Consider the following 55676-nt stretch of genomic DNA (forward strand, 5'->3'; position numbering starts at 1 on the left):
CCAACGAGCCCAGGGTGTTGCTGGCCGACGAGCCGACCGGAGAGCTGGACAGCGCCACGTCGGCCGCGGTGTTCGGGCTGTTGCGGGAGGTCAACCGGCGGCTGGGCGTCACCGTCGTCATCGTGACCCACGATCCCGCGGTCAGCGGGCAGGTGGAGCGGACGGTGGCGATTCGCGACGGGCGTACGAGCAGCGAGGTGTTGCGGCGTACCGCCACCGGAGACGACGGCGACCCGCGGGTGATCGCCGAGGAATACGCGGTGATGGACCGGGCGGGGCGGATTCAGGTTCCGCGCGACTACCGGGAGGCGCTGGCGTTGACGCGACGGGTCCGGCTGGTGCTGGAGGCCGATCACGTGGCGATCCGTCCCGACGGCGGCGAGGCCGGATGAACGGCGGACCGCTGGTCAGCGTACGTGGCGTTCATCGTCGCTACGGCAGCGGGGCGACCGCCGTGCACGCGTTGCGTGACGTGACGTTCGAGCTCGCGGCCGGCACCATGACCGCTCTCGTCGGGCGGTCCGGCTCCGGCAAGACCACGCTGCTCAACATCATCGGCGGCCTGGACCGCCCGGACTCCGGTACGGTCCTCGTCGACGGAACGGATGTCACCGCCCTCGACGAGGACGGCCTGTCCCTGCTGAGGCGGGCGAAGGTCTCCTACGTCTTCCAGACCTTCGGCCTGATCCCGGTGCTGTCGGCCGCGGAGAACGTGGGTGCCCCGCTGCGGCTGGCCCGCATGCCGCCGGTGGAGCGTGAGCGGCGGGTCGCACTGCTGCTGGAGCTGGTCGGACTGGCCGCCCATGCCGAACAGCTTCCCGGTGAGCTGTCCGGCGGGCAGCAGCAGCGGGTGGCGATCGCCCGGGCGCTGGCCGCCTCGCCCCGGCTGCTGATCGCGGACGAGCCGACCGGGCAGTTGGACGCCGAGACCGGTCTGTCGGTGATGGCGCTGCTGCGCGGGGTGGTGGAGTCCGAGGGGGTGACGGCGCTGGTCTCCACGCATGATCCGACGATGCTCGCGCTGGCGGATCGAGTGATCCGCATCAACGACGGGCAGCTCGGCGGGCGCTCGGACGGCCGGGGCGATTCGTGATCAGTAAGAGCTGTCCGTGCTGAGGCTGGTCGCCCGGCGAGCTCGCGCGCAATGGCCATTGCTGGCAGCCCTCCTGGCCGTCGCCGTGGTCGGCCCCACGTTGCTGGGCGCCTGCGCTCTCCTGCTCACCCGTACCGCCGAGCAGGCGCTGGAGACCGCCGCCTCCCGCGCCACCTCCGACCAGATCGACGTCACCGCCTACACCGTCACCGTGCGCGGCGAGTACGCGAAGTCCGTCGCCGACGACACCCGCGGCGTGCTGACTTCGGCCCTCGCCCCGTTCGCGACAACGACGGCCGCGCGCGCGTCGTCCGTGATGCGGTCGCTCCCCAGCGCCGGCGTTCCGGCTGTGGCGTACCTGTCGGGGGTGGAGGATCTGCCGGCCCGCACCCAACTGGCCGCCGGCCGCCTGCCGCGGGCGGGTGCCGTGCCGAGGCAGGCCGTCGTCCTGGAAAGCACCGCGCGGCAGCTCGGCCTGTCCGTCGGCAGCCGGGTCCGCCTCGGCATGGAGTTGACCGACGATCCCGACCACGGGATCGAGGTGAGCGTGGTCGGCGTCGTACGGCCGCTGCCGGGCACGGGCTGGGACCGGGACCCCCTCGCCGCCGCCGGATACGACCCGGCCTACCGCGACGGCCGCTCCGCACAGCCGGTTCACGCGTACGGGCCGTTCATCGTCGACCTCGCCGACCTGCTCGGCGGCGGTTCCGCCCTCGACCGGCTGGAGATCACCGCCCGCCCCGACCTGTCCGCCCCCGCCGGTCGTGACCTCGACACCGTCACTCAGGCCGTGCTCGGCGCCGACCACCGGCTGGGGCAGACGCTCGGCGACCGGGTACGGATCCAGCGCGTCGCCTCCCGATTGCCCTCGACCCTGCTGTCCGCCCACGATCAGCAGCGGGTCACCACGGCCGGCGTGCTCGCCGTCGCCGCCATCGGACTCGTCCTGACCGCGACCGCCCTCGCCCTCGCCGGCCGGCTCAGCGCCGGTGTGCGCGGCGACGAGACCGCCCTGCTGTCCGCGCTGGGCGTCGGCCGCGGTCAGCTCGCCGCTGCCGCGCTCGTCGAGGCCGGTACGCTCGCCGTGCTCGCCACCGCGGTCGCGATCCCGGCCTCGTCCGCCCTGCACGCCGGGCTGACCCGGTTGCCGCCCCTGGCCGGGGCCGGGCTCGCGGTGTCTTCCGGCGTGAACGCCGTGCAGGTGCTGTCCGTCGCCGGTGGCGCGCTGGCGCTGGCGGTGGTGCTCGTCGTGCCCTCGCTGCGGACCTCCTCCGGAGGTGTGCGCGGGCGACGGGAACTGCTCGCCCGGTCCGGCGCCGACCTGCTGCTCGTGGCGCTCGCCGCCGCCGGTTGGTGGCAGTTGCGCGATCAGCCGGCCGGTTCGGCCTCTCCCGTCGACGCCGTACGGGTGTTCGCTCCCGCGCTGCTGCTCATCGCCGGATCCGCGGTGGCGCTGCGTCTGGTGTGGCCCGCGTTGCGCGTCGTGGAACGGCTGGCTCGCAGGGCTCGCGGGTTGATGATTCCGCTGGCCGCCTTCGAAGCCGCCCGCAGGCCGCAGGCGGTCGCGGCGGGGCTGCTGATCTCGCTGGGATGCGCGGCGGCCACGTTCGGGATCGGGTTCGACGCCACATGGCAGCGCTCCCAGCAGGACCAGGCCAGGTGGTCAGGGCGGCCACCGGGGGAGAGGTGAGCCCGGCCATCGATCGTGGCGTCGCGGTCGGGCAGTGGCTCGGCGGCGCCGGTGACCCGCCGCGGCTGATCGCCGTGGACACCACTCGTGCCGAGACGCTGCTGCGCGGGAGGCTGAACGATGGCCGCACCTGGCACGCCGTCGGCGCCGGTCTCGCGCCACCGGCGCGCGCCGCTGGTGTTCCCGTCCCGGCCGGAGCCGCGCTCTCCCTGGTCGGGAACGCGACCGGTACGACGCCGCTCACCGTGACGCCCCGGCTGCTGTTTCAGGATGCGACAGGACTGCGTACTCCTTGCACCGGTGAGCCCATCCCGCTCGACGGCAGCACGCATCGCCTGCCGGACTGCGCGCCGGCCCAAGGGCTCCGGCTGGTCGCGGTGTCCCTTCCGGTCGCGATCGCGACGGGGAACGTGGGCACCGGCTACTCCGACGCCCTGGCGCAGTCCCCGGCGGGGGACAGCCGCGTGGCCGTGACGCTCACCGTGCCGGGACCGGCCTCCGGGGCATCGCCCTGGACCGCCACCTCGGCCGGGCCGGCCCCCGGGCAGCTCGGCGCTCCGGCCGTCGCCCTGACCGGCACCTCCTCGGGCACCGAGCTGAGGATGACCACGAACGTCGCGCTGAAGGGCCCGCCGGACGCCGCCAGGAACCTGGTCGCCACCGCTTTCCCGGCCCCGGGACCGGTGCCCGTCGCCGTCTCGTCCCGCTTCGCCGACGAGGTGGGCGCCCGGCGCGGCTCCCGGCTCGACCTCCCCGTCGGCCTCACCCCCGTACAGGTCAGCGTGGCCGAGGTGCTGCCGGCCGTGCCGTCCGCTCCGGGCGCGGCGGCCGTCCTCGCCGATTTCGACGCCCTCTCCCGTGCTCTCGCCGTCAGCGGCGACTTCGACGTGCCCGTGGACGCGTGGTGGGTCGGCCATCCGGCCGAAGGCGACGCGGCCGATCTCCGCCTCGGCAGCGTCACCACGCGCGCGTCCGAGACCGTCCGGCTCACCGGCGGCCCGTTGCGGGCCGGGCTGCCGGCCGTGCTCCGGCTGCTCGTACCGGCCGCGGTGCTGTTGATGATCGCCGGGATCGTGCTGCACGTGACGTTCGATCTGCGGGCCCGCGCGGTCGAGGTGGCACGATTGCGGGGTCTGGGGATGACCCGTCGCGAGATCCGTACCGTGCTGCTCGGCCAGCACATCGGCATCCTGCTGCCGTTGCTCGCGGCGGGCGCGGTCGTCGGCGCGCTGGCCACGCGCGTCGTCGCGCCTCTGCTCGTCCGCTCCGACGCCGGCGCGGCTCCCGTTCCCGAGGTTCTGCCCGTCTGGCCGTGGGCCGCCGAGGCCGCCCTGCTCGCCGGGCTGCCGGCCGGATGCGCGCTGGCGGTGAGCGTGGTGGTCGTCATCCAGGCCCGGCGTGCCGAATCCGCGCATCTGCGGGTGACACCATGAGGATCCCGGCACCGCACTGGCCCAGCGTCGCCGGCCGCGCCCGAGCGGACGCCGGGCCGCTGCTCCTGGCCGCCGTCGTGGTGGCGGTCGTCACGTTGCTCGCCGGCGCGGTGCCGCCAATGTTGTCCGCGACCGCCGACGCCGCCGTACGGGACGCGGTACGCACGACCGGCGCAGACCTCCAGGTCCACGCCCGCATGGAGGCCGACGACGGGCCGAGCGGCACCCGCGTCCGCCATCCCCGCCTCGCCGAGGACGTCGACGACTTCCGAGCCAGGGCGACCGACGAACTCGGCCCCGGCCTGCGCGCCGCCCTGCGCCCGCCCGTCTCCACCGTTACCAGCCCCACCCTCAAGATCACCGACGGCAGCGTGCTGCGGACGTTCCAGCTCGCCTATCTGTCCCGCGACGGCGGGCCGGACGTGACCTGGATCGCGGGCGACCCGCCCGGGCCCACCGCTTCCGAGACGGCGCAGATTCCCTACGGCGCGCCGCCGTGGCCGGTCCAGGTGGGCCTGTCGGAGGCAGACGCCGCCGCTCTCCAGGTACGTCCCGGCGCCCGCATCCCACTCGCCGACGATCAGGGAAACGTCAAGAAGGTCGAGGTCAGCGGCATTTTCCGGCCTCGTGACAGCGCCGATCCCGCCTGGCGGCTCCTTCCCTCGCTGCTGCGCCCCGTCTCCGGCGCGGGCGGTGCCGGTTTCACCCGGTTCGCCGGGCTGCTGTCACGCGACTCGCTGCCCGACGCCCGGCTCGCCTTCGGCCAGGACGAGTTGCGGCGTACCGTCTGGTTCACGCCCGACCCGGCCCGGCTCACCTGGCACACGCTCCCGTCGATCGCCGGGAGCGTGGTCGCGCTCAAGGCGGCCTCCGGCTCCTCCGGCGCCCGGGACGGCCGGCTGAAGTGGGAGACTCGGCTCGACGGGGTGTTGCGGGATGTGAGCTCCCAGGTCGACGCCGCGTCCGCGCAAGCGTCCGTCCTGCTCATCGCCCTGCTTGCCGTCGCGGTCCTGGTCCTGCTGCTCGCCGCCGACCTGCTGGTACACCGCCGCGCCCCCGCCCTGACCGCCGCCCGGCAGAGAGGGATGTCGCTACCGGTGATCGGTGGCGAGTTGCTGCTCGAATCCGCCGTGATGACGCTGCTGGCCGCGGCGGCCGGGCTCGGCCTGGTGCGGGCCGTCGCGCCGGGGGTGTCCTGGGAGTGGACGGCTCCCGTGGTGGTCACCGCTCTCGCCGCCGGACCGGTGTTCGGCACGCTCGCCGCCGCCCGCGCCACCAGGGATCGCCGCGTCCCGGCCAATCGGAGTGCGCGGCGGTGGGCGCGAAACACCGTACGGCTGCGGCGGGCCGCTCTCGAGACCGGGGCGCTGGTGGCCGCCTCCGGCGCCCTCGTCGCTCTGTACCAGAGGGGAATCGGTGGCGGGCTGCTGGCCGCGAGCGCGCCGGCCCTCGGCGCGCTCGCGGGCGCGCTCGTGTCGGCGCGAGCACTACCTCTCGGGACACGCTTCGCGCTCAACCGGCTCCTGCGATCGCGCCGGCCACTGGCGGTGTTCGGGGCCGCGAGGGCGGCGGCGACCTCGGCCCGCGTGCTACCGCCGCTGGTGCTCGTGACCTCCGTGGCCATGGCCTCGTACGCGCTCACCCTTGGTGCCGCTGTCGGTCACGTGACTGTGGATGGGCCGCTGTCCTCAGGGCTGCTGCGGCTGGCGTGGGTCTCGGCCGTGACCCTGCCGATTCTGGGCCTGCTGGGCCTCGCTCTCGGCGCGGCGGCGGGCGCGCCGGAGCGGTGGCAGACTCTGACCCGGCTGCGCACCCTCGGGCTGCGGCCCCGAGAGGCTCGCTGGGTCGCCGCGGGAGAACTGCTGCCGCCGGTGGTGGTCGCCGCTGTGGCCGGTCCGCTGCTCGGGGTGCTGCTCACCCGCCTGACGTTCGGCTCGCTCGCCCTGCGCCTGCTCACCGGCGCCGACCCGGCCCCGGCATTGCCGTGGTGGGGGCTCGGGCTGGTGGCGGCCGTGTTCCTGGTGGCGGTCGCCGTCGTGGTGTCCGTCGAGCCGGCGCTCCGCCGCCGCCGGCGGCTGAGCGAGGTGATCCGCGCGGGCGACATCTGAGCCGGGAGACTTCGGGGCCGGCGGGGAAGCCGGGGGACGTGCGCCGAGCGGGTGAGACCATCTCGCCGATCCGGGCGCCCACGTCGCTTCGGCCGGCGGATACGGGCATGACGCCGGTTCATCAGGTCGCGGTGCCGGCGCAGGACCGTATCCGGCCGGACGAGGAGCCGCAGCCGGCGCAGGACCTCGCGCGGCATCGAGGCCAGGAGAGCGGCGAGAAGGGCCCGGTCTTCAAGGACGGCGACCTGGTGACGCAGGCGGAGAATCTCCACGTCCTTGTCCCGATCGCCCACGGGGAGCAAAAGCAGCGCGGCGAACGCGTTCGTGCCGGTGAGGTAGGCCAGCCGAAGGCGCCTGGTGCGCATCTGCGAGCGCAAGCCCGAACATCATGAAGCCATGATCTGGTGGGCCACCGTGCACCGGATGAACCGCCGCCTGACCCGCGAGCCGGCCGGTCGGCCGACCCATGGCCACTGGAGTGACCCGCCACCGCTGCCCGACTTGTCCAGCCTCGACCAGCGCGGCAAGGTTCTGCAGCTCCTGCCTGCCCAGCCGTGGCGGGCCTGGCGAGTCCAGTTGTCCCAACGGTCCCACCAGGGCTACATCAACAAGATCGGACCTGCCCTCTACGGGCCCATGCCCGCCAGCACTCCGCAATCTCAGGGATCGGACGGGACACGCCCGACGGGGCAGGCCGCGTCCCTCCTACGAGTGCGTATGAGCCGCTTCATGAGCCGCTTCGAGAGAAGATCCCGCCAGGAGAGCCGCGACCCCACCGGCGAACTTGGAGCACTCGAAGATGTCCTCGTGCGGGCAGACCAGGCCATGGGCGATGGCCGTACGTGCCACCTGGGCCTGCGCGATCCGTTGATCCAGCTCGGCGAGCTTGCGCTGGTACAGCTCCCGCCAGCCGTCGCCGGCCGGCGAACGAGACGCGAGCATCGCTTTGATCTCCCGCAACGTGAAACCGACATCTCGCAGCGCCACGACCACGCCGACCAGTCCGACTGCCGACGGCGGATACCGGCGTTGGCCCGAGACCCGGGCCGGGGCCGGGAGCAGGCCGAGCTCCTCCCAGTAGCGCAGAGCGGAGGTGGCGAGACCGGTACGGCTCGCCAGCTCACCGATCGTCAGCTGCTCCTCCATTTGACTTCAAGCATACTTGAAGCCGTTGACTTCGATCATGCAGTCAACGGCTACATCTCTCAAGCAACGCGCGATCAGATATCTGGTGCGCCAGGCGCACCAGCCCCAGGGCCTCGTCGGGTGGGCGGTCGGCAGGATGTTCGCCCATCGGCCCTCCAACCGGCAGCGCAACGTCTGGGCGGTGTCGTTGCTGGACGTGCAGCCCACCGACCGGGTGCTCGAGATCGGCTTCGGTCCCGGCGTCGCCATCGCCGAGTTCGCCGCCCGCGCCACCCGGGGCCACGTCTTCGGCGTCGACCACTCCCAAGCCATGGTCCGGCAGGCCGCCCGTCGCAGCGCCGCCGCCGTCCGCGCCGGCCGGGTGCACCTCACGTGCGCCTCCGTGGAGCAGTTGCCGAGCTTCGGCGACCCCCTCGATGTCATCCTCGCCGTCAACTCCGTGGGGTTCTGGCCCGACCCGGTGGAACGGCTTCGCGAGCTGCGCCGCCTGCTCCGCCCCGCAGGACGCATCGCGATCGTCAGCCAGCCGCGCTGCCCCGGCGCCACCCGGGACACCACGGCCCAAGCCGCCCGAGAACTCCAGGGCCTGCTCACCCAGGCCGGCTTCACCCGTCCCCGGGTCGAGACTCTTGAGCTCGACCCGCCCGTCGCCTGCGTGATCGCCGACAATCCGACCGGGATGCCGTCATGACCGCGGACAAAACACCAACCGGCTTGCCCGCCGACATCCGGCTCGACGGGCTCGGACTCGTACTCCGGGAGGGGACCGCTGCCGACCTACCTGTGATGGCCGAGCTGTTCGAAGGCCGCCGCCTCCAGCTCGCCATCACCGGCCAGAACTTCGGACGATCCAAGAAATTCCGTGACGTTCAGGCGACGGGCCGCGCCGCCCTTGTGATCGACGGCGTGCTTCCACTCTGGCGGCCCCGAGATCCGCGGCCGCGCCGAGACGGCGCCTGCGCAGCTTCGTTCCGCCGGGTGCGACGGGACGGACACGTACGCTCGCGGCCCCACCGTCCAGTGCCGTCACTACCGCTGATGAGCTGCGTGAACGGGCTTGGCGTACGTTTTCGTTCCGCCACACTCCGACCCCCGTGTCTGAACCGCTGACCGATGACCGTCTGAATGACGGCCCAGCTCATGAGCTGGAACCCTTTCACTTGCGCGTGTCCCAAAAGCGGCAGTGGTGTTCGGTGGAGCCGTCGCCATTGCTTCGGGCCGAAGAAAGGGAGCGGACGTGGTTCGCGCTCTTGCTGGTCAGGGGCTTCCATCGGGGCAGGCCGCGGTCGTTGGGATTGCCGGTGGCGGCGAAGCGGGTCCAGTAGGCGATCATCTGGTCGGCCAGTCGGCGTTGGCTTGCTGAGAGGGGCTGGTCGGTGGCGGCGCCGGGGCCGTCGAAGAGGTAGGGCAGTTCCCCTCCGTGGTAAGCGCCTAGAGGGAAGGCTGCGGGGATGGGAAACCCGGCCGGTCTGGGGGCGCTGTCGTCGGCGAACTCGTATTGGTAGACGGGGGTCTTGCGGGTGAGCAGGCGGTTGCCCGCCTGGGTGGGGCAGGTCCAGCCGCGGTCGGTGGCGATGGCGGCCCATGCCAGGGAGGGGGAGCCGTGTGCGCTGACGGGATACCTGGCCGCGACCCGCCGGGCGTCCTTGCCGAAGGCGGTGCGCAGGAATTGCTGATAGGTCTGCCGGCTCAGGGGCTGGCCGGGCCCGTCGAAGTACATGGCCACGAAGTATCGGGCCTCGTGCGCAGTGGTGCCGACCATGAGTGGCACCGGGTGAACGCGTCCGTCGGCCACCGCCCGGCGCGGGTCGAGTGGCAGAGTGTCGCTTCCGTACGAGGGCGCCCAGGTGGCGGGAATCTTCTGCTGCGCGGCGAGCAGGGCTGATACCGGTGCCCGGCGCAGGCAGGCCATCGTCTGGGCGGCGTCCGTGCATCCGACCTGGTCAGCGGCGGCCGCGGCGATCCGTTCGCCGGACTGCCGTGATGGCCACACGGTGTCGCCGCCAGCTGGGTCGATGCCCATCTGACTCATCGAGCAGGTGCCGCTTTGGATGATCGCCTTGTCGAACAGCCCCGCCGCTGTGGGGGACGCCAGCTGGGCGCAGGTGCTGAACGCGCCAGCGGACTCGCCGAACAGGGTGATGTTGCGCGGGTCGCCGCCGAAGGCCGCCGCGTTGTGCCGTATCCAGCGCAGCGCGGCCTGCTGGTCGAGCAGGCCGAATGCGCCCGAGCCGTTCAGGGCGGGGTGGCCGAGGAAGCCGAAGATGCCCAGCCGGTAGTTGATGGTCACGACGACCGCGCCCGCGTCGGCCAGCCGCTGGGTGTCGTAGTCGCCGCCGGCGCCCTGGGTGAAGCCGCCGCCGTGCAGCCAGACCATCACCGGCAGCCGTTGTCCGGCGGGCACGGTCCGGGGGGCGGTGACGTTCAGGTACAGGCAGTCCTCGGTGGTGCTGGCCGGGTTGGAGTCGGCGGGATTGGCGTTCTGCGGGCAGCGCGGGGCCGTCCGGGTGCCGTCCTTGACGCCTTTCCACGCGTGGACGGGCTTCGGCGGCTGCCAGCGCAGCGTTCCGGTCGGCGGCGCGGCATAGGGGATGGCGTTGAACCGTTGCAGGTCCCGGCCGATGTGAGCGCCGGCGACGGCGCCGGACGAGGTGTGTGCGACAGGCTGGCGCGAGTTCGACGCCGGGCCGGTGGCGCTCGCGCAGGCCGCGACGACGGACAGGCCGGCCACCGCCGTGAACAGCCGCACGCGCGCCACCCTCCGCGCCATTCCTCGGAGCCTCACCGGCGCACCGCCCGATACGCCACGATGAGCAGGAACACGACTCCGACGGTTCCCAGAGCAAGATCGGCCCAGCCGGGGACGCCGACAGCCCGCAGGATGCCTGTGACTCCGAAGCTGGTGCCCCACTGCGCCTCGGTGATCGCCGAGCCGAACCCCTGAACGGCGAGCAGAACCCCGGCCAGCCCCAGCGCCTTGTCGGCTGTGCCGTTGCGTGTCTTCGAACGACTCATGCGGTCCTCTCTTGTTCCGATGCGTACGCATCAAATAAACCGGAAAAACTGATATGATGCAACCGCATCGAAAACGTGTGGAGGGCAGACTCATGCCCAAGCAGGTCGACTACGAGGCGAGGCGCCGCACATCGCCGAAGCGGTCTGCGACCTGATCGACCGGCACGGCCCCGAAGGCGCGCCCCTCCGGGACGTGGCGCAGCAGGCCGGCGTGTCCATGGGGGCGGTGCAGCGCTGCTTCGCCACCAAGGACGAGATGCTCCGCCTTCGCCCTGCAGCGCATCACCGCTCAGGGCCAGGAGGAGATCGGCGCCTCCGCCGCCAAGGAGTCGGCGGTGACCCTGCTCACCGCCACCCTGCGTACGCTCGCCCTGATCGAGCCGCACCAGCGACGCGACGCCAGGATCCTGGCGGCCTTCACCGCCCACGCCACGGCCATCCCGTCCCTGGCGGAAATCCTGCGCCAAGCCCACGCCAGAACGCGCGACCTGCTGGCCTGGCTGATCCGCTACGGCCAGCGAACCGGCGAGTTCCGCGACGACCTCGACGCCGACCTGGAGGCGGAGACTCTCCTGTCACTCGTGGAAGGGCTGACCTCGCTCGCCCTGCTCGGACACCGCCCCACCGTGCCCGCCCGCGGCGCGGGGCAGCTCGCACGAGCCGAACTCGCGCATGCTCTCGCCTTCTGGGCGGCTCGCTGCCGTGCCATCCCCGGTGCCACCGCGCCATCGGGAATCCTGAAGCCGGATCAGGCACTCGCCGGCATCCCCGCCTCGCCGACAAGTCCGGAGTCATCGCCCGCCGACTCGCCCGGCTGGCCGACGTACCCGGCTGGCCCGCCGCCCAGGCCGCCCCGCGCGCTCCGGCCCACGCCGGCGACGTGCCGGGCCTTCTGGACGAGCTGATCCATGCCGCTACGCTGCGCTATCTCAGCCATGCGCACGGCAGCCCCATCCTGCTCGTCCATACGGCCACGGCCCCCAACGCCATCAAGCACGTTCTGCCCGCCCTGCCCCGGGAGATGTGGGCGCCAAGCCTAGCCGCGGTATGGTCCGCCGCCGCCGCGATCGTGTCCGCCTACGAGCCCGACGACGCTGTCCCACAGGCGGAGCTGCCCGCAGTTCCGCGTGCGGACGATCCGATCGCCGAACTGCTCGAACGCGCCGTTGCCAACGGCGACGAACACGTCATCAAGTTCACCGATACCGCTGTGGACGTGTACCAGGCCAGCGGCAACCCGGACGCGTTGAGGGCCGCCATCCGAGCGCGGCACCTCATCGCCCCTGAGTGATGCGGGTGTCGGCGTACTCTCCGACATTAGGTGTGTACCGGGGAAACTACGTGCAGAGCTTGTCAGTCAATACGGGGAGTGGCTAGCCGGTGTGAAGCCGACTCGGGTCGACCGATGCACGCAGCGGTCTCATCGGGACCGCCGCGCGGGGTTCGGGCTCCGATGGTCGCTTGGGGCGGGTGCCGCGTAGTCGTTTGAAGGCCGCGCTCAGCGCGAAGGCGTTGGCGTAGCCCACCTTCCTTGCGATCGTGTCCACCGTGTGGTCGGTCTCGCACAGCAGGTGTTCTCCGTCGGCCGCGCCACCGTCTACCGCGTCTTGGACCGCGTCCCCGGCCGGCCCGACGAAGCTTGAACCGCACCCCTGTTCCAGGACTCATGAAGCCGTAGGGAACTGGGCCGGAAGGCCGTCCAGCAACTGGCTCAGCAGCGGATATCCGCCATCGACGGAGATCACCTGGCCGGTGACCGTGGCGAAGGCGCCATCCACAAGCGCGGCGATCGGGCGAGCCAGGTCGTGCGGCCGCAGCATCGTGCCGGTCACCGACCGGTCGCCGAAGTGGCGCCGGATGCCGTCGGTGAACACCTCGGCGGTGGCATCGGTGCCGACCCCGCCAGGGGCGACGGCATTGACGGTGATGCCGTCCCGTATGGCCTCGCCGGCGACCTGCTGGGTGAAGGCGTTCACGGCGGCCTTGGCCGTGGAGTGTGCGGCGCTGCCGATGATCAGCTCGGCGGCGGTGGCGGAGACGTAGACGATCCGTCCGGACCGCCGTCGGCGCATGATCGGCAGCACCCGACGGGTCAGGTGATAGACGCCGGCCAGCTCATCGCTCACCTTGGCCGCGAACGCCTCCCACGGCACATGCTCCAGCGGGCCGAACGGCGGCGCCGCTGTGTTGGCATTGCCCACCAGCACGTCGATCCGCCCGTGCTCGGCAACCACTCGGTCCACCAGCGCGGTCACCTGAGCCTCAACAGTCACGTCGGCCCGGATCGCCTGCGCGGCGCCGATCTCCTTGACCACCACCTCCGCGGACTCGGCATCGCGCAGATAGTTGACGATCACGTGATAGCCGAGCCGACCCAACTCGCGCGCGGTAGCGGCCCCGATTCCCCGGCTGGCTCCGCTGACCAGCGCCACCTGCTTGCCATTCATCTGTCTCTCCCGGCTCGTCGTACGAAGACGTGAGAAACGTTAGGTTCTGGGCTTACTCTTTGTAAGTACGTACCTAAAGGTAAGCCCTGGAAAGTGCGGTAGGTGAGCAGGTGGACGAGAACGACGCCCGGTGGATCAGTGACACATTCCACAGCGGCTGCCCCGGGCGGGAGGTGATGGAACATGTCACCGGACGGTGGGTGCCGCTGATCCTGGCCGCCCTGACACCTGGGCCGATGCGCTTCTTCGAGCTGCGCCAGCGCATCGATGGCATCAGCGAGAAGATGCTCTCCGCCAAACTGCGCACCCTGGTCCGTGACGGGCTTGTAGAGCGCACCGTGGAGCCGACCACCCCGCCGCAGGTCAGCTATGAGCTGACCGAGCTGGGGCAAGGCCTGTCCCGCCCCTTCGCCCAACTGGTCCGCTGGATTTCGGCGCACACCCCCGAGGTCGTCGCGGCCCAGCAGCGCTATGACCACAGCGTGAAACCGGCGGCTCAAGTGATTCTGAGCCCGTAACCCAGCTCGCGGCGATCTCCACCCGACGTCATCCGCCCGCTTGCCCATGGTCTTGCTGTTCGACGTCGGGAGGCGTCGTCATCGAGGTGCGCACGCCCACCGAGCGCGGGCCCACGCCCACGCGTCCGACCTGAGAAAGGGTCCAGCGCGTGGTCATCGGGCTGGCGCCACGGCACACTGAACGCGTGCTGGTGAGGAATATCCAGGAGATCGCGCACGAACCCGTGTCGCTCACGCCTACCTACCGCAAGGCCGAGTACGACAACACGCATTGGCTCAGCGCCACGGCGGAAGAGTGTTCCGGGCTTGCCACCGGCCAGGTGGTGTCTGCGCTGTTGGAGACTGCCAGAGCTATCCAGCATCAGATCAGGGCAGCGGACTACGACGGGCCGGCTACCTTCTACGTCTGGCACGACGAACAAGCCGGGCAGTTGCGGTGCTCGACGGCGTCCCTCGCTCCCACCGACCTGCCCTTTGGCGGGGCCTAACAGCCAACGGACGATCTCGATGGCATCGTCACGGGCTTCCTCACCGACGAGACGCCTGGACTCGTCCTCTGGGACGACCTCGCACCAGTCGCCATGGGCGAACCAGATGGGATCTTCCCGCCGTTTCCTGTGTGGGTCTTCGACCTCAGGCTCGGCCGTTGAAGCTTCAGCGGCAGTCCGGAGAGTAGAACGCGCATGCCCCACTCGCGTGGCCGCGCGCGCAGGGGCGGCCGGGTCCATCAGGTGCGGGCCGGTCAGGGTGTGGGGTGGGGGCCGGCGATCCGGGCGTTGTGGCGGTAGTCGGCGGCGGTTGCGGCGGGTGGTCCCGGAGAACCCGCGGTCGATGTAGATCCGGTCTTGCGGCACGCCGAGCGCCAGGAGCTGCTCGGTCTGGATGATGACGTCTTGTTCGTCGGTCGAGCATCGCGCGTAGCCGACCCGAGTCCCGTTCACGCGCTCAAAGTGTTCCGGATAGGGGGCCTTCACCGGAACAGTTCACGGAACGCCTATACGGAACACCCCGACCTGGGCGTCTATTCGGCCCGGGTGGTGTTCCGCTGAGGGATCCCCTAACGGAACACCGATCGCGTTCCAAGCTGGAGCGAGGCCAGTGTGGATCACGCTGAGCGGTCTGGGTCACGACGTGGTTCTGGGGCGGACATCATGTAGGAACGCAGCTCGGGAACTCGCCATGCGATCGCGGCGACGGCCACGATAGTCAGTAGACCTCCAATGCAAATCACTGTTCGGGGCCCGAGGAGCGACGCAGTGGTCCCGTGCAGCAAGTTCGCGAGCTGCGGTCCACCGATGAGGACAACAGTGAGCGTTCCTTGGATCCGGCCGCGCATGGCGTCGTCGGTAAGGGCTTGGGAGATGGCGTTGCGGAAGGTGCTGAGCACGAAGTTCACGGCTCCGCCGAGGACGAGTGCTATCAGCGCGATCCACAGCTGTGCCGCCAAGCCGAGTACGACCACAGTGATGCCCCACGCGGCAGCGGCGGCCGCCATGCAAGCGCCATGGCGGCGGGCGCGGGTGAAGGTGCCCGATAGGAGACCGACCGCGAACACCCCGGCTGGGTAGGCGGCGTAGAGCAGTCCCAGTGCCGGACCGCCGCCAGCCGGGCCGCCGTAGGTGCGCTGGGCCAGTTCGGGGAAAAGCGCGACCGGCATGCCGAAGACCATCGCCGAGAGGTCGACCGCCAACACTGCCACGAGCAGTCGGCTGGCGGCCAGGTACCGGAACCCAGCCAGGAGCTGAGCGATGCTCGGATGATCCCCGCAGCGCGGTTCGGCCAGAACGTTCGATGCTCGGGCTGGCTCCAAGCGGGGCAACTTGGCGACGGCCCACACGACGGCCAGCAGCGCGAGCGCGTCGAACAGGTACAGGGTGCCGAGCCCGACGAGCGGGATCAGAAGACCGGCGAGCACGGGGCCCAAAATCGACCCGGCGTAGCGAACCAGCGAGCTGAGGCTGTTGGCCGCTGGGAGCAGTTCGACCGGGACGAGGCGGGGCACCACGGCACCCATCGTCGTCATGATCGATCCGAAGGTCAGTCCCTGGCAAGCCACCAGCATCATCAGGATCGGGACGGATCGGGCGTCCAGCACAGACTGAGTCCACAAGGCCGCATAGGTCAACGTCAGGCCGCAGTGCGCCGCCAGGAGTATCGCTCGCCGGTCTCTGACGTCGGCGAGAGCACCTGTCCACAGAGCCGCCACCACCAGCGCGACGAACGACACGACGGCCGAGGCACCCACGACCGCCGATGACCCGGTCATGGTGAACAGCTGCGTCGGGATCGCGGCCAGGCTGAACGACCCGCCCACCGCGCACACCGCCGACGCCACCCACAACCGCCGGAATGCGTCGACCCTCAGCGGTCGACGATCGACGATGATGCCGCGCCCTGCCTTGAGCCTGGGGGCGCGCATCACCGGCAGGGAACGTTCCGGACGGCATCCGCAGCGTCCAGCGGTACCACGTCGGCGACGACACAGGCGATGTTGTCGGGAGCACCTGCGGCGTACGCTTGCGCGATCAATTCGTCGAGTGCCTGCTGCGGGCCGTCCTCCTCGGTCAGCACCTTCTGCAGGGACGCGGCCGAGACGACGGCCGACAACCCGTCGGAGCACAAGAGGTAGCGGTCACCGGCAGCGGCCTGGTGAAGTGACAGGTCCGGATGCGTCCCGCCTGTGCCGGTCAGTGCTCGTGCCAGCAGTGAGCGCTGCGGATGTGAGGCCGCTTCATCGGGAGTCAGTCGTCCTTCGTCGATCAGGGACTGGACGAAGGTGTGGTCATGGGTGATCTGGGAGAGCTCACCGTCTCGCAGGCGGTAGGCGCGGCTGTCGCCGATGTGCACTAGCGCCAGATGGGAGCCGGACCACAGCAGTGCGGTCAGGGTGGTGACGGCCTCGCCATCCAATGATGCTGCGGCGATCGTCCCGATCTCCGCGTCGGCTTCGTCGACCGCGTCAGCCAGCGCGCCGAGGAGGTCTTCGGCGGGCATGGCGAGAGCCTCCAGCGGTTTGAGTGCCTCGATGGCGGTCGCGCTCGCGAGGTCTCCGGCCCCGCCACGGACGCCATCAGCCACCGCCAGCAAGCGGGGGCCCGCATAGGCGGTGTCCTCGTTGCTCGTCCGCACCAGTCCCGACTCTGAGCGGGCGACGTAACGGATCCCGAACATGGTCACGGAATCGTCCACAGAGCTGCCTCTTCCCATCAGGTAGTCGACGAGGAAGGTTGCCAACCGGCCGCGAGCGGCGGTCTCGGCCAGGAACTGATCCCAGTAGCCGGCGATCTCCTCGGCCGCTGTCTCCGCAGGTAGATCACACACACGCCGGATACGGGTCAAGGGCATGCCCAGACGCCGCAGCCAGGCGATCAACCGGGCTCGCTCCAACTGCTCCGGATCGTAGAACCGGTATCCCGAATCGCCATCCACGGCGGCCGGCAGCAGGAGCCCGAGTTCGTCGTAGAGCCGCAGGGCCTTCGGCGACAGCCGAGCTGCCCGAGCGAACGCTCCGATCGTCAGCAGCTCCCGCACGACTCCTCCTCGTCCCGGCCATGACGACCGGTGTCAACGATGCTGGGGCTTCACCCAAGGGGAAGGTCAACAACATCACCACCCTTCCATGCGCCTTCCCATGACCGCTCCGAGCTCTCTGGCAATCGCTACACGCTGACCCCGAGATCGAGACCGGGGTTGATGCTGCGGACAGCCGTTGGCGGTACCCGGGAGTAACTTAGCCGGACGCTTCGGCAGAGCCCTCGGTCGGGATAGGCACGGGCGAGCGCGGGCCACGGTGGACCCGACCGGGGCCCGGTCCGAGGCGACCTACGACGATCTGGGCCGGCAGATCACCGCCACCCAGATCGAGCGCCACCCCACCACCGCGGCTTTCATCACGACGATGGAGTACGACGACGCCGGCCGCCTGACCAAGCAGGTCGCCCCCGGCGGGAAGACCAGCACGCTCGCGATGAACGCGGCCGGAGAGGTCACCTCCTCCACCGACCCGATGACCAGCACCACCACGATGACCTACGACCTGGCCGGACGAATGGTCAAGACGACCGACCCGCTCGGCAACGCGACCGTCGCCGAATACGACCTGGCCGGCCGCAAGACCGCCGCCAAGGACCTCAACGCCGGTGGCACAGTGCTGCGCACCGTCGGCTACGGCTTCGACGCGGCCGGCAACCAGACCAGCTCCACCTCCCCGAGGGGCACGTCACCCAGCAGACGTTCGACGCTCTCAACCGCCTCACCTCCCTGGTCGAGCCGGTCAGCAGCGGCGAGTCGATCACCACCAGCTTCGGCTACGACTCCACCGGCGCCCGCACCCGCATCACCGACGGCCGCGGCAACGCCACCTGGACCAGCTACAACAGCATCGGCCTGGCCGAGACAGTGACCGAACCGGCCACCACCGCCCACCCCAACCTGGCCGACCGCACCTGGACCCACCTGTACGACGCGGCCGGCAACCCGACGGCCACCGTCCAGCCCGGCGGGGTGCGCATCGACCGCACCTTCGACCACCTGAACCGGCTCACCCACGAGTCCGGCGCGGGCGGCGGCGCCACCACCGCGGAGAAGACCTTCGGGTACGACCCGGCTGGCCGCACCACCACAGCCGGTGACTTGACCGTCTCCTACAACGACCGCGGCCTGCCTTTGGCCCTCCTGAAAAGCGGGGTCCAGCAGACCGCCTACGGCTACGACGCCCTCGGTAACCCCACCCAGCGCATCGACGCCGCCGGAACTTCCGCGTTCACCTGGGACAACGCCAGCCGGCTGAAGACCGCCACCGACCCGGTCACCGGCCGTACCCTCACCTACGGCTACGACCAGGCCAGTCGCGTCAAGACCATCACCGCCACCAGCGGCCAGGCCAGCACCCAGTCCTTCGACTACGACCCGATGAACCGGCTCACCGGCCACACGCTGAAGAACGGCTCCGGCACCCAGCTCGCCACGATCACCTACGGGTGGGACGACGACGACAACCTCACCACCAAGACCACCACCGGCACCGCCGGAGCAGGCACCAACACGTACGGCTACGACCACGCCGGACGCCTCACCTCCTGGACCGCCCCCGGCGGCGCTGTCACTGCGTATGAGTGGGACGCTTCCGGCAACCGCACCAAGGTCGGCGACATGACCTACACCTATGACGAGCGCAACCAGCTGACCGGCGGCGACGGCAGCATCTACACCTACACACCGCGCGCCACCCTCGCCACCGAGACCAAGGCCGGAGCCACCACCCAGTTCACCTTCGACGCCTTCGACCGGCTCATCGCCGACGGCGACAGCCTCTACAGCTACGACGCCCTCAACCGCGTCACCTCACGCACCCGCGGCACCAGCAACCAAACCTTCAGCCACAGCGGCCTCGGCAACGACCTCGCTGCCATCAGCGCCGGCGGCACCGTCCAGGCACGCTACAGCCGCGACGCCTTCGGTGGCCTGCTCGGCCTGCAGGAAGGCACCGGCACTCCGGTGGCTGCGCTGTCCGACCTGCACGGCGACCTGGTCGCCACCTTCAACACCGCGCTGGTCACCTCCACCGCCTTCGACCCCTTCGGCACCGCCACCGCCCAGACCGGCACCATGACCAACCTCGGCTACCAAGGCGAATACACCGACCCCGACACCGGCAAGGTCAACATGCACGCCCGCTGGTACCAGCCGGGAACAGGCACCTTCACCAGCCGCGACACCATGCCCCTGGCACCGAACCCGTCCGTCCAGGCCAACCGCTACACCTACGCCAACGCCTCACCCCTCACCGGCATCGACCCCACCGGCCACGCCACCGTCGGCCGTGGCACCAGCAGCGGCGGCTCCATCGACTGGAGTCAAAAATCCACCGACTTCAGTTCCCACCTCAACCTGGGCGGAAGCGGCTTCGGGTGCGCCCCTACCTGCTTCAACACCCCCACCAGCTCCGTCTACTCGTGGGGAATAGGACGTCTTGGCGACGGAATCGATCCCGAATCCGCCGGCATCATCTGGTATTACGAAACTATGATCGTGCCGAGCCAGATCTGGGCCGACGACGAGGAAGCAAAGCGAACTGGCACGATGCCTAACGGCCTACGCGCACCGCTCGGCTTCTGGAATTTGACCCCCAAGGGGCGTGCAGGGTTTACGGAGTACGCCTCATGGCAGAACTTCATCAATCCATCGATCACCGAAGAGGAATTGCTCGGAACCGGACAGTCTCACTCGGTAAAGCTCCAGGCTGCAGGCGGCGCCATGAGTCAGTCAAAATCTTCTGGCGGTGGATGGTCGCATTATGAGCGATATAAGGACCTCCTGCCATGCTGGGATGACATTGAGAAGAATGCCAAAAGATTCGGTATTTTCAAGTACGTTCTCACTGCCGTCCTCATCTGAGAATCTGCGAATGCAGAAGAAGGCACGGGCGCTCTGGGCGCTTTGGCGGCGGTAGGGTGGACGAGACTCGAGAATGAAGACGCTTTGACGGCTTCGATCGGCATTGCTCAGCTTGAGATCTGTAAGGGTGCTTTTATGCTCGTTAAGCTTGAGGGGAATAAGTGGAAGAAAAAGACGGTAGTGCAGATTGCAGCGGAGCTTTTGAAGCCTGCCAGAGCCATAGAGCTTGCTGCGGCATGGATGGCTCATCTGAAGCAACATATCGTGATCAATGGCCGCAATATCGACGACTATGAAGCCGCTTATGCGTACTGTGGATGTTCCGGAGTCGTAACGGTGAGCAAGAATGGGGCGATATATTATCCAACTCCGAGCTATAAACACCTTGAGACATGGCTTAAAACGGGCAAGCTCCCTAATGAGGCGAACGAGGTCGAAGCCAATCGGAGGCGAAGAGAGCTGGATGCGATGTTCGACCTGAATAAGGGAGGAGATGGTGTCATGTGGGAATTTTGGCGCTGCGTAGATGCCAAACTGAAATGTGGATAAGGGCGCTGATCGGAGGATTCCTCTTAGCGGCGCTAGCTATCGTAGCCTTCCTAGTTTTCCGGGAAGATTTGCTCTCGGAGCCCACTCGCCGGCCACCCCGCGCCGCTCTTGAGGAGGTGCGAAGCGTGGGCACAGTGCAGGTGGAGGGTAGCTACGAAACTGCCCAGAATATCAGTGATAACGGGGGTGCATCTATTGCACATGCTTTTGTTCTCGACCTCGGAAGCGTAAACGCTCAGGAGGCGATGCGCAAAGCCATGCGCCTTCTCCAGGAGCGCGGCTGGCATCTCATCGAAACGGATCCAACAGGCGCATCGATGTCCTCCGCCAAATGGGGCACGTACTTGTCTGTAGATCCATTCGAGCCCAAAGCGCTCCAGGATACTCCCGACGTTCTGAACACGCTTCAAGGTAAGTCAGTTCATGCGGAGGCTCTTCTGATCGTCGACATGCGTTGGATCGGAGAGCCGAGAAAGTGAGCCCTTTTCATCCTGAGTAGCGGCCGTCTTCGACGAGCTGGAGGACAAGGATGGCCTGCACGAGTGCAGTCCCGCGATGCGGGCAGCAGCGCAGCTTGGTCAGGACCTTCCAGGCTTTCAAGGTCGCGACGGCGCGCTCGCCGATGGCGCGGATGCGGGCATGCGAGCGGTTGACGTCTCGCTGTCCACGTGACAGCCATGGACGGTGGCGGTGCCGCTTGAACGGTGTGCGGATGGTGCCGCCCGCGCCTTGATAGCCCTTGTCGGCGAAGGTCTTGACGCCGGCGTTGGTCAAGGCGTCGATCAGGCCGATCTTCCGTGCGGCGGTGATGTCGTGGACGGAGCCCGGCAGTGCTGGTGAGGCCCACACCAGCCGGCCCACCGGATCGGCCAGCAGCTGGACGTTCATCCCGTGCTGTTTTGTGTTTGCCGCTGTAGTACGGCCGCTCGTCGGCCAGGCGGTCCATCGGGATGAGCGTGCCGTCCAGGATGGCGTAGGCCAACCGAGCTGCTCGTGCCGTGGCGGCGTGCACATCGTCGGCCAGCGCAGCCAGGAGGTCGACGCTTTCGCGGACGTAGCGCCAGGCCGTGGCAGTACCGATGGAGAAGCCCGCGGCCAAGCGTGTGTAGGTATCGCCGTTGCGCAGGTGGGCCAGGACCAGCAGCGCTTGCTGGGCCGGGGCTAACCGCCGCCACCGGCAGCCTCGCTCGGCCCGCTGCGTGCGGATGAGCCCGGCCAGGCGGATCAGGGTGTGGTTGGACAGCGGAATCGAGGCACGATAAGACAGCAACGAGGCTCCCGGTTGGGGCATCGAATCTTGGTCGACTGCTGTCTTACCGGGAGCCTCCTCCCATCCGCCATAGCTCTGTGCAAACACCCCGTGACCAGCGCCGTCAGGATGAAAAGAGCTCAATGAGAAGGAGGCCAGAATAGGCCGACGGGGCGACGGAACCGATGGCTACTTCACAGGCCGCAGCAATTGGTGCGCCATTCAGGAGATCGCGGCAGGCGATGCCGAATATGGCAAGCAGGGGGTCATGGCAAATGGTCTCACCGGCGACGCTACAACCATCGGTTACACTTATGGAAACGGCTCAGGCAAGCCTACCGCCTTGCGCTACAGCCACTATCGCATCTCTCTGAAAAATGTGGCTCCCGTCCCGCCCAACGGCGTGTATAAGCTGCACGGAATGATCGCTTTCGGCGCCAAGGTAGAGGACAGCGCCTGCAGGATAGATGGAAGTCCCTACGTTGAAGGTAGCTGGGAGCAGTGGCGCGACGGAAAAGCGGCCGAATTCACGGTCATCTCAGAAGAGAAGAACGGCGTAGGTCCAGATAAGGTCGAGCGATGCCATCCTAGGTTCTATACCAAAATCTGGCTCAGCGAGATCCCCACAACCAAGGCGAGATATTACTGGTCGGATGCAAAGCCGCAAGTCCGATGCGACTCTGCCAGCTATCTCACGAAGGACTACGGCAGCGGATGCGTCTTCGACGCGGCTCAAGCGGTTTATGAAACAACCGAAACCCTGTCTGGCGACCCAACGAGCGACGAAGGTACCCCCGACGACGTCAACAAAGCCTACAGAAATGTGCCGAGTCACATCTGGACAGCTCTACACGCCAAACATCTGACACTCCCCAGCCGCCCAGGGAAGACTATTCCAGGACATCAACTAGATAGCGGTCCACTCACCCGGCAAAATAATAAAGAGTGGAAAAGGAAGAATAACGAAAAAACCCGCACTCTATGCAGGAATCTTTTCAAAGATTATGACCGCACGGATCCGATCCTAGGGGATAAGAGGTACCACAAAGTCTATAATTGTGACGAGTTCCCGTTCCAGTCCACCATGGAAGGGACCTGGGTATCGGTTGAGCGATTGAACAGCCCCGATGCCTACGCATATTCGGTCAGGCCGGTCTGGCGCACGCACAATACGGACGACGGAAAGCGACTCGGCACTTTTTACGGCACCCAACGCATCCTCGCCGAGAATGGCGGAACAAGGAAAATAACCTACGACCACTGGTTCGTAGAGGCACACGTGCCGGGCCGAAATCCGCACGGTAACTAAAACATGATTCTTATGTCCCCTAGGGCTCGCGGGTACGGTCCGCGCCCTGGGGGACGTTCTTAATTCGAGCTTGAAAGGCTGATCGACTCGTGTTTGATGAAATTGTTGCCCGTTATAATGCGGTGCTGGACGACCTCGACACCATCGCATACACGGTAACTCTTCCCGACTCCGGAACGCTCCTGATTGGGGATGCGGTGCGCCGCCTCGGATTCAACCCGAATACGCTGAAGAGTCCCGGACAATGGGAGCCCTCTGGCCTCCTTTACCTCTATCAAGTCGACAATGGCATCGTTACTCTGGACTGGGTGAATCCAGGGGAGGACCGTCAAAATATAACCGACCGATTGGCGGGCGAAGGGTTCCGACACTGGTATGTGTCTTTCGATATCGAAGGCAATACCAGCATGTACGTTCGATATGGGGAGATCGAGGGCGATCTAGATCATCCAGGGCCAATAGATATACCCTTCAGCCAGCGGTCAGACCGCCTCGGCCCGCTGAGCGGATACAGGGAACTGCTCACGGCAGGCTTCGACAGCGAGGTGGCTGAGGCCGAGGTTGACATCACTGCCGCCTGCCTGGCCATAGTCGAGTTAGAAAGCGGCATCCGCCTGGACGACGAGCTGATGAATGGCCCCTGTTCAAGGCTGTAGATCGCCACGTGATGCGCAACGCAATGAAAAACGGCGAGGGCGACCGCTGGATATAGCATGCCCTCGCTCCTTCCTCGGCCATAGACTGTCCGCCCAAATGCGGACGCAACTCCCAGGCACAGCCCCGGCAGTCGCACGGTGATGATGCGCCCTTCCTGATGCCGCACGAGGCCAGACGAGTGCGGACCTGTCCCCGCCGCTTTCGGTCGGCATGCTGGTCCGCGCGGAGCGGCGACGAGCCAGCAGCAACCGGATTGTGGTGTTCGGCCATGACCCAGACACCTGCCGCTGCTGGATGGCATTCGCCGGTCGCCGGATTCAGGACCGTGACAGAATTCGTAACCCGGCATTGAATGATGTACGACCGGATGACGTGAAGGGACATCTTGGCAGTGCTTGAGGGTTCCGGGATATGTCGGCTGGAGATCATCCTGCTCGACTGCCGCGGCTGACGTCGCGTCACCTGAATGCACATTTAACCCCAACAGCCGCAGAGGCTTCGCCCCAAACTCTACGGTCTTTCATCCGAGGGTTGTTTTATCTGGGCCATCACCAGGGCTGAAGCGATCTCACGTGGTGATACCCAGGGTTGAAGACGGTGGCCGGGATGTGCGCGGTAAGGGCCGATTGGTCCACCTGGGCATGCGGCCCAGCGAGAATGTGCTCTCATTCAGCGGGGCACCAAGGCGTGGCGGAGGATCGTCGTGTCCGGCGTGCGCGCACCGATGAGTTCCAGCTCGGTCGACGGTCATAGCCTGCAACGGTCAGTTCGAAGCCGGCAAAGGAGCAACACATGGTAATCGTCGCGGGGCATCTCGTCGTCGACCCGCAACAGCGCGAGCGCTATCTCGCGGACTGCGTGGGCATCATTGAGCTGGCCCGCCGCGCACCCGGCTGCCTCGACTTCGCCATCAGCGCGGACCTGGTGGATGTAGGCCGTATCAACGTCTTCGAGCGCTGGGAGTCGCAGACGGCCGTCGAGGCGTTCCGCAGCAGCGGCCCCAGCGACACGCAACGCGTTGCGATGCTCGGCGCCTCGGTTGCCGAGTACGACGTCGCGGACGCGCGCTCGCTGACCTGAACTGAGCTTCCCCCTGTTCTCCGGACACTTCACCTGAGGTCACCCTTGATCATCAGGAAGGATGTCCTCCATGCCCGCACCTCACCCTCCCGAGTTCCGGCGCCGGGCGGTAGAGCTCGCACGCCAAGGTGACAAACCGCTCCTCCAGCTCGCCGAGGACCTCGGCATCAGCCGCTCGTGCCTGCAGAACTGGCTGCGACAAGCCGACGCCGACGAAAACGACGGCACCGGTGACCGGCTGACCAGCGCGGAGAAGAAGGAACTCGCCGAGCTGCGCCGCCGCAATAAGCAGCTGGAGATGGAGAACGACATTCTCAAGCGGGCGGCGGCGTACTTTGCCCGGGAGAACGTCCTCCCAAAGTAATCTACTCGCTGGTCCGTGAACTCGCCGACGACCACATTCCGGTCGCGGTGGCCTGCCGAGTACTCCAGGTGTCGACATCGGGATATTACGACTGGCTCGGCCGGCCCGAGCCGCCGCGTGAACTCCGCAATAAAGAGCTCACTAAAATAATCCGACAGATACACACCGACTCGCGCGGCAGCTACGGCTCGCCGCGGGTGCATGCCGAACTCACCCTCGGGTTGGGTGAGAAGGTCAACCGCAAGCGCGTCGAACGGCTCATGCGCGCGGCCGGCATGCAAGGCGTCTACCGGCGCAAGGGCCGCCGCAACCTGGTCAACCAGGCCACCGAAGAGGACCTGGTGCAGCGCCGCTTCGACGTCGAGGCGCCCGACCGGCTCTGGCTGACCGACATCACCGAGCATCCCACCGGCGAAGGGAAGGTGTATTGCGCCGCCGTCATGGACGCCTATTCACGACGTGTCATCGGTTGGTCCATCGACGCACGGCAGGATACGGATCTCGTGGTGAACGCATTAGCGATGGCCGTGGCCCGGCGGAAGCCGGACACCCGCTCGACCATTCTGCATTCCGATCACGGCACGCAATATACGTCTTGGGCCTTTGGCAAGCGGCTGCGAGATGCAGGCTTGCTCGGTTTGATGGGAACGGTGGGTGATTGCTACGACAATGCGATGATGGAGTCATTCTGGGGAACGATGCAGCTCGAACTTCTCGATGCCAGAATCTGGAAAACCCGAGAAGAACTGGCCAACGCCATCTTTGAGTGGATCGAATGCTGGTACAATCCATACCGACGCCATTCCAGTATCGGAATGCACAGCCCCGTCACGTTCGAGGGCCTCTACAGGCCGTCAGACACCGCTGAGTGACCTCACCTCAGGTGTCCGTGCTACAGGGGGAAGCTCACCTTCAATTCAGACACTTGCACATGAAGCAATGGCGGCTATTCGTCCCAAAATGTCACAGCCTTGAAGTCGCGTATGGCAGGTGGCTATGCGGGCTGCTCTGCGCGAACTCCGATGCCGGTTTGGTCAAAGGCTGACCTAACGCGCTGTCCGATCTCAGCCCATCGGGCCGGTATTTGGATGGGTGACAGGGGAGTTCACCCACCAGATCGGGCGCTCGATGGTGACAGTACAGTCCAGCCGCCTCGCTGGACCTCTATTGCTCTGCCTTCGCGTCAGTGGGCCAGCCGCCGCCGCGTACCCAGCGGGTGACCATCTGCGCGAGGCTCGCCTCCTTCCAGCAAGCCATGCCGACGGCGCGTCCGGGCGGAGCGTGAGCGTGGCTGGGGACAGTGACCAGCGGATATCGCTTGACGCGGGGGGTGAAGGTGGGCGTCGATACCACCCCCGGCCAACCAGTAGCCCCGTGGTGTCCCGCTGCGGCCGTCCATGGCCGTGTGCCGGGCCGACAGGGACTGCCAACGCCCCCATGGGAACGGCGCCCGCATCCGCGCACGCCGGACGGCTGACGGCACCCCTGCGGAGCCAGGGCGGTGGCCCCGGTGGGGCCTTTGCGTGGGTGCACATCCCATGGACGGCGTCGTGCCGGTTGGGCGGGGTGTCGAAGGAGCGTGTCGTTGAGCAGCGACGACGCGGCCGAAGTCAACGAGGAAAGGCCAGACGACGCAGATGAACGGAACCACCTTCAAGACGTGTTCCTGCCGGGACGAGGCGAGCGGCAAGAGGCTGGGCAAGGCTTGTCCGAAGCTGCGCCGCCCGGGCGGCGGCGGTGAGCGATGGAGCAGTACCCATGGCCGGTGGGCCTACCAGCTAGAGCTGCCCGCGCACGCAGACGGCCGGCGGCGCAACCCGCTGCGCCGCCGGGGCTTCGCTACGCTGGAGGAGGTGGAGGCGGAGCTGGAACACGCCCGAGCGCTCCTAGCCCTGGACGAGGACCCGCACGTGCAGCGGAAGATCACCGAGCTGATGTTGTCCATGCTCAAGGACGCCAAGACATTGCCGCCGGTGGAAGAGGTGCGGCGCAAGGTCCGCACCCATCAGGACCTCAATCCGACGGTCACGGTCGCCGAATGGATGCAGGAGTTTCTGCGGCGCAAGCGGAAGATCGACGTCACCACCCGGCGCTCGTACGAGGCGCACATCCGCCTGTACTTCACTCCCTATCTGGGCGATATCCGGCTGGATCGGCTGCGCGTCTCCGATGTGGCCGGGATGTTCGACGCGATCGAGGAATTCAACGACGTCATCATCAACGCCCACGCCAGCGGCGATCCCGAGGAGAGGGCGAAGGTGCGGTACCGGCGGCCGGTCGGCCCGGCCACGATGCACCGCATCCGGGCCACGTTGCGGCACGCCCTGAACATCGCGATCAGGCAGGACCGGCTGATCGACTTCAACCCGGCGGCGGTGGTCGAACTCCCGGACGCCGAGCGTCCCAAGGCGCTGGTGTGGACAGACGAGCGGGTCGCCGCATGGAACCGCGACCTTCAGGACCGGCTGGCTGTGGAGCGGCGGCGGCGCGGGGCCCGGCTCAGCCGCGCCACCATGATCAACCTGTACGCATCCGTGCCGCGACCGTCATCGGTGATGGTGTGGACGCCCTCGCACACCTACGCCTTTCTGGCCCAGGCAGCCCCCCACCGGCTTTCGGCGCTGTACCGGCTGATCGCGCTGCGCGGGCTACGCCGAGGAGAGGCGGTCGGGCTGCGCTGGAAGGACGTCGACCTGACCGCCGGAACAGCCGGAGTTCACTGGCAGATCACCCAGCTGGGCTGGGAGACGGTGCAGGGCAAGCCGAAGACCGAGGCCAGCGACCGCACCATCGCCTTGGATGAAGACACCGTCACCGCGCTACGCATGCACCGCAAGCGCCAAGCCACCGAGCGACTGGCCGCAGGCGAGGCCTGGACGGACAGCGGATTCGTCTTCACCGACGAGATCGGCCGCCCGCTGCACCCGCAGCAGGTCAGCGACCACTTCTACCAGCTGGCCTTCCAAGCGGGGCTGCCGCCGGTGCGGCTGCATGACCTCCGCCACGGCGCCGCCTCGATCATGCTCGCCGCCGGAGTCGACCTGAAGGTCGTGCAGGAGACCCTCGGCCACGTCTCCTCCGCCTTCACCCGCGACACCTACACCAGCGTCTACCCCGAAGTAGCCCGTGCCGCCGCGGAATCCACCGCCGCCCTCGTCAACACCGCAGCCGGCAGCGCCCGGACCACCCGGCTGATCACCCTGCCGACCGAAACCAGTACGAGCACCAGCTGAACCGCCGCACGAACCCGGGGCAGGCCCGCCGATCCGTCGGCGGGCCTGCCTGCTTGTTCGCAACAGCTCCCTCGCACACGACGCAGCTCGATCGATGCTGTGCCTGGGGTGTCAAGGGCCCGAGCGGATCTCTGTGAGAGGCAGGGGATCTTTATCTGCTGGTCGCGAACGGCCTACTGGGCGAGACGAGCCAGCTTGGGCAAGGCTTAACTATGGGGGAGAGCAACGCTGACCAGCGACGCCGTGCAGGACTTCTTGCTTGGTCTTCTGTTGGTCGTCAGTGGGGTCTGAGTTGACGGTGGCGGTCTAAATGATCTACCGCGCTACACGATCCGTACACAAGAGCAACCACCGAGCAACCGGCCATGATCAACAACGAGATCAGAGGCCGACGAGAACCGAGAACTCCAGGTCGAACGCGGTATTGAAGAGTAGGGCGGGTGGGACTTGAACCCACGACCCACGGATTATGAGTCCGATGCTCTGACCGGCTGAGCTACCGCCCCTGGATTCAGTTTTCTGGCGTGCAGTCGCACAAGATCGTCTCATGGAAGACTTGTGAGCACACTAAGGCTAGAGCATACGATCCGTCGCCCGAGCCGGATTCGTCCCCGGCTGAACGGAGGCGCGTCCTCATGCTCCGAGGCCTCCGGAGACCACTCCCATCCCACTCCGGTTGCTGCTCGACTCCCGGGCTCTCGCCCTGGCGTCGGCCGGCCGACGCCAGGCGCAGTAGTCTCCTCCATGCTCACCGGCCGCCAGTCCTGTGACTGCCTCAATCATCATTCCATGCTAGACGCCGTCGATGGGTACAAGTCGATCACATTCGCCGCATCCTCGCCGCGTGTCTCGACAGGCGGTATCAAGGCGATGCGGCGGATCATCCGGAGGGCCGTCCGCTGAGCGACCAGTGCGGTTGGCCGGTTCCGGCCGCGGGCGGGGACGCCCCGCCTCCCTGCCGGCGCGCCAGCAGCGGGGAGGCGGGCTATCCGGCCTTCTGGCGGCGCTTCAACGTGCGCTCGTAGTCCTGGAACCGCGCCTTGGTGATGGTCTCGCGGCCGGGAGTTCGCAGGACGATGCCCTCGTTCAGGCCCGGCTCGCCGAACGTGGCGACCTGGGTGTGCCGGTAGGGCTCCATGAACTCGCGCATCCGCTCGATCGTCGGCGGCAGGGCGCTCGCGTCGATCTGGAACAGCCGCGGCGTCAGGTCCATCCCGTACGTCTTGACCGCGAGGTTCAGGGCTTCCTCGCCGGCGAACCTCTGGCCTTCGCGCTGCCGCCATGAGGCGATCCGCGGGAGGTCCCAGTCGTAGTGATCGAGCGGGATGTCCGCGATGTCGAACAGGCGCACCGCCGCGTCTCCCGCGCCGTACTGCTTCCAGGCCGGGAGCTGCTTGGACCCGTACACCTCCAGGTAGAACACCCGGATGACCTCGTCCGAACCGTGCTCGCGAAGGCTGTGGGCGAGGTCGCGCAAGGCGTCGACGATGCCGAGCGCCGGGTTGTGGACGACGTCGCCCGAAGCGGTCAGCAGGTCTTCGCGGGAGCCGATCAGCCACGTGCCGTCGGGCAGGAGGATGATCCGCCCGTTGGTGCCGTCCACCTTCTCCGTGCCGATCACGGGGCCCTCGTAGCGGGCCGGCTCCTCCAGCAGGCCGCCGTTCTTCGGGTCGAGCGCGTGGTGGGTCGGGATGCTGGGGTACTTCGTCAGGCTGTTCAGTTTTCGCAGGTCGGCGCTTCGCAGCGAGAACACGGTGCTCCTTCGACCGGGGGGACAGTACGCGAATCGAGACCCAGACGATCACATGGGGAGCCGTGGTGACCACTGATTTGTCAGCACACCCCGACGGCGACGCCTCGAACTCGCGTCCCATCACGCCGAACAGCCTCCGCGCCGACGACTGCGGCTCGTCACCGATGTTGGGCACCGTGACGCGCACAGGCAGGAACACCACCACCCCGACGACGCCGCCTGCCGGAAGGGCCGGGGAGCGGTGCTCCCCGGCCCCCGGTGGGTGAGGGTTACGGGCGGTTCAGGCCGAGGGTGTACGACCCGGAGCCGCTGTAGGCGTGGACGCGGTAGCGGTAGTAGCCGGCGCTGCCGTTGTAGCTGATGGACTCGTCGGCGTTCGGGCTGTCGCTCCTGGCCACGGTGCTCCAGGCGGAGCCGCTCCAGCGCTGGAGGTACAGGTCGAAGTCGACGCTGTCAGGGGCGTCCAGGCAGGCGGCGTGGGTGCCCGAGGTGGTGGTGCGGTAGTAGGAGCCGTCGGGCTGGTAGGCGTTCTGGCCGGAGCTGAGGGAACCGGTGTAGGTGTCCTCGAAGCCGTCGCAGCCGGTCGGCGGGTCGGGGTCGTTGCCGTCGCTGGTGACCAGCGTCAGGTTGCCGACCGAGATGATCTCGCCGATGGGCTGGAAGTACGTGGTGCCGCCGACGCTGCAGTTGCCCGAGCCGCCCGAGGTCATGCCCTGGGCCTGGTCGCCGGAGATGAACGAGCCGCCGGAGTCGCCGCCCTCGGCGCAGACCGTGGTGCGGGTGAGGCCGGAGACCGTGCCCTCGGGGTAGTTCACGGTGGAGTTGAGGGCCGAGACGGTGCCGCAGTGCCACTGGGTGGTGGAGCCGGAGCGGCACACGGAGCCGCCGGGCTGGGTGACGGCCGCGCCGCGCACCGGCAGGATGCCGGCGGAGTAGCCGTTCACCACGCCGGGGCCGGTCCAGTCGGCGTTCGTCTGTACCCAGGCGTAGTCGTTGCCGGGGAACGAGGAGATCTGGAACGTGCCCTGCGCCACCCGGTTGTAGCCCTGGGTGGCGTCGCCGGTCGAGCCGCAGTGACCGGCCGTGGTGTAGCCCATCTGGGTGCCGCGCCGGGCCGCGAAGCCGACCGAGCAGCGGTAGGGGCCGGTGTAGTAGGCGTCGCCGCCGCGGATGTCGTAGAAGAGTTTGGCCCGCTCGGCGGACTGCTCCAGCTTGACGGTCTTGGCGTCCACGCCGGCGCCGGACATCCAGGCGCGCGCGGCGTCGAGGTCGGCCGCCCACACGATCACCGAGTTGTCGGCGACGGAGAGGGACCAGGCGTGCACGGTGTCGGGAGGCGCGGCCTTGTCGAGGCGCTCCTTGACGGCGGTGAGGTCGGCCAGGGTCCTGGACACGACACGGGCCCGCGCGCCGGCGCGGGTGATCGCCGCGGTGTCGGCCGCGTCGACGGTGGCCACGACGAGGGCGCTCTCGGCGCCTTCGTACCAGATCCCGGCGAAGCGGTCGCCGAGTTTCTTGCGCAGGCCGGGGGCGGCCCGGTTGCCGCGGGCCTCGTTGGCCAGGCGGTTGATCGCCTGTTCCTCGGTGATGCCGAGGTCGCGCTGGATGGCGTCGATGACGCCGGAGGGTGGCTTCTCGGCGACGGCCGGGGTCGCCGTCACGAGTAACGCGCCGATCGCGATAGCGATGATGGCAGGCGTGCGGAGCATGATGTCTCCTTGCTGCTGGGGTGCCGTTAAGGTAACCAGCCGCCCGGAAAGCGAGGAGTACTACTTTGCCCCTATCACGGTGTTATGGTGCCGTGCCGAAACCCGGGTTGCGTACCAGCCAGTCGTGATAGACGACGCTGCGCCGTACCGCTTCCTGGTGGGCCTGTTTGGCCTGCACCATCACCCAGGGGGCGTCGGCGGCGCCGGGGTGCCGGCCGAGGAGCTGCCGCCAGCGGAGCGGCGCGTTCTTCAGCGGCACCACGACCAGGCCGGGCGCCGGCTGGTGGGTGGCCTGGCAGAGCACCACGGCCCGGCCCACCTGGGCCAGGTGCGCGCAGGTGGCGAGGTCCGTCTCGTACATCGTGCGCGGCGTGAACCCGGCGCGCGCGCACGCCGTGGCGAAGCAGTCGGTGAAACAGCCGTCGCCCGGCGTCGCGGCCCACTGCTCCTCGGCCAGGTCGCCCAGCTCCACCTCCTTCTCCCTGGCCAGCGGGTGGGTGTCGGCGACGAGCGTGAACACGGGGTCGAGGCTGATCGCGTCCCACACCAGCGTGCCGGTCGGCGCGCCGCTCTCGCCGCACGCGCCGGTCAGCACGTAGTCGAGGCGGCCGAGCTCGACCATCGTGGTGAGCTCGTGGGTCGACCAGCTCGTGTACGTGGTCACGCTCCGTTCGGCGGCGAGCCGGTCCACCAGCCCGCCGAGGATGGGGCCGTTCGTCGCGCCGATCCGGTAGCCGGGGGAGGGGGCGTGCGCGAACCGGACGGCCTCCTCCTGGAGTTCCTTGGCGGCGGGCAGGAGCACCCGGGCGCGGGCGAGCACCAGTTCGCCGAGCCGGGTGGGGCGGGCGCCGTGACGGTCACGCTCGAACAGCGCGCCGCCGAGCATGCGTTCGATGCGTTTGAGCTGGGCGGTCAGGGCAGGCTGCGCCAACCCGAGCAGGGAGGCGGCCTTGCTGACACTTCCCGCGTCCGCTACCGCGCGGACGATTCTGAGGTGCCGGAGCTCGAGGTCCATACCCGGAAGGTAAGGCGGTCCAATCTCCTGGACAATGCCTATATGTCAGGAATTGTGACATATATTGTTGCGCTCTTACGGGGTAGGGGGAACGCATGACGACGATGGGAATCGACCCGGCCGCGCTCAGCGACGACGATCTGCTGCGCGAGCTGCGGCAACTGCACGCGACCCGGACCGAGACGCTCATGCACGGCTCCGATGACGCCCTTGACCGCCACACCTCACGCACCAACGAGATGGAGGCCGAATACCTGCGCCGCTTCCCCGAGCGCGACGTCGACCCGAACCGGCTGCGGGAGGGGGCGAGGTTGCGCTGATGTCCGGCGATCATGACGTCCAGGTCCTGTCGGACGTGGACATCCACGTGTACGAGGCGGTCGCGGGCGAGGCCGTCGAGCACGGCTGGGTCGGCCTCGGCGCGCTGGTCCGCGCCACCGGCCTGGAGGAGGACGAGGTGCGCGCCAGCCTGCGCACGCTGATCGGCCAGGGGCACGTGCTGCCCAGGGGCGACGGCTACGGGCTGGGGCCGCACACGTTCGAGGTCGAATACTAGAGGCCGGGCACTAGAGAAGGGCGCGCAGGACCGACGCCTGCCCGGCCGAGACGCCGGCGGCGCGCTGGGCCGCGGCCTCCTCCGGCCCGAACCCGGCCGCGCACCAGACCGCCACCTCCTCCATCGGGACGGCGCCCCACCAGCCGGCCAGCAGCGCGACGGCGGTCCGCCCCGTCGCGGCGGCCTCGGCCGCGCTGAAGCCGAGCGCCCTGAACGCCCGCGCGTCGCCCTCGTCCACCCGCCGCCGCGCCCACGGCGCCGCATCCCCGCCGTCCCAGCCCGCGTCCACGTACGGCCGGGCCACGTCGGCGGGGATCCCGGCGCGCGGGGAAGCCGCCGGTGAACCCGTCGGCCACCGAGGCGGCGCTGATCCGCCACTCCAGGTGGACGAACCGGTTGGCCAGCGGCGCCGTGAGGTCCCAGCCGTCGGCGGCCTGCTCGGGCGGGTTGGCGGCGGCGACGACCCGCACGGCCGGCGGCAGCGTCAGGTCGCCGACCGCCCGTTCGAGCACGACGCGGAGCATGGCCGCCTGGACGGCGGGCGGCGCGGTGGTGAGCTCGTCCAGGAACAGGATTCCGTGCCCGGCCCCGGCCAGCCGCTCGGCCCAGCGGGGCGGCGCGAACCAGGTGCCGCCGTCGCGGATCACCGGCAGCCCGGCGAAGTCGCTGGGCTCCCGGACGGAGCCGACGACCACCTCGACGGGCAGCCCGAGCCGCCGGCCGAGGGCCTGCACGGCGGAGGTCTTGCCGGTGCCGGGCGGGCCCCACAGGATGACGGGCAGGTTGGCGGCCACGGCCGTCGCGAGCGCGTCCACGAGAAAGGTCCCCCTCGATGCGTCAACTTTGATTGACCCGATGAGGGTCAACATAGGTTGACGCCGGAGGGGTTGTCAAACCCGCCTAGATCCGCCTGACCCGCGCCCAGATCACGAACGCGCCGCCGAAGACGGCCATCGGCAGCCCGGTCCACAGGTTGATCGGGCTGCCGAACACGCCGGCGACGATGAGGATCACGCCGTAGACGAGGAACAGCCCGCCGATGACGAGTCGGATGTCGCTCACAGGATCACCCCGTACATGGCCGCGGCCAGGATCAGCGCGCCCGTGCCGAGCAGCACGGGCGAGCGGTACCACTTCTTGTCACCGGCGAGCGCGTCGTCCTCCAGGTCCACCGCGCTCAGCCCGTACACCAGCCCGCGCAGCTCCTCCACCGGCTTGGCCGTCGTGACCAGCGTGACCACCACCGACACGACCACGTCCACGGCGAAGGCGATGCCCGCGCCCCAGAAGCTGGCGTTCAGCTCGGTCCCGAAGTCCACCAGCCCGGCCTTGAAGGAGATGTACGACACGAACGCGGCCAGGGTGCCCGAGAGCAGCCCCCAGAACCCGGCCCAGGGCGTCATCCGTTTCCAGAACAGCCCGACGATGAACGTGGCGAACAGCGGCGCGTTGAAGAAGGAGAACAGCGCCTGCAGGTAGTTCATGATGTTGGAGTAGCCGGCGGCGATGAACGCCGTCCCCACCCCGAGCGCGACGCCCGCGACCGTGGCGATCCGGCCCACCCGCAGGTAGTAGCCGTCGTCCCGGTCACGTTTGACGTGCGCCTGCCAGATGTCGTTGGTGAAGACCGTGTTGAAACCGCTGATGTTGGCCGCCATCCCCGCCATGAACGAGGCCAGCAGCCCGGTCACCGCCACGCCGAGCACCCCGTTGGGCAGCAGGTCGCGCATGAGCAGCGGGATCGCGTTGTTGTAGGGCTGCCCGGGGCTGCCCAGGTCCGAGAACAGGACGAGGGCGATCATGCCGGGCAGCACGGTCACCAGCGGGATGAAGATCTTCGGGTACGCGGCCACGATCGGCGTGAGCCGGGCCGCGTTGGTGTTGCGGGCCGACAACGCGCGCTGCACCTCGGCGAAGTTCGTCGTCCAGTAGCCGAACGACAGCACGAACCCCAGGCCGAACACGATCCCGATCCAGTGCGCGTTCATCGGGTTGTCCCCGGACGTGCCTGCCCAGGTGTGCAGGCCGCCCTCGCCGAGCGCGCTCTGCCGTACCTTCTCGAACAGGCCGGAGACGCCGCCCACCTTCATCAGCCCGAGCACGGTCAGCGGGATCAGCCCGGCCAGGATGACGAAGAACTGCAGCACCTCGTTGTAGATCGCCGAGGACAGCCCGCCGAGCGTGATGTAGGAGAGCACGATCACCGCCGACACCACCACGGAGACCGGCAGCGGCCAGCCCAGCAGCGCCTCCATGACCAGGGCGAGCGCGTACAGGTTCACCCCGGCGATGAGGATCTGCGCGACCGCGAACGTGATCGCGTTCAGCAGCTGGGTCGCGCCGTTGAACCGTTTGCGCAGGAACTCCGGCACGCTGCGCACCTTGGAGCGGTAGTAGAACGGCATCATGACGAGGCCGAGGAACACCATCGCCGGGACCGCGCCGATCCAGTAGTAGTGCACGGTCATCGCGCCGTACTGGGCGCCGTTGGCCGCCATGCCGAGGATCTCGATCGCGCCGAGGTTGGCCGAGACGAACGCCAGCCCGGTGATCCACGCCGGCAGGCCCCGCCCGGCCAGGAAGAAGTCCAGGCTGGAGCTGATCCGGCGCCGGGCCGCGACGCCGATCCCGAGGACGGTGGCGAAGTAGAGCGCGATGAGGAGGTAGTCGAGGAGGTTCACGTCGAGGCGCACGGCAGCCTCGCTACCCCGAAAAATCATGGCATCACGCGTACTGTCGAAGAGTGGATGTCGCAGACCTGACCCCGGAGCGGGCGCGCGAGCGGTTCCGCGCGGGTGAGCGGGCCCCGACGGCTGGCTGGTGCCGGGGCTGGGCGCAGGCGAACCTCATCGCGGTGCCGAAGGAGCTGGCCTACGAGCTGCTGCTGTTCGCGCACCGCAACGCGCGGGCGTGCCCGGTGCTGGACGTGGGCGAGCCGGGGTCGGTGCGGACCCGGCTGTTCGCCGGCGACCTGCGCACCGACCTGCCCGCCTACCGCGTCTACCGCGACGGGCGGCCGGTCGCCGACGTCGACCAGGTGGTCGAGGACTGGCGGCCGGACCTGGTGCCGTTCCTCATCGGCTGCAGCTTCACCTTCGAGCGCGCGCTGCTGGCCGAGGGCGTCCCGGTACGGCATCTGGAGCAGGGCACGAACGTGCCGATGTACCGCACGAGCGTGCCGTGCGAGCCGTCCGGATCGCTGTCGGGGCCGCTGGTGGTGTCGATGCGGCCGGTGCCGGAGGCGCTGGTGGCGACCGCCGTCGAGGTGAGCGGCCGCTACCCGATGGTGCACGGCGCGCCCGTGCACGCGGGCGACCCGGCGGAGCTGGGCATCGCCGACCTGTCGTGGCCCGACTTCGGGGACCCCGTCGAGGTGCGGCCGGGCGAGGTGCCGCTCTTCTGGGCCTGCGGGGTGACGCCGCAGGCGGCGATCATGGCCAGCGGCGTCGAGTTCGCCATCGGCCACCTGCCCGGTCACATGGCGATCATGGACGTCCGGGACGACGACTATCGGGTGACCCCAGCCCCGCCGCCGTGAGCTGCGCCTCCAGCGCGGGCGCGCCGGGCCGGTTGTCGATCTCCACGTGGGGCACCGCGGGCGGCTCGTCCGCCTTGATCCGCGCCAGGTAGGCGTCGAACGCGGCCAGCTTGCCGGCGTCACGCGCCAGGCCCCTGGCCGTCAGGCGGGCGCGCAGCGTCGGGCCGTCGGAGCGCACCCACAGCAGGCGCACCGGCTCGCCGCCCAGCTCGCCGACCCAGCGCGCCCACCGCCCGGCGTCGTGCACCTGGCCGGTGAACGGGCCGTCGAGCAGCACCGGGCAGCCGTGCGCGCGGATGTGCGCGGCCGCCCTGGTCAGGCCGTCGTACTCGTGATGCTTGACGTGCTCGTCGTACCAGGGGCCCTCGCGCTCGCCGGGCGGTCGGCCGTGGCCGCGCAGGATCTCCGCGACGATCCCGCCGTACACCGTGTCCTTGTCCAGGACGGCGGGGACGGGGGAGAGGCGGGCGAGCAGCGCGGCCGCCACCGTGGACTTGCCCGCCCCCGGCGGCCCGCTGATCACCCACACCGTCGCCCGCACCCGATCAGCGTACGCGGATCCGCGTACGGGACAGCCGCGGCTGGGCGGACGACCGGGACGGGGTCGCGCGGCCAGACTCCTTGCCATGCTGACCGTGTTGACCAGGGCGTTCCGGGTGCCGGAGCTGCGCAGGAAGCTGCTGTTCACGCTGGGGCTGCTGGCGCTGTTCCGGCTCGGGCAGGTGCTGCCGTCGCCCGGCGTGGACGTGGTGGCGGTGCGGGAGTGCGCGGGGGCGGCGCGCGGCGGGCTGTTCGACATGGTGCAACTGCTCAGCGGGGGCGCGATGCTGCGGCTGTCGGTGTTCGCGCTGGGCGTGATGCCGTACATCACCGCGAGCATCGTCATGCAGTTGCTGACCGTCGTGGTGCCCCGGATGGAGGCGCTGCGCAAGGAGGGACAGGCCGGGCAGACGCGGATCACCCAGTACACCCGCTACCTGACCGTCGCCCTGGCCGTGCTCAACGCCACCACGGTCGTCGCCCTGGCGCGTGCCGGGCAGCTGCTGCCCGGGTGCGCCAGGCCGCTGCTGCGCGACGACGGGCCGCTCGTCGTGGCCGTCCTGGTCGTCACCATGGTCGCCGGGGCGTGCGTGGTCATGTGGGTAGGCGAGCTGATCACCGGGCGGGGGATCGGCAACGGCATGTCGCTGCTGATGTTCACGCAGGTCGTCGCCGTGTTCCCGGCGTACATGTCGACGATGCTGATGGTGAGCCCGTTCGCGTTCGCGGTGATCCTGGTGTCGGGCGTGTTCGTGGTGGCGGCCGTGGTCTTCGTCGAGCAGGGACAGCGCCGGGTGCCCGTGCAGTACGCCAGGCGGCTGGTGGGGCGGCGCATGTACGGCGGGAGCAGCACCTACATCCCGCTCAAGGTCAACCAGGCCGGGATCGTGCCGGTGATCTTCGCCTCGGCGCTGCTCTACCTGCCGGCGCTGGCCGCGCCGATGCTCGGCGGCGAGGCGGGCGCGTGGGTGTCGCGCCACCTCACCTCCGGGGACCATCCGCTCTACATGACGGTGTACGTGCTGCTCATCGTGGGATTCGCGTACTTCTACGTGTCCATCACCTTCGATCCCGCCGAGGTGGCCGACAACATCAGGAGGTACGGGGGATTCGTCCCGGGGGTGCGGCCGGGCCGCGCCACCGCCGGCTACCTGGCCCACGTGCTGTCCCGGCTCGTCCCGGCCGGGGCCGCCTACCTCGGGGTGCTGGCTCTGGTGCCGCTCGTGGCGTTCGCGATCCTGCGCGACCCGGGCACCCAGCAGAACTTCCCGTTCGGCGGCACCAGTGTGCTCATCATGGTCAGCGTCGGCCTGGAGACCGTCAAACAGGTCGAGGCGCAGGTGCAGCAGCGCGCCTACGAGGGATTGCTCAGGTAGGGAGCGTCAGGCCGGCGCGCATGGCGTACACCACGAGCTGCGCCCGGTCACGCGCGCGCAGCTTGACCATGGCCCGGCTGACGTGCGTGCGTACCGTGTCGGGGCTGATCACCAGCTCGCCGGCGATCTCCTCGTTGGACATGCCGGTCGCCACCCAGGCCACCAGCTCGCGCTCCCTCGGCGTCAGCGAGCCAAGGCCCTCCACCGGGGCCGCGCCCGGCCTGCCGAACAGGCCGATGACCTTCCTGGTGATCGCCGGGGACAGCAGCGCCTCGCCCGCCGCCACCACGCGCACCGCGGTGACCAGCTCCTCCGGCGCGCCGTCCTTCAGCACGAACCCGCTCGCGCCCGCCTGCAGCGCCTGGAAGACGTACGCGTCCTCGGCGAACGTGGTCACCACCACGACCCTGGTGCCGGTCAGCTCCCCGTCGGCCGCGATCGCCCGCAGCGTGTCGAGCCCGTCCATGCCGGGCATCCGGATGTCGAGCAGCAGCACGTCGGGGCGCTCGCGCCGCAGCAGCGCCAGCGCCGCCTTGCCGTCGGCCGCCTCGCCGGCGAACTCCAGGTCGGGCTCGCGCTGCAGCAACGCCCGCAGGCCCATCCGCACCACGGCCTGGTCGTCGGCCACGGCCACCCGGATCATGCCCGCCCCGGCCCTGAAGAGGGGGCCCGATCGGGCTCGCCGGCGTGCGGCCGGTCCGGTTCGCCGGCGTGCGGCCGGTCCGGTTCGCCGGGGCAGGGGCGGTTCCGCGGGAAGCTCGCGACCACCCGGAAGCCGCCGCCCTCGCGGGGGCCCGCCGTGAGGCGGCCGCCCGCGCCGGTCACCCGGGCGCGCATCCCGGCCACACCCCGGCCCTCGGCCGCGCCCGTCCAGCCCACGCCCCGGTCGGCCACCTCCAGCACGAACGCGCACGGGTCGGCGGCCACCCGCACCACCGCCCTGGTCGGGCCCGCGTGCCGCAGCACGTTGGTCAGCGACTCGCGCACCACCCCGTAGACCGCGCCCCGCAGATGAGCCGGCACGTCCGGCCTGGCGGGCTCCACGTCCACCGGCAGCCCGGCCGCCCGGACCCCGGCGATCAACCCCGTCAGGCCGGTCAGCCCCGTCAGGTCCGTCAGCGTCTCATGGTCCGTCGGCCCCGCCTGGTCATCGGTGCGCGCGCCCGTGGGGCCGCCGCCGTCCAGGCGGTCGAGGGCGGCCCTGAGCTCGGACAGCGCCCGGGTGCTGGTCTCCCGGATCGCCTCCAGGGACCGCCGGGCCTGCCCGGGGTCGTCGTCGAGCGACACCAGCGCGACGCCGGCCTGCATGGCGATCGCCGCCAGCCCGTGACCGGCCGCGTCGTGCACCTCCCCGGCCAGCTCCGCCCGCAACCGCGCCGTCCGCAGGGCGTCCGCGGCCGGCCCCGGCTCCTGCGGCACGTCCTGCAGGAAAGCGCCAGGCCGTACGTCCCGCGGCACGTCCTCAGGAGGCGCGTCGTGCCGTGCGTGGAGGGGCGTGCTGGGGCGTACGTCGTGGTAGGGAGGCGGTGGGGGCGGGCCCGCGGCGGCGGCCGCGGCGGCGCGCGCCTGGGCGAGGCCGTTGAGCGACCACGGGACCGCCAGCCAGCCGGCCCACGCCAGCATGACCACCACGGGGACGTCGCCCAGCCGCGTCAGCCGGGACAGCGCGGCCCGCGCCCCGCGCGGACGGCCGTGCTCGTGTTTCCGCGTCACCATCCCCCACCCGGCCTGGCTCGTGTCGCCCCGATCCTAGCCAGTCGCGGCGGACACGACGCCCGAGCCCGCGGCGGCGAAGAACGGACAGGGGGGTCCGTGAGGCGGCCGGGTCAGTTCATCCCGTCGGTGAGCCAGCGCAGCGGGTTGTCGTGCGTGATGCCGCGCAGCGTGTCCTCGTCCACTCCGGCCTCGCGCAGCGCGGGCAGCAGCGTGCGGAACAGCTCGCCGTAGCCGGGGCCGTCGTAGCGGCGCAGCTGCGCCACCCGGTTCACGCCGGTGCTGAGCAGCAGGCGGCCGGCGTGGCCCTCCTCGATGAGGCCGAGCGCGATCCTGGCCGCCTGCCCGGCGCCCAGGCCGAGCGCGCCGAGACTCACGTACGCGCCCGTCTCGGCGATCTTGCGGGCCACGGCCGGGTCGGCGCCCGCGTAGCCCACGGCCACCCGCGAGCCCGGCAGGCCGCGAGTCAGCAGGATCTCCAGCATGCCCAGGCCGTCCTGGCCGTAGGTGGCCACCGACAGGCGGGAGGCCAGCGAGGCGCGGGCGGCGGCGGCCAGCGCGCGCTGCTCGGCGGCCGTCGGGCGGGCGCCCCAGCAGCCGACCTCGCCGATCACGCCGGGGAAGACGCCGGTGCCGTCGAGGCCGTCAGAGATGTCGATCATGAGCAGGGCGGTGAGCTCGTCCACGTCCCGCTCGCCCGGCTGCGCGAACGGCTCGGCGAACAGCCCGGTGGCGGCGATCACGGGCACCCGGCTGCCCGCCGCGACGCGGGCCAGCCCGGCGGCGTCGCGGCCCATGCCCAGGCAGGTCAGGTCCACGATCAGGCCGAGATCGTCGGACTTGCGCAGCTCGCGGACCTCGGCGGTGACGGACTGCTCCTCGTCGAGCCAGCGGTAGGGGTCGGAGTCGACGCCCACCGCCCAGCGCATGTCGGTGCGCAGGTGCTCGTGGGGGAGAATGGCACCGGTGACGGCGGCCGCGCGGATGGGGCCGGTGACGGTGCGTAGCATGACCTCGGGCATACCAGACAATATCCGACGATTGTTCGGAGTTGCCTGATCAAGCGGGAAATTTTACTGTGTAGCGCGTTTAGTGGGTGTCTGGTGCGTTGTCCGGGTTCGGACACACCCGGCCGGGCGCCGGGCCCTATCCTGGAGACCACACCGAGCAGTCCGGGGGGACCGTGCCGACGCAGAATTCCGAAACCGGTGACGCCGACATCGTCAAGGGCGAGGCGGCGCGCCGATCGAGCATGCCCGCGCACCGGTCCGGCATCCGGGGGTGGCGCGACCGGGTGCGGTCGACGCCGGCCGGGGCGCTCACGCTCAAGATCGTGGTCGGCGTCATCGGCGCGCTCATGGTCGGCGGGGGCCTGGTCATGGTGCCGTTCCCCGGGCCGGGCTGGCTCGTGGTGTTCGCCGGGCTGGCCGTGCTGGCCACCGAGTTCCACTGGGCGCACCGGGCGCTGGAGTTCGGCAAGCGGACCCTGCACGCCTGGACGGAGTGGTACAAGCGGCAGGGCTGGACGGTCAAGATCCTGGTGGCGCTGGTCACCGTGATCGCCGCGACCGCGATCGTCTACATGGGCCTGCGCACCCTCGGCCTGGACGTCATCGAGCTCGCCCAGCAGTACATCCTCCGCTAGACCGCTTCGCTATCGCTTCCCGGAATCCCGGGTCCGGGTGTCTATTCTTCGGGCGTGATCGCCCATATCGCTCTCGCGTTGTCGCTGGTCGTGACCGCTCCGGCCGCTCAGGCGGACCTTTCGCTGCCGGGGGCGAACGTGAAATATCACGAACAGTCCGGCGATCCGGTGCGGCTCACCGCCTACGGGCTCGGGACCACCGGCGCCTACCTGCGCACCGGCGACCGGTTCGCCCGGCAGCGGGGGCTGTCGGAGGCGGCGCTCTCGCCCGACGGGCGCACCGTCGCGGGCGTCCCGCGCGCCTACCGGTCCGGGCATGACGCCCTGCTCCTCACCGACCGGGCCACCGGCACGACCCGGCGGATCCGTACCGTCAAGAAGCCGCTCACCGCGTCGTACGTGTCCTGGACCCGCGACAGCCGGCGGGTGGCGCTCACCGTCGAGCGGAAGACCGGCGGGCGGTGGCGCGCGGCCGGGTTCACCGTCGTGGACGTGAAGGCGGGCACCGCCCGCACCGTCACGGTCGCGGGGATGGGCGCGGCGGCCGGGTTCTGGTGGACGCCCGGCGGCAACCTGATCGCCACGTACGGCACGGGCCTGCGCGTCTACAGCGCGGCCGACGGGAAGGTGCTGCGGACCCTGACCGGCGTCGGCCCGCCCACCGGGCCCGAGGACTCGTTCTCGCCGTCGGGCAGGCGGATGGCCCTGTGGTGCCCGGCGCGGTTCGCCGGGCAGATCTGCCTGGCCGACACCGCGACCGGGCGGATCGCCGGCCGGATCGCCGTCGAGCCGGAGGCGCTGTTCGGCTGGTGGGACGAGAGTCACGTGATCGCGGTCATGGCGCACCGCGGCGCCTACAGGCTGGCCGTGGTCGGCCTGGACGGGAAGGTGGGCCGCGTGCTCGCCGCCGTCCCCTATCGCACGTGGGCCGCCGGGCTGTGGCTCTCCTTCACCCGTGCGGCCGCGCGTCAAAGATAGAGACCGGTGCCGTGGTCGGTCTCCTGGGTGGCCACCGCGTGCAGGTCGCGCTCGCGCATCACCAGGTAGACCTGGGTGTGCAGCTCGACCTCGAACTGGTCTTCCGGGTTGAGCAACACCTTGTCGCCGACCTTGACCGAGCGCACGTTCGAGCCGACGCCGCAGACCTCGCCCCACGCCAGCCGGTTGGCCAGCTTGACCGTCGCGGGGATGACGATCCCGGAGCCGCTGCGGCGCTCCTGGGCCTCCTGCTCCAGCCGGATCATCACCCGGTCGTGCAGCATCTGAATCTCGAACTTGGGCTCTACCACGGGGCCAAGTTTACGTTCCGCGCCGGGACGGAATCTCACCCAGAGGAACACTCCTTACACGGCATGACCGATCATGGCAGGATAAAGCCATGATCATGGCCTTCGGCGCGACCGGCTGGCAATGGACGAATCCTCCCCGCCAGTGGACGGCGGACGACGGCCTGAGCCTGTTCTGCGAGGCGGGCACCGACCTGTGGCGGCGGACGCACTACGGCTACACCTTCGACACCGCCCACCAGTTCGGCCGCGTGATCCAGGGGGACCTGCGGCTCACGGTGACCTTCGGCGGCGACTACGCCGCCCAGTACGACCAGGCGGGCGCGCTGCTCAGGATCGACGAGGGTACCTGGATCAAGGCCGGCGTCGAGTACGTCGACGGGCGCTTCCACCTGAGCACGGTCGTCACCCGGGACCGTTCCGACTGGTCGGTGCTGCCGCTCGGCACGACGGCGGACCAGGTCACCATCGACCTGGAACGCCAGGGCGACGCCGTGACCGTCCGCTACGGGCTGGCCGACGAGGCGCCGCAGCACCTGCTCCGCCTGGCCTACTTCCCGCCGGACGCGCCGGCGCTGGCCGGGGTCATGGCCGCCGCGCCGGCGGGCAAGGGCTTCGCCGTCCGCTTCACCGACGTCCGCCTGGCCGGCTGCTGACCGTCAGGGCCGGGCTCGGGGCAGGGTGAGCACCGCGAACACCGGACGGTGGTCGGTGCCCTTCAGCCCGTGCACGCCGAACTCGCGCACTCCCATCCGGGCGTCCGCCAGCACGTGGTCGATGGCCACCCCCGGCAGCCGGCTCTGCGGCCAGGTCGCCGCCAGCCCGTGCCCGGTCACGTCCGCCGCGTCCCGGTAGCCGGAGGCGAGCAGGTCGCGCATCCCGAGATGGTCGAGCGTCGCGTTGAAGTCGCCGGCCAGCACCCGCAGCGGCCCGCCCGCGCGCGGCAGCGCCTCCAGCCCCGCCTTCCAGCACGGCTGCCTGCCGTACCGGCGCGGCGCGCACGGGTGGACCGAGACGACCTCCACCCGCGTCCCGCCCGGCGCCGTGAGCACCGCGCCGGCCTGCCGGAACCCGCCGAGTTCCAGCAACGGCCCGGCCGTGAGCGGGTGACGCGCGTACACGGCCGAGCCGCCCGCGCCCCGCTTCGGGCTCGTCACCGCGTACGGCAACGCCCGGCGCAGCCGAGGGCCGAGGCGCTCCAGCGCGTCCGGCGTCAGCTCCTGCAGCATCAGCACGTCCGGGCGCAGCCGCGTGACCAGCGCCTCCAGATCGGCCGCGTCGGCCAGGCCGTACATCAGGTTGGCCGCCAGCACCCGCAGCGCGGGCCCGTCCGCGACCGGCCCGCCGTCGGCGATCCCCCGGGGCGCCACCGCGCCGCCCAGCGCCACGGTGGCGGCCAGCGCCACCAGTGCCGCCGCCCGCCGCCTCGACAGCGCCGCCAGCAGCAGCCCCGCCCCCGCCACGACCGCCGCGTACGGGGTGAACGCCACCAGCGGCACCCACGGCCAGTCCGGCTCGAAGCCTGACACCCGTATCGCTGCCCACGCCGCGAACGGCGCCACCACCACCCACACCAGGATTCGCACGACATGTATCGCCACTGGCACCCATAGGGGTTCGCGTCCGGACATGAGAAGGTGTGCTCCATGCGCGACGCCGAGACCAGAGTCCTCAACGCCATCGACGAGGCGGAGACCGTCAACCTGCTGGCCGACCTCGTCCGGGTGCCCAGCGTGACCGGCACCGACGCCGAGTCCGAACTGCAGCACCACGTCGCCGGCCTGCTCACCGAAGCGGGCCTGGACGTCGACGTCTGGAAGTTCGACGTCGAGGACCTGCGCGGCCGCGACGGCTTCCCGGGCACCGAGGCGCCCCGGGCGGAGGCGTACGGAGTGGTCGGCGTGACCGGCGGCGACGGCGTGCCCGCGCTGGCGCTGCAGGGGCACGTGGACGTGGTGCCGACGGGCGACCTGGCCAAGTGGGAGGGCAGCGACCCGTTCGCCGCCCGCATCGCCGGCGACATCCTGCACGGCCGGGGCGCGTGCGACATGAAGGCCGGGCTGGCCGCCAACCTCGCGGCCGTCCGGGCCCTGCGCCGGGCCGGGATCACCCTCGAACGGCCGCTGGCCGTGCACTGCGTGGTCAGCGAGGAGGACGGCGGGCTCGGCGCGTTCGGCACCCTGGCCAGAGGGCACACCGCCGAGGCGGCGCTCATCACCGAGCCGACCGCGGGCACCGTCATCAGCGCCTGCGCGGGGGCGCTGACGTTCCGGATCGAGCTCGCCGGGCGGGCCGCCCCCGGCGCCACCCGCCTCGAAGGGGTCAACGCCATCGAGGTGTTCTGGCCGGTCTTCGAGGCGATCCGGCGGCTGGAGGCCGAGCGCAACCGTCACGTCCCGGCCAAGTTCGGCGGCAACGCCCTGCCGTACCCGATCGAGGTCGGCACCGTCCACGCCGGCGACTGGGCGAGCACCGTGCCCGACCTGCTCGTCGCCGAAGGACGGCTCGGGGTGCTGCTCGACGAGGACCCGGCCGAGGCGCGGGCGGCGTTCGAGGAGGCGGTGCTGTCGGCGGCGCACCCGTGGCTGCGGGCCAACCCGCCCGTGGTGACCTGGCCCGGCGGCCAGTTCGCCAGTGGCCGCCTGCCCGCCGGTCATCCGCTGCTCGCCGAGGTGCGGCAGGCGGCCGCCGACACGAGCGGGGTGGCGCTCCCCGAGTCCGCCGCCCCGTACGGCAGCGACCTGCGCCTCTACGCCGGGGCCGGGATCCCCACCCTCCACTACGGACCCGGCGACGCCCGCTACGCCCACGCGCCCCGCGAGCAGGTGCCCATCCCCGAGCTCCTCGCCGTCACCCGCGCCGTCGCCCTCCTCGCGGTCCGCCGCTGCCTCCCCGCAGCCTGATCCCTTCCCGCGCCGTGGCCGGGCCGGCCGGCGGGTGACGACGATGGCCTAGAATCCGCCGAACGGATCAGCCTGTCATGTCCGAGCGCCGGCACGGTCATCGCCACCGTGGACGGAGCCGATCAGGAGCTGAGCGGGGCCGGCGACGTGCACATGGTGTTCTGGCTGGCGGACCAGCCGAACGAGACCACCGTCGCGGGCCGCTGCGTCGACGACCGGTTCTGGGCCTTCCCGCCGAGGCACATCATGGAAGCGGGTCTCCTCCTCGCCCACTGACGTGCCGGCGGGGCGTCAGGCGGGGGACGTGACGCGGCGCCGGTGTTCGGGGACGACGAGCGGGGTGCCCGACTGGGGGTCGGGGATGATCTCGCAGCGCAGGTCGAACACCCGCTCCACCAGGCCGGGCGTGATCACGTCACCCGGGTCGCCCTCGGCCACGACCTGGCCGTCGCGCATGACGATGAGGTGCGTCGCGTACCGGCACGCCTGGTTGAGGTCGTGCAGGACGGCCACCATGGTGCGCCCGGCCTCGTGCAGGTCGGCGCACAGGTCGAGCACCTCGATCTGGTGCGCGATGTCGAGGAAGGTCGTCGGCTCGTCGAGCAGCAGGATCGGCGTCTCCTGGGCGAGCGCCATGGCCAGCCACACGCGCTGCCGCTGCCCGCCGGACAGCTCGTCGACGATCCGGTCCGACAGCTCCGTCACGCTGGTGGCGCGCATGGCCTCGGTGACCGCCGCCTCGTCGGCCTTGGACCACTGCCGCATGAGCCGCTGGTGCGGGTAGCGGCCGCGCGAGACGAGGTCGGCGACGGTGATCCCGTCGGGCACGATGGAGCTCTGCGGGAGCAGGCCGAGCCGCCGGGCGACCTCCTTGGACGGCAGCGCGGTGATGACGCCGCCGTCGAGGTGCACCGCGCCGGTCTTCGGCTTGAGCATCCTGGCCAGGGCGCGCAGCAGGGTGGACTTGCCGCACGCGTTCGGGCCGATGATCACGGTGAACGACCGGTCGGGGATCGCGACGCTCAGCTCGGTGGCGACGACGCGCTGGTCGTAGGCGAGGGTGAGGTCGCTGCCGTACAGGCGGGCGTCGGCCATCAGTATCGATCCTTCCGCAGGAGGAGGGCGAGGTAGGTGCCGCCGATCGCGGCGGTCACCACGCCGACGGGCAACTGGGTGGGCGCGAGCACGCGCTGGGCGGCCAGGTCGGAGACGGTCAGCAGGACGGCGCCCATGAGCGCCGAGGACGCCAGGGTGACGCCGGGGGAGCGGGTGAGCCGCCGGGCCAGTTGCGGCGCGGCCAGCGCGACGAAGACGACGGGCCCCGCGGCGGCCACGGCCACGCCGCACAGCAGCACGCCGGTGACGACGGCGGCGGCGCGTACGCGTTCGACGCCGATGCCCATGGAGCGGGCCGCGTCGTCACCCATCTCGATCATGCGCAGCGGCCTGGCGAGTGACGCGCCCACGGGCAGCAGCACGGCCAGCGCGAGCGCCACGGGGATCGCGTGCTCCCAGCCGCGCCCGCCCAGGCTGCCGGTGAGCCAGGCCCCGGCGGTCGCCGCGTCGTTGATGTTGGCGCGCGTCAGCAGGTACGAGTTCACGGCCAGCAGCAGGGCGTTGGCGCCGATGCCGACCAGGACCAGCCGGTAGCCCTGCACGCCGCGCCGGAACGCCATGCCGTACACGAGCAGCGCGGTGATCACGCAGCCGGTGAGCGCGCCGCCGGCGACGGCCATCGCCGAGCCGCCCGCGACGACGGCGATGATGCCGCCGGTGGAGGCGCCGGCGGTGAAGCCGATGAAGTCGGGGCTGCCGAGTGGGTTCCTGGTGAGGCTCTGGAAGATCGCGCCGCTCACCCCGAACGCGGCCCCGACCAGCAGGCCGGTGACGACGCGGGGGGCGCGCAGCTTGCCGACGATCAGCTCGGCGACCGGGGTGCCCTCGCCGAACAGGGCGGCCAGCACGTCGGGCACGGGCACGGTGAACTCGCCGGTCGAGATCGCCACCACGGCCACCGCGCACGCCACGAGAAGCAGCAGCACACCGGTGAGCAGGGCCCGCGGCGCCAGCCGGACGGACCAGGGGCCGACACGTACGGTCATAGCGCGGCCAGCCTCCTGCGCCGGGCCATCAGGATGAAGACCGGCGCGCCGATCACCGCGCACATGATGCCCACCTGGACCTCGCCGGGCCTGGCGATCAGCCGCCCGGCCACGTCGGCGCCCAGCAGCAGCACCGGCGCGACGAGCACGGAGTAGGGCAGCACCCAGCGCTGGTCGGGGCCGACCACGGCACGCACGGCGTGCGGCACGGCCAGCCCGACGAACCACAGCGGCCCGGCGGCGGCCGTCGCCGACCCGCACAGCAGCGTCACCGCGACGGCGGTCAGTGCCCGGGTCCTGGTGACCGCCACGCCCAGCGACCTGCCGGCGTCGTCGCCCAGCGCCAGCGTGTTCAGCGGCCGGCCGAGCAGCAGGCCCAGCACCAGCCCGGCGACGAGGAACGGGGCCAGCCGCGCCGCCGTGTCGGCGCCCTGCCCGGCCAGCGACCCGGCCAGCCAGAAGCGCATCCGGTCGAACGTCTGGGCGTCCAGGCGCAGGATGGCCGAGCACGCCGCGGTGAACACCATGCCGACGGCGATCCCGGCCAGCGCCAGCCGTACCGGGCCGCCTCCCGAGCGACCGGCCGAGCCGAGCGCGTACACCACCACGGAGGCGACGGCGGCGCCCGCGAACGCGAACCACACGTACACGGCCGGGTCGGAGAGGCCGAACACGCCGAGCGCGAGCGTGACGCCGAGTGCCGCCCCCTCGTTGACGCCGAGCAGCCCCGGGTCGGCCAGCGGGTTGCGGGTCAGGCTCTGCATGAGCGCCCCCGCCAGCCCGAGCGCCGCGCCGACGCCGAGGCCGAGCAGCGTGCGCGGCACCCGTACCTCGCGGATGACCGTGTGGTCGGCGCCCCCGCCGGGGGCCAGGAACGCGTCCAGCACCGCCGACCAGGGCATCGACCGCGCGCCGAGCGCGATGCTCGCCATCGCCACCAGTACCAGGACACCGGCCGCCACGACGAGCCCGGCGGCCAGTGCCGCGCGGCGTCCGCCGGCGCGTGCCGGGGCCGGGGCGGTCCCGGCGCCGGGCGGCGAGATCTGCTCAGCCGGGCGCACCCGACCCCCTTCCGTCAACGTCAAGCTTAGGTGAGGCTAATCTAAAGCCTTGCTGGGAAGGCAAGCCTAACCTTAGGAGTGACACATGTCGGGACCGGTCCTGGCCCGCAGGGGCTTCCTCGCCGCCACGGGCGCGCTGCTGCTGTCGGCCTGCGGCACGGGTGAGGGCACGGGTGAGGGCACGGGCAGCGGTACCCCGGCCGCCGCGCCGTCGTCGGCCCCGGCCGCCGGGGCGTGGACGTTCACCGACGACCGCGGCAAGAAGATCGACCTGCCCGCCGCGCCCTCCCGGGTCGTCGCCCAGGTCGGCGCGGCCGCCGCGCTGTGGGACTTCGGCGTCCGCCCGGTCGCCGTCTTCGGCCCGCACAAGCTCAAGGACGGCGCCAAGGACCCGCAGGTCGGCAACGTCGACATCGGCCAGGTCGTCGGGCTGGGCAACGCCTGGGACGAGTTCAACGTCGAGCAGTACATCGGGCTGCGGCCCGAGCTGCTCGTCACCGGCATGTACGACGCGGACACGCTCTGGTACGTGCCCGAGCGGTCCAAGGAGACGATCGAGCAGGTCGCCCCCACCGCCGGCATCAAGCTCACCGGCCGCTCCGCCACCGCGATCATCGGCCGCTACGAGGAGCTGGCCACCTCGCTCAAGGCGGAAATGGCGGGCGTGGCCGAGGCCAAGGCCCGGATGGAGGCCGCCGGGAAGGAACTGGCCCGGTTCAAGGACCTCAAGGTCCTCGTGATCTCCGCCGGCCCCGACGGCATGTGGGTGGCCAACCCGCCCCACCACCCCGACCTCACGCACGCCGCCGGACTCGGCCTGAACGTCGTCACTCCGGACAAGGTGGACGAGGCCGGCTTCTTCCAGAGCCTGAGCTGGGAGAACGCCGACACCTACGACGCCGACGTCATCCTGCACGACACCCGGACCCAGGCGCTCAAGCCCGAGGAGATGCTCAAGAAGCCGACCTTCGCCGGGCTGCCCGCGGTCAAGGCCGGGCAGCTCTATGCATGGCGGGCCGAGGCGCCGTTCAGCTACCAGTCGTACGCGGGGGTGCTGGAGGAGCTGGTGGCCAACCTGGGCAAGGCTAGTAAGCTCCCCTGACCTCGACGATCTCGGCGAGAGGGAACTCCAGGTAGTCGCCCGCCTCCTCGCACCACGCGTCGAGCGCGCCGCCGCGCAGCTCGCCGTGGCTCACGGTGGCGGTCAGGCCGCCGGTCAGCGTGATGCCGGCCCGCACGCCCCGGTCGACGACGAAGCCGAGCAGTGACTGCTGGGCCGTCGGCAGCCTGGTGGCCATCCTGCCGATCACCGCCCAGGTGCGCCCGCCCTGCTCGGCGGCCGACCGGCTGTCGGCGATCAGGCGGCGGGCGTGCTCCTGCGGGTCGGGGGCCGGCTCGGCGAGCGCGTGCGGCGCCCGGTCCAGCTCGGCCACCTGGCCGCCGGGCAGCAGGATGAGCTTGCCGCCGTGCGGCTCCTCGGCCCGGGTGCGGCGGATGGCGATCTCGCCGGTGTCGGCGACGGGAACCGGCGCGTAGCCATGTTCGCGCAGCGCCGCCAGTGTCCGCCCGGCGTCGGCCGAGGCCACCAGCACCGTCGGGGCGAGCAGCCGCAGCCCCAGCCGGGACAGGCGGCGGTGCGCGGCGATCTCGGCCAGCAGCGACGGGTCGGACGCCTGCACCACGCAGCCGACCGTGGTCACCGTCACCTCGCCGTGCCGCCGCGCCACGTCACGCACCAGGTAGTCGAGCGGCTGCGGGATCGTGCCGACGCCGGACAGCTCCTCCAGCAGCTCGTCGGCGTCGTATCCGCGGTCGAGCGCCCGCCGTACGCTCTCGGTGGTGAAACGCCACACCGAGGCCGCGCCCCGCGACTCGCGCTCGGCCACCCGGTCGAGCAGCGCGGCCAGCTCCGCCGACGGCGGCCCGGTGACGACGGCGGTCAGGTCGGGCCCGAACAGGGCGCTTCTGCGCACGCTCGCCAGCGCCCTGGTGGACGCCTCCACCAGCGCCGGGTCGTGCTCCACGAGCGGCACCGAGTCGTCGCTCTCCTCGCCCGCCCGGTCCGACAGCCCGGCCAGCGCCCGCCCGAGGTCGGTGAGCGCGTCGTTGGCCAGCAGGCCGAGCAGCCGCGCCTCGTCGATCACCGCGGACGCGCACGCGCCGAGCAGCTCGCGGTCGAGCAGCGGGGCGTGCCAGTGCACGCTGGCCACCAGCCCGTCGCGGCCGGCGAACGCGGTGCCGGACGGCAGCTGCGCCAGCACCGAGAGCACGGCGCGGCGCACGCGCGCCACGGCCGGGCCCGACTGGTCGTCGCCCAGCAGCGTGCCGTAGCGGCCGTCGATCTTGCGCAGTGAGGATCGCTCCATCCGCCACCAGGCCGACAACAGCACCCGCAGCCGGGCCGCGCCCTCGTCCAGGCGCCACCGGTCGAAGCGCTCGGTCGGCACCAGGCCGCCCGACGGCTCGTCCCAGGCCAGCAGCCGGGCCACCGCGCAGACCTCCAGGAGCAGCCGCGTCTCGTCCTCGTCGCAGCCGGTCTCCTTGGCCACCCTGCGCACCTCGCGCACGCCCACGCCGCCGGTCTTGAGCAGCGGCAGCGGCGTCTTGGCGGTGTTGTCCAGCAGGGCCGCGCAGCGTTCGACGACGTGCGGCGCGGCCAGCGTCATCAGGTGGTCGACCTCCTCCGGGTCGACCGGCAGCGTGGCCAGCTCGGGCGCCCGCGCCGCGAACGGCGGATGGTAGCCCGGGCCGCGCAGGCACAGCGCCACCTCGCGCGGCATCTCGGCGACGTGCCAGCTCGGCCGGTAGAGCAGGCCGTGGTCGGCCGACCACTTCTCGGGCGTGCCGGGCGTCACGAACCCGCCGCCGTCGACGTCCCGTACGGGACCGTCCCAGGCGAAGGCGGCGAGCAGGTCGCGGGTGCCGGCGGGGGCGTGGCGCAGCAGCGCCTCCACGCGGGACGGGTCGGCGAGCGCCTCGCTCACCCGGGTGATCGTGCGGCGCTTGTTGGAGTGCGGCGGCAGGCCCAGGTTGCGGGCCAGCGCGCGCAGCGTGTCGGTGCTGATCGTCCAGGAGTTGAGGTAGTGGTCGAGCGGCTCGCCCAGGCCGAGCGGCGTGTTCCACCAGCGCGCGACGGCCTCCGACAGATGGATCTCGCCGTCGTCGCCCGGCCAGGCCAGCGCGTGGTCGTAGAGGCGGTCGAGCCAGGGGCGCAGCTCGCCCGGGGATCTGCCGAGCAGCCCGGCCAGCAGCTCGGTGGTCGGCCGGCGCGGGACCAGGCAGGCCTCTGCGAGCTGGAGGCACGGCAGCGGCAGGCGGCGCAGCGCCTCCATGGCGGCGAAGCCGTTGCTCAGGCGCTGGGCCAGCGTGTCGAGGCGGCGCGGCCACGGTGCGGCGATGGCGTCAGGCCGGTTGGACAGGATGCGGCAGAGCCTGTCCTCGTCGAGGGTCCGGAGCCAGCCGAGCAGGTGATCGTCCATCGGTCAGCACTCTCATGGGTCGCGCGTAGGACTCACCGTGAGCCATGACCATCCACGGTAATGCAGATCACTCCCGGTCAGGAGAGAACTGCCCAGACGATCTTCCCGTGGGGGGCGAGCGCGGACCAGCCCCAGCGGAGGCTGAGCGATTCGACGATGTGCAGACCGAGGCCGCCGGTGTCAAGGGGGCCGGGGTGGCGCAGCACCGGCACGGAGGCGCCGGGATCGGTGAACGCGCTGGTCACCAGCGGCCCGCGGCGCACGAGCGACATGTGGACGGGCCGTTCGCAGCGGGGCTCCTCCAGGCGCAGGCCGTGCCGCAGGGCGTTGGTCGCCAGCTCGGAGACCACGAGCTCCAGGTTGTCGGCCACTTCGGGAAGGTTCCAGGCCGACAGGACCCCGGCGGTGAAGCTGCGGGCCGCGTGGACGGAGGAGGCGGTGGCGGGGAGCACGAACGTGGCGCTCGAGGCGGGACCGGGCACCAGCAGATCGCGCGCCGCCTCGGGCCACCAGCCGACCGGAGGCCACCAGTCGAACGTGGTCCACGGGCCCGTCGCCAGGGTGGATTGCACGTGATCATTCTGCGTCAGACTCTCGTGCAGGTGCAAGAGCGAATGCACGTGCAGACAACTCGTGCAGCCGCTACGGTTGTTCGTCAAAAGGTCAATCAGTGGGAAAGGGGATCTTGTCCGCAGCCCATGATCTTTGGGTTGTGAAGTGACACACTGTGTGGCAAGGAAACGACCAAGGAGCACCACGTGTCCATCGATCCGCCCGGTTCCGGTTCGACCGTTCGGCGCATCATGCTCGGTGCAAGCCTGCGGCGGCTGCGCGAGGACAGCGGGCTGACCCGCGACCAGGCCGGCTTCCACATCCGGGCCTCCGAGTCCAAGATCAGCCGGATGGAGCTCGGGCGCGTCGGATTCAAGACACGTGACGTCGAGGACCTGCTCACTCTCTACGGCGTCGTCGACAACGCCGAGCGGCGTGCTCTGCTGGAGATGGTGCGCGAGGCCAACACCCCGGGATGGTGGCACAAGTACTCGGCCGAGCTGCCGCACTGGTTCACCACGTACGTGGGCCTGGAGGAGGCGGCCAGCGTGATCCGCACCTATGAGGTGCAGTTCGTGCCGGGCCTGCTGCAGACCTCCGCCTACGCGCGGGCGGTGTTCCAGCTCGGCAACCCCGACCTGTCCGCCGACAAGATCGAACGCCGCGTGCATATGCGCATGCAACGGCAGGAGCGCTTCACGAGGAAGGACGGCCCGCGCCTGTGGGCCGTCATCGACGAGGCGACGCTCAAGCGGACCATCGGTGGCCGGAGGGTCATGGCCGAGCAGCTCCGGCATCTGCTGGAAGTCGCCGCCCTGCCCAATATCACCATTCAGGTGATGCCCTTCAAGTACGGCATGCACGCTGCCGAGGGGGGCGCGTTCAGCATCTTGCGGTTTCCCGAGTCCGACCTGTCGGACGTCGTCTACGTCGAACAGCTCTGGGGTGCCCTCTACCTGGACAAGCGTGAGGACATCGACCCGTACCTCACCGCCATGGAGCAACTGTGCGTGGAGAGCACCACGCCAGGGGGCACCGTCGAGCTCATCGGCGGCCTTCTCAGAAAGATGTAGATGAACCAGACCTACAACGGCATGCCCGCCACCGACCTCACCCAGGTCGCCTGGCGCAAGAGCCGCTACAGCAACTCGCAGGGCAACTGCGTGGAGCTCGCCGAGCTCCCCGACGGCGGGATCGCGGTCCGCAACTCGCGCTTCCCCGACGGCCCCGCGCTGATCTACACCCGCGACGAGATCCGGGCGCTGGTGCTCGGGGTGAAGGACGGGGAGTTCGACGGCCTGCTCGTGTAACAGCGTGTTTACCTCCGGCGTGCTCGTTTAACCGGGGTGCGCCGGAGGCGTAACCGGTCAGGCCACTCAGTTCCGGAGGATCGGGGCATGCTCGACCAGATGACCCTGTACCCGATCGCCGACGACGTGCTGTTCGCGCCGGGCGGCAAGGTCGTGATCCGCACCTACGGCGTCGCGCCGGCGGCCGCCGGTGGCTCCATCTCCTACCGCACCTGGGTGACGGGCATCCGGGACCATCCGCGCTACTGGCACTGGGGGCACTTCGAGGACGCCGCCTCCGGGCACCGCCGCGTCCTGGAGTGGCTGACCGGCCGGGGGCCGCAGCCCGCCGAGGCGCCGGCGTCCTGACGGGGGAGCCGCCCGTCTGGCGCCGGGGGGCGTGCCGGGTTAGCGTCGGAGCGGAGGCAGCCAATGACCGACGCGTACCTCTACGACGGGCAGGGCCAGAGCGAGCAGGGCCAGAGCGGGCAGGGCCAGGGCGGGCACGACGGCTACGGTGAGCATGTGCGGGCCTGTCCCGCCTGCAGCGCGGCCGTCGCGTTGCTCGGGTGGCCGGGCCCCGCCGTCGCGCCGCCGGACCGGCTGCGTGAGGCGGTCCTGTCCGGGGCGCGCCGCCGCCGGGCGCCCGCGGAGCCGCTCGTCGCCGAGGTGGCCGCGCCCTACGCCGAGCAGGTGGCGCTCATGGACGACCTGCTGGCCGGCCTGACGGCGGCCCAGTGGGAGGCCCCGATCGCCCGCCACGGCACCGTGCGCGGCATGATCGAGCATCTGGCGGCCAACGACGCGCGGGTGGCCGTCTTCATGGGAGTCCCCGGACCGGCCGCCGCCCTGCCCGCGCACCGGCGGTGGCG

57 protein-coding genes, 1 tRNA gene and 4 pseudogenes (2 of these 62 cut by a window edge) are annotated in these 55676 nt (G+C 70.3%); 35 read left to right on the forward strand and 27 right to left on the reverse strand.

The features are described 5' to 3' along the window. From ADY59_RS08015 to ADY59_RS49710, 6 genes are all read left to right on the forward strand, one after another. A protein-coding gene (locus ADY59_RS08015; protein WP_049559637.1) for an ABC transporter ATP-binding protein crosses the window boundary here: on the forward strand, positions 1–392 show its final stretch. Its footprint begins 541 nt before the window's first position; 392 of the gene's 933 nt are visible here — the last part of the coding sequence; its start codon lies off the left edge, out of view; its stop codon occupies positions 390–392. Continuing rightward, a complete protein-coding gene (locus ADY59_RS08020) occupies positions 389–1093 on the forward strand; it encodes an ABC transporter ATP-binding protein (protein ID WP_049559639.1) in 705 nt (234 codons plus the stop codon). Before ADY59_RS08015 ends, ADY59_RS08020 begins: the two co-directional genes overlap by 4 nt. A 16-nt stretch (positions 1094–1109) precedes the next feature. Next, a complete protein-coding gene (locus tag ADY59_RS51135) occupies positions 1110–2783 on the forward strand; it encodes a hypothetical protein (RefSeq protein ID WP_197093490.1) in 1674 nt (557 codons plus the stop codon). After that, positions 2780–4216 (forward strand): FtsX-like permease family protein, encoded by a 1437-nt coding sequence (locus ADY59_RS51140; RefSeq protein ID WP_197093491.1) that lies wholly within the window; start codon positions 2780–2782, stop codon positions 4214–4216. Before ADY59_RS51135 ends, ADY59_RS51140 begins: the two co-directional genes overlap by 4 nt. Then, positions 4213–6324 (forward strand): FtsX-like permease family protein, encoded by a 2112-nt coding sequence (locus tag ADY59_RS08030; protein ID WP_049559641.1) that lies wholly within the window; start codon positions 4213–4215, stop codon positions 6322–6324. Before ADY59_RS51140 ends, ADY59_RS08030 begins: the two co-directional genes overlap by 4 nt. 107 nt (positions 6325–6431) lie before the next feature. Then, positions 6432–6716: a hypothetical protein gene (locus ADY59_RS49710; RefSeq protein WP_049559642.1), complete on the forward strand. Its 285-nt coding sequence runs from the start codon at positions 6432–6434 to the stop codon at positions 6714–6716. A gap of 313 nt (positions 6717–7029) precedes the next feature. Here the strand turns inward: ADY59_RS49710 and ADY59_RS08040 are convergent, their stop codons facing one another. Continuing rightward, on the reverse strand, positions 7030–7470 hold the full coding sequence (locus ADY59_RS08040) for a MerR family transcriptional regulator (protein WP_049559644.1): 441 nt from the start codon (positions 7468–7470) through the stop codon (positions 7030–7032). Between the two features lie 37 nt (positions 7471–7507). Here ADY59_RS08040 and ADY59_RS08045 point away from each other — a divergent pair, with 37 nt between their 5' ends. Beyond that, on the forward strand, positions 7508–8161 hold the full coding sequence (locus tag ADY59_RS08045) for a class I SAM-dependent methyltransferase (RefSeq protein WP_049559647.1): 654 nt from the start codon (positions 7508–7510) through the stop codon (positions 8159–8161). A gap of 465 nt (positions 8162–8626) precedes the next feature. Here the strand turns inward: ADY59_RS08045 and ADY59_RS08050 are convergent, their stop codons facing one another. Together ADY59_RS08050 and ADY59_RS08055 are read right to left on the reverse strand one after the other, a co-directional pair. Continuing rightward, complete coding sequence (locus ADY59_RS08050) at positions 8627–10219, reverse strand: carboxylesterase/lipase family protein (protein ID WP_197093492.1); 1593 nt, start codon at positions 10217–10219, stop codon at positions 8627–8629. Positions 10220–10251: 32 nt separating this feature from the next. Continuing rightward, positions 10252–10485, reverse strand: a complete 234-nt coding sequence (locus tag ADY59_RS08055) for a hypothetical protein (RefSeq protein ID WP_049559650.1) — start codon at positions 10483–10485, stop codon at positions 10252–10254. A gap of 151 nt (positions 10486–10636) precedes the next feature. Between ADY59_RS08055 and ADY59_RS53920 the strand changes: the two are divergent. From ADY59_RS53920 to ADY59_RS51155, 3 genes and pseudogenes are all read left to right on the forward strand, one after another. After that, positions 10637–10738: pseudogene (locus tag ADY59_RS53920) on the forward strand (TetR family transcriptional regulator); the annotation flags it as partial. An 82-nt stretch (positions 10739–10820) separates the two neighbouring features. Continuing rightward, on the forward strand, positions 10821–11390 hold the full coding sequence (locus tag ADY59_RS51150; RefSeq protein WP_063780595.1) for a TetR family transcriptional regulator C-terminal domain-containing protein: 570 nt from the start codon (positions 10821–10823) through the stop codon (positions 11388–11390). Then, positions 11366–11776, forward strand: coding sequence for a questin oxidase family protein (locus ADY59_RS51155; RefSeq protein WP_049559652.1), 411 nt, complete (start codon positions 11366–11368; stop codon positions 11774–11776). The genes ADY59_RS51150 and ADY59_RS51155 overlap by 25 nt, the downstream gene beginning before the upstream one ends. A gap of 129 nt (positions 11777–11905) precedes the next feature. Here ADY59_RS51155 and ADY59_RS52360 read toward each other — a convergent pair. Both ADY59_RS52360 and ADY59_RS08070 read right to left on the reverse strand, forming a co-directional pair. After that, a pseudogene (locus ADY59_RS52360) lies at positions 11906–12080 on the reverse strand (helix-turn-helix domain-containing protein); the annotation flags it as partial. Between the two features lie 69 nt (positions 12081–12149). Beyond that, complete coding sequence (locus ADY59_RS08070; protein WP_049559655.1) at positions 12150–12932, reverse strand: SDR family NAD(P)-dependent oxidoreductase; 783 nt, start codon at positions 12930–12932, stop codon at positions 12150–12152. Positions 12933–13042: 110 nt separating this feature from the next. On the opposite strand from ADY59_RS08070, the gene ADY59_RS08075 reads away from it, so the two are divergent. Next, on the forward strand, positions 13043–13450 hold the full coding sequence (locus ADY59_RS08075; protein ID WP_049559657.1) for a winged helix-turn-helix transcriptional regulator: 408 nt from the start codon (positions 13043–13045) through the stop codon (positions 13448–13450). A 149-nt stretch (positions 13451–13599) separates the two neighbouring features. Continuing rightward, positions 13600–13938 carry a hypothetical protein gene (locus ADY59_RS52365; protein WP_231618596.1) on the forward strand — a complete coding sequence of 113 codons (339 nt, stop codon included), beginning with the start codon at positions 13600–13602 and terminating at the stop codon, positions 13936–13938. A 315-nt stretch (positions 13939–14253) separates the two neighbouring features. Here ADY59_RS52365 and ADY59_RS53925 read toward each other — a convergent pair. The 3 genes and pseudogenes from ADY59_RS53925 to ADY59_RS08090 all read right to left on the reverse strand — a co-directional run. Further along, positions 14254–14424, reverse strand: a pseudogene (locus ADY59_RS53925) (recombinase family protein); the annotation flags it as partial. 131 nt (positions 14425–14555) lie between these two features. Then, positions 14556–15869, reverse strand: a complete 1314-nt coding sequence (locus ADY59_RS08085) for an MFS transporter (RefSeq protein WP_049559766.1) — start codon at positions 15867–15869, stop codon at positions 14556–14558. Continuing rightward, positions 15869–16981 carry a MerR family transcriptional regulator gene (locus tag ADY59_RS08090; protein WP_049559663.1) on the reverse strand — a complete coding sequence of 371 codons (1113 nt, stop codon included), beginning with the start codon at positions 16979–16981 and terminating at the stop codon, positions 15869–15871. The genes ADY59_RS08085 and ADY59_RS08090 overlap by 1 nt, the downstream gene beginning before the upstream one ends. 259 nt (positions 16982–17240) lie before the next feature. Between ADY59_RS08090 and ADY59_RS48525 the strand changes: the two genes are divergently transcribed. The 4 genes from ADY59_RS48525 to ADY59_RS49725 all read left to right on the forward strand — a co-directional run bounded on the left by ADY59_RS48525 (position 17241) and on the right by ADY59_RS49725 (position 20874). Then, positions 17241–17852 carry an RHS repeat domain-containing protein gene (locus ADY59_RS48525; protein WP_082309941.1) on the forward strand — a complete coding sequence of 204 codons (612 nt, stop codon included), beginning with the start codon at positions 17241–17243 and terminating at the stop codon, positions 17850–17852. After that, a complete protein-coding gene (locus ADY59_RS08100) occupies positions 17849–19846 on the forward strand; it encodes an RHS repeat-associated core domain-containing protein (protein ID WP_049559668.1) in 1998 nt (665 codons plus the stop codon). Before ADY59_RS48525 ends, ADY59_RS08100 begins: the two co-directional genes overlap by 4 nt. 84 nt (positions 19847–19930) lie before the next feature. Further along, entirely contained in the window at positions 19931–20395 is a 465-nt protein-coding gene (locus ADY59_RS49720) for a hypothetical protein (RefSeq protein ID WP_156325366.1), read from the forward strand. Between the two features lie 125 nt (positions 20396–20520). After that, complete coding sequence (locus ADY59_RS49725; RefSeq protein ID WP_156325367.1) at positions 20521–20874, forward strand: hypothetical protein; 354 nt, start codon at positions 20521–20523, stop codon at positions 20872–20874. Between the two features lie 7 nt (positions 20875–20881). Here ADY59_RS49725 and ADY59_RS08105 read toward each other — a convergent pair. Next, positions 20882–21665, reverse strand: a pseudogene (locus ADY59_RS08105) (transposase family protein). A gap of 247 nt (positions 21666–21912) precedes the next feature. Here ADY59_RS08105 and ADY59_RS49730 point away from each other — a divergent pair. The 5 genes from ADY59_RS49730 (at position 21913) to ADY59_RS08130 (ending at position 28287) form a co-directional block, all read left to right on the forward strand. Next, complete coding sequence (locus tag ADY59_RS49730; RefSeq protein ID WP_156325368.1) at positions 21913–22953, forward strand: NucA/NucB deoxyribonuclease domain-containing protein; 1041 nt, start codon at positions 21913–21915, stop codon at positions 22951–22953. Between the two features lie 122 nt (positions 22954–23075). Beyond that, positions 23076–23609, forward strand: a complete 534-nt coding sequence (locus ADY59_RS08110) for a hypothetical protein (protein WP_049559671.1) — start codon at positions 23076–23078, stop codon at positions 23607–23609. A gap of 793 nt (positions 23610–24402) precedes the next feature. After that, positions 24403–24690: a putative quinol monooxygenase gene (locus ADY59_RS08115; RefSeq protein WP_049559674.1), complete on the forward strand. Its 288-nt coding sequence runs from the start codon at positions 24403–24405 to the stop codon at positions 24688–24690. A gap of 70 nt (positions 24691–24760) precedes the next feature. Then, a protein-coding gene (locus ADY59_RS08125; protein ID WP_442937687.1) for an IS3 family transposase occupies positions 24761–25926 on the forward strand; the annotation gives its coding sequence in 2 pieces (ribosomal slippage) (positions 24761–25052 and positions 25052–25926; 1167 coding nt in all). A 1071-nt stretch (positions 25927–26997) separates the two neighbouring features. Further along, on the forward strand, positions 26998–28287 hold the full coding sequence (locus ADY59_RS08130) for a site-specific integrase (protein WP_231618597.1): 1290 nt from the start codon (positions 26998–27000) through the stop codon (positions 28285–28287). A gap of 432 nt (positions 28288–28719) precedes the next feature. On the opposite strand, the gene ADY59_RS08135 is transcribed toward ADY59_RS08130, so the two are convergent. The 4 genes from ADY59_RS08135 to ADY59_RS08150 all read right to left on the reverse strand — a co-directional run bounded on the left by ADY59_RS08135 (position 28720) and on the right by ADY59_RS08150 (position 32764). After that, positions 28720–28793 (reverse strand) — tRNA-Ile (locus ADY59_RS08135). Positions 28794–29272: 479 nt separating this feature from the next. Further along, on the reverse strand, positions 29273–30040 hold the full coding sequence (locus ADY59_RS08140; RefSeq protein ID WP_049559679.1) for an RNA ligase family protein: 768 nt from the start codon (positions 30038–30040) through the stop codon (positions 29273–29275). A 269-nt stretch (positions 30041–30309) separates the two neighbouring features. Then, a complete protein-coding gene (locus ADY59_RS08145; RefSeq protein ID WP_049559681.1) occupies positions 30310–31749 on the reverse strand; it encodes a S1 family peptidase in 1440 nt (479 codons plus the stop codon). An 82-nt stretch (positions 31750–31831) separates the two neighbouring features. Further along, a complete protein-coding gene (locus ADY59_RS08150) occupies positions 31832–32764 on the reverse strand; it encodes a LysR family transcriptional regulator (RefSeq protein ID WP_049559684.1) in 933 nt (310 codons plus the stop codon). A gap of 95 nt (positions 32765–32859) precedes the next feature. On the opposite strand from ADY59_RS08150, the gene ADY59_RS08155 reads away from it, so the two are divergent. After that, a complete protein-coding gene (locus ADY59_RS08155) occupies positions 32860–33084 on the forward strand; it encodes a DUF6158 family protein (protein ID WP_049559686.1) in 225 nt (74 codons plus the stop codon). Further along, positions 33084–33320, forward strand: coding sequence for a hypothetical protein (locus ADY59_RS08160; RefSeq protein WP_049559687.1), 237 nt, complete (start codon positions 33084–33086; stop codon positions 33318–33320). Before ADY59_RS08155 ends, ADY59_RS08160 begins: the two co-directional genes overlap by 1 nt. Here ADY59_RS08160 and ADY59_RS52370 read toward each other — a convergent pair. The 3 genes from ADY59_RS52370 to ADY59_RS08175 form a co-directional block, all read right to left on the reverse strand. Next, positions 33317–34135, reverse strand: a complete 819-nt coding sequence (locus ADY59_RS52370; protein ID WP_231618598.1) for an AAA family ATPase — start codon at positions 34133–34135, stop codon at positions 33317–33319. The genes ADY59_RS08160 and ADY59_RS52370 overlap by 4 nt on opposite strands. 85 nt (positions 34136–34220) lie before the next feature. Continuing rightward, positions 34221–34382: a hypothetical protein gene (locus tag ADY59_RS51165; protein ID WP_197093494.1), complete on the reverse strand. Its 162-nt coding sequence runs from the start codon at positions 34380–34382 to the stop codon at positions 34221–34223. Then, positions 34379–36013 (reverse strand): sodium:solute symporter family protein, encoded by a 1635-nt coding sequence (locus ADY59_RS08175; protein WP_231618599.1) that lies wholly within the window; start codon positions 36011–36013, stop codon positions 34379–34381. Before ADY59_RS08175 ends, ADY59_RS51165 begins: the two co-directional genes overlap by 4 nt. 50 nt (positions 36014–36063) lie before the next feature. On the opposite strand from ADY59_RS08175, the gene ADY59_RS08180 reads away from it, so the two are divergent. After that, positions 36064–36858, forward strand: a complete 795-nt coding sequence (locus ADY59_RS08180; protein ID WP_197093495.1) for a putative hydro-lyase — start codon at positions 36064–36066, stop codon at positions 36856–36858. On the opposite strand, the gene ADY59_RS08185 is transcribed toward ADY59_RS08180, so the two are convergent. Then, positions 36806–37399 (reverse strand): AAA family ATPase, encoded by a 594-nt coding sequence (locus ADY59_RS08185; protein ID WP_049559694.1) that lies wholly within the window; start codon positions 37397–37399, stop codon positions 36806–36808. The two genes, ADY59_RS08180 and ADY59_RS08185, sit on opposite strands and share 53 nt — an antisense overlap. Positions 37400–37484: 85 nt before the next feature. On the opposite strand from ADY59_RS08185, the gene secY reads away from it, so the two are divergent. Next, positions 37485–38774, forward strand: coding sequence for a preprotein translocase subunit SecY (gene secY, locus ADY59_RS08190; RefSeq protein ID WP_049559698.1), 1290 nt, complete (start codon positions 37485–37487; stop codon positions 38772–38774). Here secY and ADY59_RS08195 read toward each other — a convergent pair. The 3 genes from ADY59_RS08195 to ADY59_RS08205 all read right to left on the reverse strand — a co-directional run bounded on the left by ADY59_RS08195 (position 38767) and on the right by ADY59_RS08205 (position 41509). Next, positions 38767–39417, reverse strand: coding sequence for a response regulator (locus ADY59_RS08195; RefSeq protein WP_049559701.1), 651 nt, complete (start codon positions 39415–39417; stop codon positions 38767–38769). The genes secY and ADY59_RS08195 overlap by 8 nt on opposite strands. Next, on the reverse strand, positions 39414–40490 hold the full coding sequence (locus ADY59_RS08200) for a sensor histidine kinase (protein WP_049559703.1): 1077 nt from the start codon (positions 40488–40490) through the stop codon (positions 39414–39416). Before ADY59_RS08200 ends, ADY59_RS08195 begins: the two co-directional genes overlap by 4 nt. 110 nt (positions 40491–40600) lie before the next feature. Continuing rightward, the gene (locus tag ADY59_RS08205) at positions 40601–41509 is read right to left on the reverse strand and encodes an aryldialkylphosphatase (RefSeq protein WP_049559706.1); all 909 of its coding nucleotides are present in this window, start codon (positions 41507–41509) and stop codon (positions 40601–40603) included. Between the two features lie 161 nt (positions 41510–41670). On the opposite strand from ADY59_RS08205, the gene ADY59_RS08210 reads away from it, so the two are divergent. Both ADY59_RS08210 and ADY59_RS08215 read left to right on the forward strand, forming a co-directional pair. Next, positions 41671–42132 carry a TIGR02611 family protein gene (locus tag ADY59_RS08210; protein ID WP_049559708.1) on the forward strand — a complete coding sequence of 154 codons (462 nt, stop codon included), beginning with the start codon at positions 41671–41673 and terminating at the stop codon, positions 42130–42132. A gap of 54 nt (positions 42133–42186) precedes the next feature. Further along, positions 42187–43110, forward strand: coding sequence for a hypothetical protein (locus tag ADY59_RS08215; RefSeq protein WP_156325371.1), 924 nt, complete (start codon positions 42187–42189; stop codon positions 43108–43110). Here the strand turns inward: ADY59_RS08215 and ADY59_RS08220 are convergent. Continuing rightward, positions 43101–43421, reverse strand: a complete 321-nt coding sequence (locus tag ADY59_RS08220; RefSeq protein WP_049559712.1) for a GroES family chaperonin — start codon at positions 43419–43421, stop codon at positions 43101–43103. The genes ADY59_RS08215 and ADY59_RS08220 overlap by 10 nt on opposite strands. A gap of 89 nt (positions 43422–43510) precedes the next feature. Here ADY59_RS08220 and ADY59_RS08225 point away from each other — a divergent pair, with 89 nt between their 5' ends. After that, positions 43511–44074 carry a DUF1349 domain-containing protein gene (locus ADY59_RS08225; RefSeq protein ID WP_049559715.1) on the forward strand — a complete coding sequence of 188 codons (564 nt, stop codon included), beginning with the start codon at positions 43511–43513 and terminating at the stop codon, positions 44072–44074. Between the two features lie 3 nt (positions 44075–44077). Here ADY59_RS08225 and ADY59_RS08230 read toward each other — a convergent pair whose 3' ends face one another. After that, positions 44078–45004 (reverse strand): endonuclease/exonuclease/phosphatase family protein, encoded by a 927-nt coding sequence (locus ADY59_RS08230; RefSeq protein WP_049559718.1) that lies wholly within the window; start codon positions 45002–45004, stop codon positions 44078–44080. A 60-nt stretch (positions 45005–45064) separates the two neighbouring features. Here ADY59_RS08230 and ADY59_RS08235 point away from each other — a divergent pair, with 60 nt between their 5' ends. Then, positions 45065–46321, forward strand: coding sequence for an ArgE/DapE family deacylase (locus tag ADY59_RS08235; protein ID WP_049559720.1), 1257 nt, complete (start codon positions 45065–45067; stop codon positions 46319–46321). A 108-nt stretch (positions 46322–46429) separates the two neighbouring features. Continuing rightward, positions 46430–46597: a hypothetical protein gene (locus tag ADY59_RS49745; protein ID WP_156325372.1), complete on the forward strand. Its 168-nt coding sequence runs from the start codon at positions 46430–46432 to the stop codon at positions 46595–46597. 15 nt (positions 46598–46612) lie between these two features. Here ADY59_RS49745 and ADY59_RS08240 read toward each other — a convergent pair whose 3' ends face one another. Genes ADY59_RS08240 through ADY59_RS08250 form a run of 3 tightly spaced genes read right to left on the reverse strand, consistent with a single transcriptional unit; the run spans position 46613 to position 49484 of the window. Next, entirely contained in the window at positions 46613–47416 is an 804-nt protein-coding gene (locus ADY59_RS08240; RefSeq protein ID WP_049559722.1) for an ABC transporter ATP-binding protein, read from the reverse strand. Beyond that, positions 47416–48423 (reverse strand): FecCD family ABC transporter permease, encoded by a 1008-nt coding sequence (locus ADY59_RS08245; RefSeq protein WP_049559724.1) that lies wholly within the window; start codon positions 48421–48423, stop codon positions 47416–47418. Before ADY59_RS08245 ends, ADY59_RS08240 begins: the two co-directional genes overlap by 1 nt. Beyond that, positions 48420–49484 carry a FecCD family ABC transporter permease gene (locus ADY59_RS08250; protein ID WP_053174538.1) on the reverse strand — a complete coding sequence of 355 codons (1065 nt, stop codon included), beginning with the start codon at positions 49482–49484 and terminating at the stop codon, positions 48420–48422. Before ADY59_RS08250 ends, ADY59_RS08245 begins: the two co-directional genes overlap by 4 nt. An 85-nt stretch (positions 49485–49569) precedes the next feature. Between ADY59_RS08250 and ADY59_RS08255 the strand changes: the two genes are divergently transcribed. Next, complete coding sequence (locus ADY59_RS08255) at positions 49570–50586, forward strand: ABC transporter substrate-binding protein (RefSeq protein ID WP_049559727.1); 1017 nt, start codon at positions 49570–49572, stop codon at positions 50584–50586. On the opposite strand, the gene ADY59_RS08260 is transcribed toward ADY59_RS08255, so the two are convergent. Further along, on the reverse strand, positions 50570–52963 hold the full coding sequence (locus ADY59_RS08260) for a helicase-associated domain-containing protein (protein ID WP_049559730.1): 2394 nt from the start codon (positions 52961–52963) through the stop codon (positions 50570–50572). The two genes, ADY59_RS08255 and ADY59_RS08260, sit on opposite strands and share 17 nt — an antisense overlap. 77 nt (positions 52964–53040) lie before the next feature. Further along, positions 53041–53535, reverse strand: a complete 495-nt coding sequence (locus ADY59_RS08265; protein ID WP_049559733.1) for an ATP-binding protein — start codon at positions 53533–53535, stop codon at positions 53041–53043. Positions 53536–53766: 231 nt separating this feature from the next. Here ADY59_RS08265 and ADY59_RS08270 point away from each other — a divergent pair, with 231 nt between their 5' ends. The 4 genes from ADY59_RS08270 to ADY59_RS51170 all read left to right on the forward strand — a co-directional run. After that, positions 53767–54588, forward strand: a complete 822-nt coding sequence (locus ADY59_RS08270) for a helix-turn-helix domain-containing protein (RefSeq protein WP_082309947.1) — start codon at positions 53767–53769, stop codon at positions 54586–54588. Next, positions 54589–54825, forward strand: coding sequence for a DUF397 domain-containing protein (locus ADY59_RS08275; RefSeq protein ID WP_049559738.1), 237 nt, complete (start codon positions 54589–54591; stop codon positions 54823–54825). A gap of 87 nt (positions 54826–54912) precedes the next feature. Then, positions 54913–55173 carry a hypothetical protein gene (locus ADY59_RS08280; protein WP_049559739.1) on the forward strand — a complete coding sequence of 87 codons (261 nt, stop codon included), beginning with the start codon at positions 54913–54915 and terminating at the stop codon, positions 55171–55173. Between the two features lie 63 nt (positions 55174–55236). Next, positions 55237–55676 carry the beginning of a hypothetical protein gene (locus ADY59_RS51170; protein ID WP_049559743.1) on the forward strand. The gene runs 493 nt beyond the window's last position, so the window shows 440 of its 933 coding nt (coding positions 1–440); its start codon is at positions 55237–55239; the stop codon falls past the right edge of the window.

The organism is Nonomuraea sp. SBT364, assembly GCF_001083785.1.
In the GTDB taxonomy this organism is placed as follows: Bacteria; Actinomycetota; Actinomycetes; order Streptosporangiales; family Streptosporangiaceae; genus Nonomuraea.

Excerpts from the sequence above, each read along its gene's own strand:
- ADY59_RS08020 (WP_049559639.1), top strand. The coding sequence starts at position 389 with ATGAACGGCGGACCGCTGGTCAGCGTACGTGGCGTTCATCGTCGCTAC.
- ADY59_RS08030 (WP_049559641.1), top strand. The coding sequence starts at position 4,213 with ATGAGGATCCCGGCACCGCACTGGCCCAGCGTCGCCGGCCGCGCCCGA.
- ADY59_RS49710 (WP_049559642.1), top strand. The coding sequence starts at position 6,432 with ATGACGCCGGTTCATCAGGTCGCGGTGCCGGCGCAGGACCGTATCCGG.
- ADY59_RS08040 (WP_049559644.1), bottom strand. The coding sequence starts at position 7,470 with ATGGAGGAGCAGCTGACGATCGGTGAGCTGGCGAGCCGTACCGGTCTC.
- ADY59_RS08045 (WP_049559647.1), top strand. The coding sequence starts at position 7,508 with ATGCAGTCAACGGCTACATCTCTCAAGCAACGCGCGATCAGATATCTG.
- ADY59_RS08055 (WP_049559650.1), bottom strand. The coding sequence starts at position 10,485 with ATGAGTCGTTCGAAGACACGCAACGGCACAGCCGACAAGGCGCTGGGG.
- ADY59_RS08070 (WP_049559655.1), bottom strand. The coding sequence starts at position 12,932 with ATGAATGGCAAGCAGGTGGCGCTGGTCAGCGGAGCCAGCCGGGGAATC.
- ADY59_RS08085 (WP_049559766.1), bottom strand. The coding sequence starts at position 15,869 with ATGCGCGCCCCCAGGCTCAAGGCAGGGCGCGGCATCATCGTCGATCGT.
- ADY59_RS49730 (WP_156325368.1), top strand. The coding sequence starts at position 21,913 with ATGGCAAATGGTCTCACCGGCGACGCTACAACCATCGGTTACACTTAT.
- ADY59_RS08115 (WP_049559674.1), top strand. The coding sequence starts at position 24,403 with ATGGTAATCGTCGCGGGGCATCTCGTCGTCGACCCGCAACAGCGCGAG.
- ADY59_RS08130 (WP_231618597.1), top strand. The coding sequence starts at position 26,998 with ATGCTCAAGGACGCCAAGACATTGCCGCCGGTGGAAGAGGTGCGGCGC.
- ADY59_RS08145 (WP_049559681.1), bottom strand. The coding sequence starts at position 31,749 with ATGCTCCGCACGCCTGCCATCATCGCTATCGCGATCGGCGCGTTACTC.
- ADY59_RS08150 (WP_049559684.1), bottom strand. The coding sequence starts at position 32,764 with ATGGACCTCGAGCTCCGGCACCTCAGAATCGTCCGCGCGGTAGCGGAC.
- ADY59_RS08155 (WP_049559686.1), top strand. The coding sequence starts at position 32,860 with ATGACGACGATGGGAATCGACCCGGCCGCGCTCAGCGACGACGATCTG.
- ADY59_RS08160 (WP_049559687.1), top strand. The coding sequence starts at position 33,084 with ATGTCCGGCGATCATGACGTCCAGGTCCTGTCGGACGTGGACATCCAC.
- secY (WP_049559698.1), top strand. The coding sequence starts at position 37,485 with ATGCTGACCGTGTTGACCAGGGCGTTCCGGGTGCCGGAGCTGCGCAGG.
- ADY59_RS08195 (WP_049559701.1), bottom strand. The coding sequence starts at position 39,417 with ATGATCCGGGTGGCCGTGGCCGACGACCAGGCCGTGGTGCGGATGGGC.
- ADY59_RS08200 (WP_049559703.1), bottom strand. The coding sequence starts at position 40,490 with ATGGTGACGCGGAAACACGAGCACGGCCGTCCGCGCGGGGCGCGGGCC.
- ADY59_RS08205 (WP_049559706.1), bottom strand. The coding sequence starts at position 41,509 with ATGCCCGAGGTCATGCTACGCACCGTCACCGGCCCCATCCGCGCGGCC.
- ADY59_RS08225 (WP_049559715.1), top strand. The coding sequence starts at position 43,511 with ATGATCATGGCCTTCGGCGCGACCGGCTGGCAATGGACGAATCCTCCC.
- ADY59_RS08235 (WP_049559720.1), top strand. The coding sequence starts at position 45,065 with ATGCGCGACGCCGAGACCAGAGTCCTCAACGCCATCGACGAGGCGGAG.
- ADY59_RS08240 (WP_049559722.1), bottom strand. The coding sequence starts at position 47,416 with ATGGCCGACGCCCGCCTGTACGGCAGCGACCTCACCCTCGCCTACGAC.
- ADY59_RS08245 (WP_049559724.1), bottom strand. The coding sequence starts at position 48,423 with ATGACCGTACGTGTCGGCCCCTGGTCCGTCCGGCTGGCGCCGCGGGCC.
- ADY59_RS08255 (WP_049559727.1), top strand. The coding sequence starts at position 49,570 with ATGTCGGGACCGGTCCTGGCCCGCAGGGGCTTCCTCGCCGCCACGGGC.
- ADY59_RS08260 (WP_049559730.1), bottom strand. The coding sequence starts at position 52,963 with ATGGACGATCACCTGCTCGGCTGGCTCCGGACCCTCGACGAGGACAGG.
- ADY59_RS08270 (WP_082309947.1), top strand. The coding sequence starts at position 53,767 with ATGCTCGGTGCAAGCCTGCGGCGGCTGCGCGAGGACAGCGGGCTGACC.
- ADY59_RS08275 (WP_049559738.1), top strand. The coding sequence starts at position 54,589 with ATGAACCAGACCTACAACGGCATGCCCGCCACCGACCTCACCCAGGTC.
- ADY59_RS08280 (WP_049559739.1), top strand. The coding sequence starts at position 54,913 with ATGCTCGACCAGATGACCCTGTACCCGATCGCCGACGACGTGCTGTTC.